General features: G+C 68.6%; 52 protein-coding genes and 5 pseudogenes (1 of these 57 running past the window's edge). 26 read left to right on the top strand and 31 right to left on the bottom strand.

What is annotated here, in order from left to right; all coding sequences use genetic code 11:
• The 5 genes from BM362_RS20305 to BM362_RS20285 form a co-directional block, all read left to right on the top strand.
• Nucleotides 1-449, top strand: the 3' portion of a protein-coding gene (locus BM362_RS20305) for a DsbA family protein (protein ID WP_067592844.1). It extends 352 nt beyond the left edge of the window; 449 of the gene's 801 nt are visible here — the last part of the coding sequence; its start codon lies beyond the left edge, outside the window; the stop codon is at nt 447-449.
• Nucleotides 450-527: 78 nt separating this feature from the next.
• Nucleotides 528-842 (top strand): hypothetical protein, encoded by a 315-nt coding sequence (locus tag BM362_RS20300; RefSeq protein ID WP_067592841.1) that lies wholly within the window; start codon nt 528-530, stop codon nt 840-842.
• Entirely contained in the window at nt 839-1,951 is a 1,113-nt protein-coding gene (locus BM362_RS20295; protein WP_093574183.1) for a C40 family peptidase, read from the top strand. Before BM362_RS20300 ends, BM362_RS20295 begins: the two co-directional genes overlap by 4 nt.
• A complete protein-coding gene (locus BM362_RS20290) occupies nt 1,952-2,332 on the top strand; it encodes a hypothetical protein (protein ID WP_093574182.1) in 381 nt (126 codons plus the stop codon). It abuts the gene before it with no gap.
• Nucleotides 2,329-2,838 (top strand): YbaB/EbfC family nucleoid-associated protein, encoded by a 510-nt coding sequence (locus BM362_RS20285; protein WP_067592835.1) that lies wholly within the window; start codon nt 2,329-2,331, stop codon nt 2,836-2,838. Before BM362_RS20290 ends, BM362_RS20285 begins: the two co-directional genes overlap by 4 nt.
• 640 nt (nt 2,839-3,478) lie before the next feature.
• Here the strand turns inward: BM362_RS20285 and BM362_RS50615 are convergent.
• The 4 genes and pseudogenes from BM362_RS50615 to BM362_RS50905 form a co-directional block, all read right to left on the bottom strand.
• A pseudogene (locus BM362_RS50615) lies at nt 3,479-5,560 on the bottom strand (DNA gyrase subunit A); the annotation flags it as partial.
• Between the two features lie 390 nt (nt 5,561-5,950).
• Nucleotides 5,951-6,841: pseudogene (locus tag BM362_RS50610) on the bottom strand (LAGLIDADG family homing endonuclease); the annotation flags it as partial.
• Nucleotides 6,842-6,844: 3 nt separating this feature from the next.
• Nucleotides 6,845-7,255: pseudogene (locus BM362_RS50605) on the bottom strand (DNA gyrase subunit A); the annotation flags it as partial.
• A gap of 32 nt (nt 7,256-7,287) precedes the next feature.
• On the bottom strand, nt 7,288-10,716 hold the full coding sequence (locus BM362_RS50905; protein ID WP_093574232.1) for an ATP-binding protein: 3,429 nt from the start codon (nt 10,714-10,716) through the stop codon (nt 7,288-7,290).
• A gap of 241 nt (nt 10,717-10,957) precedes the next feature.
• On the opposite strand from BM362_RS50905, the gene BM362_RS20270 reads away from it, so the two are divergent.
• Complete coding sequence (locus BM362_RS20270) at nt 10,958-12,052, top strand: LLM class flavin-dependent oxidoreductase (protein ID WP_067591795.1); 1,095 nt, start codon at nt 10,958-10,960, stop codon at nt 12,050-12,052.
• A gap of 30 nt (nt 12,053-12,082) precedes the next feature.
• Complete coding sequence (locus BM362_RS20265) at nt 12,083-12,688, top strand: FMN reductase (protein ID WP_093574180.1); 606 nt, start codon at nt 12,083-12,085, stop codon at nt 12,686-12,688.
• On the opposite strand, the gene BM362_RS20260 is transcribed toward BM362_RS20265, so the two are convergent.
• Both BM362_RS20260 and BM362_RS20255 read right to left on the bottom strand, forming a co-directional pair.
• Complete coding sequence (locus tag BM362_RS20260) at nt 12,682-13,308, bottom strand: class I SAM-dependent methyltransferase (protein ID WP_067591789.1); 627 nt, start codon at nt 13,306-13,308, stop codon at nt 12,682-12,684. The genes BM362_RS20265 and BM362_RS20260 overlap by 7 nt on opposite strands.
• A gap of 1 nt (nt 13,309) precedes the next feature.
• Nucleotides 13,310-13,966: a GNAT family N-acetyltransferase gene (locus tag BM362_RS20255; RefSeq protein WP_244287216.1), complete on the bottom strand. Its 657-nt coding sequence runs from the start codon at nt 13,964-13,966 to the stop codon at nt 13,310-13,312.
• A gap of 109 nt (nt 13,967-14,075) precedes the next feature.
• Between BM362_RS20255 and BM362_RS20250 the strand changes: the two genes are divergently transcribed.
• Complete coding sequence (locus BM362_RS20250; protein ID WP_093574178.1) at nt 14,076-14,492, top strand: PGPGW domain-containing protein; 417 nt, start codon at nt 14,076-14,078, stop codon at nt 14,490-14,492.
• Nucleotides 14,493-14,882: 390 nt separating this feature from the next.
• Here the strand turns inward: BM362_RS20250 and BM362_RS20245 are convergent, their stop codons facing one another.
• Genes BM362_RS20245 through BM362_RS20225 form a run of 5 tightly spaced genes read right to left on the bottom strand, consistent with a single transcriptional unit; the run spans nt 14,883 to nt 21,985 of the window.
• Nucleotides 14,883-17,372 (bottom strand): LamG-like jellyroll fold domain-containing protein, encoded by a 2,490-nt coding sequence (locus BM362_RS20245; protein ID WP_093574177.1) that lies wholly within the window; start codon nt 17,370-17,372, stop codon nt 14,883-14,885.
• Nucleotides 17,373-17,420: 48 nt separating this feature from the next.
• A complete protein-coding gene (locus BM362_RS20240; protein ID WP_093574176.1) occupies nt 17,421-18,404 on the bottom strand; it encodes an ABC transporter permease in 984 nt (327 codons plus the stop codon).
• A complete protein-coding gene (locus tag BM362_RS20235; protein WP_093574175.1) occupies nt 18,401-19,360 on the bottom strand; it encodes an ABC transporter permease in 960 nt (319 codons plus the stop codon). Before BM362_RS20235 ends, BM362_RS20240 begins: the two co-directional genes overlap by 4 nt.
• Nucleotides 19,332-20,909, bottom strand: a complete 1,578-nt coding sequence (locus BM362_RS20230; RefSeq protein ID WP_093574174.1) for a sugar ABC transporter ATP-binding protein — start codon at nt 20,907-20,909, stop codon at nt 19,332-19,334. The genes BM362_RS20235 and BM362_RS20230 overlap by 29 nt, the downstream gene beginning before the upstream one ends.
• Nucleotides 20,909-21,985, bottom strand: a complete 1,077-nt coding sequence (locus BM362_RS20225) for an ABC transporter substrate-binding protein (protein WP_093574173.1) — start codon at nt 21,983-21,985, stop codon at nt 20,909-20,911. The genes BM362_RS20230 and BM362_RS20225 overlap by 1 nt, the downstream gene beginning before the upstream one ends.
• A 202-nt stretch (nt 21,986-22,187) precedes the next feature.
• On the opposite strand from BM362_RS20225, the gene BM362_RS20220 reads away from it, so the two are divergent.
• Nucleotides 22,188-23,192: a LacI family DNA-binding transcriptional regulator gene (locus BM362_RS20220; RefSeq protein WP_067591766.1), complete on the top strand. Its 1,005-nt coding sequence runs from the start codon at nt 22,188-22,190 to the stop codon at nt 23,190-23,192.
• 626 nt (nt 23,193-23,818) lie between these two features.
• A complete protein-coding gene (locus BM362_RS20210; RefSeq protein WP_093574172.1) occupies nt 23,819-24,148 on the top strand; it encodes a ParB N-terminal domain-containing protein in 330 nt (109 codons plus the stop codon).
• Nucleotides 24,149-24,151: 3 nt separating this feature from the next.
• Here BM362_RS20210 and BM362_RS20205 read toward each other — a convergent pair.
• From BM362_RS20205 to BM362_RS49980, 3 genes and pseudogenes are all read right to left on the bottom strand, one after another.
• Nucleotides 24,152-24,741 (bottom strand): annotated as a pseudogene (locus BM362_RS20205) (alpha/beta fold hydrolase).
• Nucleotides 24,742-24,922: 181 nt separating this feature from the next.
• On the bottom strand, nt 24,923-25,483 hold the full coding sequence (locus BM362_RS20200) for a snapalysin family zinc-dependent metalloprotease (protein WP_067591757.1): 561 nt from the start codon (nt 25,481-25,483) through the stop codon (nt 24,923-24,925).
• A 158-nt stretch (nt 25,484-25,641) separates the two neighbouring features.
• Nucleotides 25,642-26,244: a YbaB/EbfC family nucleoid-associated protein gene (locus tag BM362_RS49980; RefSeq protein WP_067591755.1), complete on the bottom strand. Its 603-nt coding sequence runs from the start codon at nt 26,242-26,244 to the stop codon at nt 25,642-25,644.
• 125 nt (nt 26,245-26,369) lie between these two features.
• Between BM362_RS49980 and BM362_RS20190 the strand changes: the two genes are divergently transcribed.
• The 4 genes from BM362_RS20190 to BM362_RS20175 all read left to right on the top strand — a co-directional run bounded on the left by BM362_RS20190 (nt 26,370) and on the right by BM362_RS20175 (nt 29,387).
• Complete coding sequence (locus tag BM362_RS20190; protein ID WP_093574171.1) at nt 26,370-26,987, top strand: TetR/AcrR family transcriptional regulator; 618 nt, start codon at nt 26,370-26,372, stop codon at nt 26,985-26,987.
• 151 nt (nt 26,988-27,138) lie between these two features.
• Nucleotides 27,139-28,347, top strand: coding sequence for a cytochrome P450 (locus BM362_RS20185; RefSeq protein WP_067591751.1), 1,209 nt, complete (start codon nt 27,139-27,141; stop codon nt 28,345-28,347).
• A 13-nt stretch (nt 28,348-28,360) separates the two neighbouring features.
• Nucleotides 28,361-28,555 (top strand): ferredoxin, encoded by a 195-nt coding sequence (locus tag BM362_RS20180; RefSeq protein ID WP_067591748.1) that lies wholly within the window; start codon nt 28,361-28,363, stop codon nt 28,553-28,555.
• Between the two features lie 49 nt (nt 28,556-28,604).
• On the top strand, nt 28,605-29,387 hold the full coding sequence (locus BM362_RS20175) for a TetR/AcrR family transcriptional regulator (RefSeq protein ID WP_093574170.1): 783 nt from the start codon (nt 28,605-28,607) through the stop codon (nt 29,385-29,387).
• Between the two features lie 33 nt (nt 29,388-29,420).
• Here BM362_RS20175 and BM362_RS20170 read toward each other — a convergent pair whose 3' ends face one another.
• The 7 genes from BM362_RS20170 to BM362_RS20140 all read right to left on the bottom strand — a co-directional run bounded on the left by BM362_RS20170 (nt 29,421) and on the right by BM362_RS20140 (nt 36,809).
• Nucleotides 29,421-30,176: a methyltransferase domain-containing protein gene (locus BM362_RS20170; RefSeq protein ID WP_067591744.1), complete on the bottom strand. Its 756-nt coding sequence runs from the start codon at nt 30,174-30,176 to the stop codon at nt 29,421-29,423.
• 10 nt (nt 30,177-30,186) lie between these two features.
• Nucleotides 30,187-30,417, bottom strand: coding sequence for a putative acetyltransferase (locus tag BM362_RS20165; protein WP_067591740.1), 231 nt, complete (start codon nt 30,415-30,417; stop codon nt 30,187-30,189).
• Nucleotides 30,414-30,653, bottom strand: coding sequence for a glutaredoxin family protein (locus tag BM362_RS20160; RefSeq protein ID WP_093574169.1), 240 nt, complete (start codon nt 30,651-30,653; stop codon nt 30,414-30,416). The genes BM362_RS20165 and BM362_RS20160 overlap by 4 nt, the downstream gene beginning before the upstream one ends.
• On the bottom strand, nt 30,650-32,770 hold the full coding sequence (locus BM362_RS20155; protein WP_093574168.1) for a phage holin family protein: 2,121 nt from the start codon (nt 32,768-32,770) through the stop codon (nt 30,650-30,652). The genes BM362_RS20160 and BM362_RS20155 overlap by 4 nt, the downstream gene beginning before the upstream one ends.
• Nucleotides 32,767-33,354, bottom strand: a complete 588-nt coding sequence (locus BM362_RS20150) for a DedA family protein (protein WP_067591731.1) — start codon at nt 33,352-33,354, stop codon at nt 32,767-32,769. Before BM362_RS20150 ends, BM362_RS20155 begins: the two co-directional genes overlap by 4 nt.
• A complete protein-coding gene (locus BM362_RS20145) occupies nt 33,351-34,142 on the bottom strand; it encodes an MBL fold metallo-hydrolase (RefSeq protein WP_093574167.1) in 792 nt (263 codons plus the stop codon). Before BM362_RS20145 ends, BM362_RS20150 begins: the two co-directional genes overlap by 4 nt.
• Nucleotides 34,143-34,493: 351 nt before the next feature.
• The gene (locus tag BM362_RS20140) at nt 34,494-36,809 is read right to left on the bottom strand and encodes a terpene synthase family protein (RefSeq protein ID WP_093574166.1); all 2,316 of its coding nucleotides are present in this window, start codon (nt 36,807-36,809) and stop codon (nt 34,494-34,496) included.
• A 167-nt stretch (nt 36,810-36,976) separates the two neighbouring features.
• Between BM362_RS20140 and BM362_RS20135 the strand changes: the two genes are divergently transcribed.
• The 4 genes from BM362_RS20135 to BM362_RS20120 all read left to right on the top strand — a co-directional run bounded on the left by BM362_RS20135 (nt 36,977) and on the right by BM362_RS20120 (nt 40,272).
• Nucleotides 36,977-37,318 carry a GNAT family N-acetyltransferase gene (locus BM362_RS20135; protein WP_093574165.1) on the top strand — a complete coding sequence of 114 codons (342 nt, stop codon included), beginning with the start codon at nt 36,977-36,979 and terminating at the stop codon, nt 37,316-37,318.
• Between the two features lie 174 nt (nt 37,319-37,492).
• Complete coding sequence (locus BM362_RS20130; protein WP_067591724.1) at nt 37,493-38,509, top strand: S1 family peptidase; 1,017 nt, start codon at nt 37,493-37,495, stop codon at nt 38,507-38,509.
• 96 nt (nt 38,510-38,605) lie between these two features.
• Entirely contained in the window at nt 38,606-39,448 is an 843-nt protein-coding gene (locus BM362_RS20125) for an SCO6745 family protein (RefSeq protein ID WP_093574164.1), read from the top strand.
• Between the two features lie 68 nt (nt 39,449-39,516).
• Nucleotides 39,517-40,272, top strand: coding sequence for an SDR family NAD(P)-dependent oxidoreductase (locus BM362_RS20120; protein ID WP_067591718.1), 756 nt, complete (start codon nt 39,517-39,519; stop codon nt 40,270-40,272).
• Here BM362_RS20120 and BM362_RS20115 read toward each other — a convergent pair.
• Entirely contained in the window at nt 40,247-41,482 is a 1,236-nt protein-coding gene (locus BM362_RS20115) for an MFS transporter (protein WP_167545371.1), read from the bottom strand. The genes BM362_RS20120 and BM362_RS20115 overlap by 26 nt on opposite strands.
• A gap of 80 nt (nt 41,483-41,562) precedes the next feature.
• Here BM362_RS20115 and BM362_RS20110 point away from each other — a divergent pair, with 80 nt between their 5' ends.
• Nucleotides 41,563-42,447, top strand: coding sequence for a LysR family transcriptional regulator (locus BM362_RS20110; RefSeq protein WP_067591715.1), 885 nt, complete (start codon nt 41,563-41,565; stop codon nt 42,445-42,447).
• On the opposite strand, the gene BM362_RS20105 is transcribed toward BM362_RS20110, so the two are convergent.
• From BM362_RS20105 to BM362_RS20095, 3 genes are all read right to left on the bottom strand, one after another.
• Nucleotides 42,444-42,860: a VOC family protein gene (locus tag BM362_RS20105; protein WP_067591712.1), complete on the bottom strand. Its 417-nt coding sequence runs from the start codon at nt 42,858-42,860 to the stop codon at nt 42,444-42,446. The genes BM362_RS20110 and BM362_RS20105 overlap by 4 nt on opposite strands.
• Nucleotides 42,861-42,893: 33 nt before the next feature.
• Nucleotides 42,894-44,180 (bottom strand): GGDEF domain-containing protein, encoded by a 1,287-nt coding sequence (locus BM362_RS20100; protein WP_093574162.1) that lies wholly within the window; start codon nt 44,178-44,180, stop codon nt 42,894-42,896.
• Between the two features lie 1,162 nt (nt 44,181-45,342).
• A complete protein-coding gene (locus BM362_RS20095) occupies nt 45,343-46,593 on the bottom strand; it encodes an MFS transporter (protein WP_093574161.1) in 1,251 nt (416 codons plus the stop codon).
• Nucleotides 46,594-46,729: 136 nt separating this feature from the next.
• Between BM362_RS20095 and BM362_RS20090 the strand changes: the two genes are divergently transcribed.
• Entirely contained in the window at nt 46,730-48,226 is a 1,497-nt protein-coding gene (locus BM362_RS20090) for a serine/threonine-protein kinase (protein ID WP_093574231.1), read from the top strand.
• Here the strand turns inward: BM362_RS20090 and BM362_RS20085 are convergent.
• Entirely contained in the window at nt 48,223-48,801 is a 579-nt protein-coding gene (locus BM362_RS20085) for an HAD family hydrolase (protein WP_093574160.1), read from the bottom strand. The two genes, BM362_RS20090 and BM362_RS20085, sit on opposite strands and share 4 nt — an antisense overlap.
• A 97-nt stretch (nt 48,802-48,898) precedes the next feature.
• On the opposite strand from BM362_RS20085, the gene dinB reads away from it, so the two are divergent.
• Nucleotides 48,899-50,116, top strand: a complete 1,218-nt coding sequence (dinB, locus tag BM362_RS20080; RefSeq protein ID WP_093574159.1) for a DNA polymerase IV — start codon at nt 48,899-48,901, stop codon at nt 50,114-50,116.
• Nucleotides 50,117-50,877: 761 nt separating this feature from the next.
• On the opposite strand, the gene BM362_RS20075 is transcribed toward dinB, so the two are convergent.
• The 4 genes and pseudogenes from BM362_RS20075 to BM362_RS49100 form a co-directional block, all read right to left on the bottom strand.
• Nucleotides 50,878-51,765 (bottom strand): helix-turn-helix transcriptional regulator, encoded by an 888-nt coding sequence (locus BM362_RS20075; RefSeq protein ID WP_093574158.1) that lies wholly within the window; start codon nt 51,763-51,765, stop codon nt 50,878-50,880.
• Nucleotides 51,766-51,835: 70 nt separating this feature from the next.
• On the bottom strand, nt 51,836-52,630 hold the full coding sequence (locus tag BM362_RS20070) for an SDR family oxidoreductase (RefSeq protein ID WP_067591701.1): 795 nt from the start codon (nt 52,628-52,630) through the stop codon (nt 51,836-51,838).
• A 115-nt stretch (nt 52,631-52,745) separates the two neighbouring features.
• On the bottom strand, nt 52,746-53,384 hold the full coding sequence (locus BM362_RS20065; protein WP_244287222.1) for a LysR substrate-binding domain-containing protein: 639 nt from the start codon (nt 53,382-53,384) through the stop codon (nt 52,746-52,748).
• A gap of 167 nt (nt 53,385-53,551) precedes the next feature.
• A pseudogene (locus BM362_RS49100) lies at nt 53,552-53,752 on the bottom strand (helix-turn-helix domain-containing protein); the annotation flags it as partial.
• On the opposite strand from BM362_RS49100, the gene BM362_RS49095 reads away from it, so the two are divergent.
• The 3 genes from BM362_RS49095 (at nt 53,751) to BM362_RS49085 (ending at nt 54,568) form a co-directional block, all read left to right on the top strand.
• Nucleotides 53,751-53,969 (top strand): DMT family transporter, encoded by a 219-nt coding sequence (locus BM362_RS49095; RefSeq protein WP_244287214.1) that lies wholly within the window; start codon nt 53,751-53,753, stop codon nt 53,967-53,969. The pseudogene BM362_RS49100 and the gene BM362_RS49095 overlap by 2 nt on opposite strands.
• A gap of 174 nt (nt 53,970-54,143) precedes the next feature.
• Nucleotides 54,144-54,329: a DMT family transporter gene (locus BM362_RS49090; RefSeq protein WP_244287213.1), complete on the top strand. Its 186-nt coding sequence runs from the start codon at nt 54,144-54,146 to the stop codon at nt 54,327-54,329.
• Complete coding sequence (locus tag BM362_RS49085; RefSeq protein ID WP_483073384.1) at nt 54,251-54,568, top strand: EamA family transporter; 318 nt, start codon at nt 54,251-54,253, stop codon at nt 54,566-54,568. Before BM362_RS49090 ends, BM362_RS49085 begins: the two co-directional genes overlap by 79 nt.
• On the opposite strand, the gene BM362_RS20055 is transcribed toward BM362_RS49085, so the two are convergent.
• Nucleotides 54,549-55,319, bottom strand: coding sequence for a TetR/AcrR family transcriptional regulator (locus BM362_RS20055; protein WP_093574157.1), 771 nt, complete (start codon nt 55,317-55,319; stop codon nt 54,549-54,551). The two genes, BM362_RS49085 and BM362_RS20055, sit on opposite strands and share 20 nt — an antisense overlap.
• Before the next feature lie 61 nt (nt 55,320-55,380).
• On the opposite strand from BM362_RS20055, the gene BM362_RS20050 reads away from it, so the two are divergent.
• Both BM362_RS20050 and BM362_RS20045 read left to right on the top strand, forming a co-directional pair.
• Nucleotides 55,381-56,160, top strand: coding sequence for an ABC transporter ATP-binding protein (locus BM362_RS20050; RefSeq protein WP_093574156.1), 780 nt, complete (start codon nt 55,381-55,383; stop codon nt 56,158-56,160).
• Nucleotides 56,157-56,951 (top strand): ABC transporter permease, encoded by a 795-nt coding sequence (locus BM362_RS20045; protein ID WP_093574155.1) that lies wholly within the window; start codon nt 56,157-56,159, stop codon nt 56,949-56,951. Before BM362_RS20050 ends, BM362_RS20045 begins: the two co-directional genes overlap by 4 nt.
• Nucleotides 56,952-56,957: the final 6 nt, after the last annotated feature.

Below are 56,957 nucleotides of genomic sequence, written 5' to 3'. Positions count from 1 at the left end.
GGCCGCGGATGGAGAAGGCGATCAACGACGGCCAGCTCACTGTGCGCTACCACATGGTGATCCTGCTCAACAAGAACTCGGACCCGCCGGGTTACTCGCTCGATTCGGCGAATGCCGCGCTCGCCGCCGCCGACCAGCAGAAGTTCACCGCGTTCCACGACGCGCTGTTCAAGAACCAGCCGCAGGAAGGCGGCCGCGGGTACGACAAGGCCCAGCTGATCAAGCTCGGCCAGGACCTCGGGATCAGCGACCCGAAGTTCGCGCAGACGGTCAACGCCGGCACCTACGACCAGCAGCTGCAGACGGCGTTCCAGCAGGTCCAGAACGACCCGAAACTGCAGCAGGACTTCGGCAACGGCCAGGTCGGCTTCGGCACCCCGACGGTCGCGGTCGACGGCAAGGCCGTTCCGGCGCAGGGCGACTGGCTGGCGAAGATCTTGGGCGGCTGACCTGATCCGGTCAATTCGCCTGTCCGGGCACAACCCGTCCGCTAACCTGGGCCGCAGGGTTCAGGGGAGGGGCGGGTTGTGTCCGGTTTTCATGTCGACGACGGCGCGTACGAGAACTACGCGAAGCAGGTCGACCCACTCGGCGACGAGGTGCGTTCCGCGGCGAAAGCGCACCTCGGCCCGCATGTGACGCTGTCCGGCGACGGGTTCTCCGCGATCGGGGACGAATCCGGGTTCGCCGGCGCGTACGGCGCGCGCATGCGGGCGTTGCAGGAACGGATGCACGCCCTCGGCGGCGGCTGGCACGACGTCGGCGAGGCCGCTCGGCGCACGCAGGGCAACTACGCCGCAGTGGAGCAGGAACACGGCGACGCGATGCGCAGGCTTTCGTGAACGCCCCGGTCGACCATCTGGTCCGCAACGGGCTGGACACCACCAATCAGTTCGCCGCGAAGCTGAAGCACGATCCGTCGGCGATCAACGGCGCGCGCGACGGGCATGTCGCGCTGCAGACGTCCGTCGGCCACGCCAATCAGCACGCGGGCACTCAGCGGGTGAATCTGGCGCAGGCCAGCTCCGGGGCGACCTCGGAGCGCGCGGTCCAGACGTCGAAGGATCTGGAGAAGGAAGTCCAGGACCTTCTCGACGAGAGCGCGGAAATCGAGCGGGCGGTCGCGGACGCGGCGGAGACGCTGCACGTCGGCGAGATCCGCAATGACCAGGTGCGGGACCAGATCCTGCGGGAGATCGCGTCTTCGATGAAGGCGCTGGCCGCGGTCAACGGGATTCAGCCGCCGGAGAGCCGGGCGGCCGCGGCGCGGCAGATTCTGGTGCAGCTGCAGACGAAGATCGGGCAGCTGACCGGGCAGGCGGCCACGTTCACCGAGGAGACGCTCGGGAAGCTGACCGGGCTGGGACAGCGGCTCGGCGGGTCGGAATCGACCTCCGCGAGCAGCGCGACAACGTCGGTGCCGCAGGCGTTCAACAACAACGGCGCACACGCCAGCCACGGTGGTGGCGGGGGCGGCGAGAGCGGCGGCGGTGGAGGCGGCGGGTATGCCGGGAAGCCGCGATTGCCGGTGGCCGTTCCGCCGCAGCCGGGCAGCGGGGTCGGGATCAACCTGCCGGGCGGGAAAACCGTGATGGCACCGAACGAAACCGCGGCCAAAGCGGTTCGGGCGGCGTTGTCTCAGCTGGGCGTGCCGTACGTGTGGGGCGGGACCGCGCGCGGGCAGGGGCTCGACTGCAGCGGGCTGACCATGACGTCCTACCAGGACGCTGGGCTGCAGTTGCCGCGGACGGCCAAGCAGCAGACTGTCGGGGCCGAGGTGCCTTCACTTGACCAGTTGCTGCCCGGGGATCTGGTGGTGTGGTCCGGGCACGTCGCGATGGTGATCGGCGACGGGCAGATGGTCGAGGCCGGGGATCCGGTGCAGATCAGCAAGATCCGGACGACCAACGCCGGACAGCAGTTCATCGGGTTTTACCGGCCTACGGGGTGAGTGGTGGCTGAATTCGATCTGGATCGCGCCGTGGCGCGGGTGATGGAGGAGGCCTCCCGGACCGGGGAGGCGGCTGCCGCCCGGTTCGAGCGGGCTGGGCCGGTGGTCGGGAAGGCTGCTGCTGGCGGGGTTTCCGTCGAGGTCGCGCCTGGGGGATTGCTGACTGGGTTGACGTTGACGCGGGCTGCGTTGCGTGGTGGGTCGGAGGCGGTGGCTTCGCAGATCTTGGAGTTGTCGCGGCGGGCTGAGCGGCGGGCCGGGGATCGGATGCATCAGGTCTTGTCGCCGGTTTTGGGGGCGGAGGCCGTGGCTGCGCTGGGGTATGCGGCGTTGACTGAGGATGATCCCGATTTTTACGACGAAGAGCCGGTGGTGTTGTGAAGACTCGGGAGCTTATCGAACTGGCTCGGTCTCGCGAGGCCGCGGTGGGCCAGGTCGCCTCGTTGATGGCGGAGGCGCGGGGGTCGGCTCATGCCTTGGACGGGTCGGTTGAGGTGACGGTGGATGCGTTGGGGGCGTTGAAGCGGTTGTGGCTCGCGCCTTCGCTGGTATCGGCGGATCCGTCCCGGGTTTCGGCTTTGGTGCTTGAGGCCGTGCGGGTGGCGATGGCTGAGGCTGAGCAGGATTGTTACAACCGGGTGGGGTTGCTGCTGGGGGAGGAGGCTGGATTGCTGGTGGAGGCGTTGTCTGGGCGGGCGGCTCCGGCTCGTTCTTCGGATGACGACCCTGGGATGACGGTGGAGGAGTTTCAGCGGTTGCGGGGGGAGAGGCTGGGGGAGAGGCGGTTTCCTGCTCCCGCTCCTGTTTCTGTTGAGTCCACTGTGGATTCCGCTGCTGCGGAGGAGTGGGAGGGGTTTGATCCGGCGTCGTTGCGGTCGGATCGGTGATGGGTGCTGCTTCGGTGGCTGGCCTGGTTTCTTCTTCGGTGGCTGGCCGGTTTTCCGAAGAGGGCTGACGCCCCCTTCGGGGGTGGTGGTTGCGTGGGGCACCCCGAAGTTGAGTGTGACTACGGCGCGGGGGTGCTTGTCAAGGCGGGAAAGATGCCTTGACAAGCACCCCCGCGCCGTGTTTTTGGCTTCGTATCGGGGTTGGGGGTGGTGTGGGTGCGTCGGTGGTGTGGGTGCGTCGGTGGTGTGGGTGCGTCGGTGGTGTGGGTGCGTCGGTGGTGTGGGTGCGTCGGTGGTGGGGTGCGTCGGTGCCTCGGTGCCTCGGTGCCTCGGTGCCTCGGTGCCTCGGTGCCTCGGTGCCTCGGTGCGGCTGGGCGGTGGGGTGCGTCGGTGCGGTCGGTGGTGGGCCCAGCGAGGTTCTCGAATCGATAGCGCGGTCTGCGGCGGTGCTTGCCGAGGTGAGTTGGGTGCTGGCTCGTCGGCGGGGCATCCCGCGCACTAGTGCTCAGTGGGCGTTCGGTGCGTCTGGCGCGCCCCAATACCGCATTGGGCCGGGCCGGGTGCGGCGGCTGGGTGCGTGAGGGGAACCCTGAGGGAATCAGAGTTCCTCAGGGTTCCCCTCACGGACGGCGGGGCTGTGCTAGCCGCGTTCGATGAGGTGGCCTACTACTTCTGGGCCTGGGTGGGCGTGGCCTGAGCCGTCTCGGCGGAGGTCGATTTCCGGGAGTTCCACGGGGTCGCCGGTGCGGCTCGCGCCTGCTGGGCGGGGGCCTACCCAGGCGACCTGGACTTCGGTCTCGCCCTTGAGGAAGCGGTGGGTTCGCACGCCGCCGGTGGCTCGGCCTTTGGCCGGGTATTCGCTGAAGGGCGTGACCTTGACGCTCTGGCCCGTTGCGGTCACGACCATCGGTTCGCCGTGTTCTTCGTCGTCGGTGCGGATGGCGCCGAAGAAGACCGCGGTGGCGTTCGCGGACAGTTTCACGCCTGCCATGCCACCGCTCTTGGCGCCTTGGGGGCGGATCAGGCTTGCGGCGAAGCGCAGCAGGGACGAGTCCGACGAGATGAACGCCAGGGTTTCGTTCCCGTCGGTCAGCCAGGTCGCGCCGACGACCTCGTCGCCGGCCTTGAGGCTGATGACTTCGAACTCGTCCGAGCGCACTGGCCAGTCGGGGGCGCACACCTTCACTACGCCGCCGCGTGTGCCGATGGCCAAGCCTGGCGAGTTGCCTGCTTGTTCGCCCAGCGGGGCGATGCCTACGACGCGTTCCCCCTTTTCCAGCGGTACCAGCTCTTTTGCTGCCATGCCGCCGCGCAAGGAGACAGTGCCTGCTTGTTCCGGGAGCACTGGCAGAGGCAGCACGTCTGTCTTGAACGCGCGGCCTCGGCTGGTTACCAGCAGCACCTGGCCGCGCGCGGTGGTGTGTACGACGGCTGACACGGCATCGTGTTTTACGCGGCCGTTTCGGCGGCGGACTTCCGACGCCTCTTCGGATTCCGCTGCGGTGCGGGCGACCAGACCGGTGGCCGACAGGATCACCTGGCACGGGTCGTCCGCGACTTCCAGCGGGCCGGAAGGCTTCGACGCGGCCAGGACTTCCTTCAAGTCGCCGTCGATGAGGCGGGTGCGGCGTTCGGTGGGGAAGTCCTTGGCGATCTTCGCCAGTTCCGTCGACACGAGCTTCTTCAGGACCGTCTCGTCCTCGAGGATCGTGGTCAGCTCGGCGATTTCCGCACGCAGCTTGTCCTGCTCGTTTTCCAGTTCCAGTCGGTCGTACTTCGTGAGGCGGCGCAGCGGAGTGTCCAGGATGTAGGTCGCCTGGATCTCGGACAGCTTGAACTTCGTCATCAGGCCGTCCTTCGCGGCGGCCGCGTTTTCGCTCTCGCGGATCAGCCGGATGACCTTGTCGATGTTCAGCAGCGCGACCAGCAGACCGTCGACCAGGTGCAGGCGCTCTTCGCGCTTGCGGCGGCGGTAGCGCGTGCGCCGCGTGACGACCTCGTAGCGGTGCTTCAGGAACACTTCCAGCAGCGCCTTCAGGCCGAGCGTCCGCGGCTGTCCGTCGACGAGCACCAGGTTGTTGATGCCGAACGACTGCTCCAGCGGCGTGAGGCGGTACAGATCCGCCAGCAGCGCCTGCGGGTTGACGCCCACCTTGCACTCGATGACGAGCCGGGTGCCGTTCTCGCGGTCGGTGAGGTCCTTGACGTCCGCGATTCCGGTGAGCCGCTTGGACTTGTTGACCTCGTCGGTGATCTTCTCGATCACCTTCTCCGGGCCGACGCCGTACGGCAGCTCGGTGACCGTGATGGCCTGCCTGCCGCGGCTGCCCTCCAGCGGGCCGGTCTCGACATTCGCGCGCATCCGGACCACGCCGCGGCCGGTTTCGTAGGCCTTGCGGACCTCGTCCAGTCCCAGCAGGCTGCCACCGGTGGGCAGGTCGGGGCCGGGGACGTACTCCATCAGCTTGTCGAGCGTGGCGTTCGGATGGTTGATCAGCCACCGCGCGGCGCCGATGACTTCGCCGAGGTTGTGCGGGATCATGTTGGTCGCCATGCCGACCGCGATCCCGGACGTGCCGTTGACCAGCAGGTTCGGGTACGCGGCTGGCAGCACCGATGGCTCTTCGAGCGAACCGTCGTAGTTCGGCCGGAAGTCGACGGTGTCCTCGCCGAGTTCGCCGACGAGCAGCATCGCTTCGTTCGACATCCGGGCTTCGGTGTTGTGATTGACGAAACCGCCGGCCAGGAATGAGTGGTCCTCGGTAGTCACCCGCACCGAGTAGACCTCAGCGGGTTCCGCGGCAGTGGCGTCGACGACCTCTTCGAACCGGTAGCCAGAATCCATGATCGGCAGGATCGTCGCGAGGATCTCGGTGTCCTTGATCCGGTCGATGATCCGGAGCCGCTCGGTTTCCCACCGTTCGATCTGGTCGAAGTTGTGCTGGGTGAGCCATTTCCGGTCGCTGCCACGACGATCGAAGTCGAGTGCGCCGCGCACATAGTCGGCCACGAACGGCACCTTGTCCGAGCTGAGCCGGTGCGGCCGCACTACAGACTGCTGCAGGAGCTGCCGCACCTTCGCCTGCTTCGATTTGAGGAAGCCGACACGTTCAGCGAACGCGCGGACGTTGCGCAGCCCGGACACCACCAGGCGGTGCTCGATCGAACCGTTGGGCCGCGGGTACTGCCGGTGGGTGGCGATGACGCCGAACTCGGCGAGCATTTCCTGAAGCTGAGCGGCGAGCCGCGGGCTGTAGCTTGAGTACTGGACAGTGAAGCCGTCAACGGCGACGCGGCAACCGCCGTCTCCCTCGAACGCGGCCATCAGGAACGCGCGTTTCACGCCGGGGCCGGCGTTCCAGACGAACTCGGGGACGACCTTGTCCTCGGCCTGGTGGCCGATGAACTCGGCCAGCGGGCTGGCCCGGAAGGCGTCCATCGCTCCGGAACAGTCCTGGATGTCGAGTTCGCGGATCCGTTCGCGGTCTCGTCGCGTCGTGCGTTCCGACACGTAGCGCTTGCCACCGACCACCTGGTCGTAAGCGTGCAGGACCTCGCCGAAGAAATGCTCGTCGGTGTTGTTGAACCCGGCGCGGTTCTCGCTCGCGAAGCCTCCGGACACCCAAGCCCCGGCAAGGATGCCGAGGTTGTACTCGTGTGAGGTCGGGACCACCTGCGTCCATGCGTTGCGGGCGAGGCAGACGACGGTTCCCGGTTTGACCTCGTCGAGTTGCCGCCATTGGAACATCGGCACGCCCATCGGCGCTTCCAGGCACAGCACCGGGTGGTTTTCGCTGCCGCGGAGGGAAAAGCCGGACTTGGTCGTGATCTGGACGGTCGGGTGCACCCCGGAGTTGAAGACCTTGTCGACCTGGACCGCCTTGCCGTCCTTGTCGAGCACCTCGAAGTCGGCGTCGGCCTCGGAATCGGCGGGCAGGTTCACCACGTCGGCGATGCGCGGGCTGGAGCCGTCGGCGAGGCGGATCCGGGTGTCGCCGGTCAGGCAGTACCGGCTCGCTGCCGGTCCGTCGTCCGGGCTGCCGAAGTTTCCGTGTCCGTCGATCAGCGGGGCGTTCATCGAGAAGTCCTGCGCCAGCCGGACCATCGCGTCGTAAATCGCCACGTCGCCGTGCGGATGGTACTTGCCCATGACATCGCCGACCACGCGCGACGACTTCACGTACGCGTGCGTCGGGCGGTAGCCGTTCTCGTTCATCGAGAACAGGATCCGGCGGTGCACCGGCTTCAGGCCGTCCCGTGCGTCCGGGAGGGCGCGCGAGTGGATCACCGAGTACGCGTACTCCAGGTACGAGTCTTCGATCTCCGTCTTCAGCGGGTTGTCGAAAACCTGTGCGCCCGGCGAGTCGAACGCGCTCGGGTCGACCCGGGTCACCGGGGTCTTGCTACGGCGAGCCATGGCTCACAACTCCTTGGGAACGAACGGAAAACTCAGACGTCGATGGCGTCGCGGTCGACGCGGTCGGACGATTCGACCAGCCAGTTGCGCCGCGGCTCGACCTTCTCGCCCATCAGCAGTTCCAGCGCCAGCTCCGCGGCCTCGACGTCCTGGAGCGTGATCCGCCGGACCGAGCGCGTCGCCGGGTTCATCGTGGTTTCCCACAGTTCGTCGGCGTCCATCTCGCCGAGGCCCTTGAACCGCGGCACCGGGGTGACGACCGTCTTGCCTGCCGCTTCGAGTTCGGCGACCTTCTGTTCCATCTCGCGCTGGGTGAAGGTGAAGATGGTCTCCGAACCGCGGCCCTTCGTGGTGATCTTGTGCAGCGGCGGCATGGCCGCGTACAGCCTGCCGTCCTCGATCACCGGGCGCATGTACTTCGCGAACAGCGTGATCAGCAGGGTGCGGATGTGCGAACCGTCGACATCCGCGTCCGCCATCAGGACCACGCGGCCGTAGCGCATCGTCGACAGGTCGAACGTGCGGCCGGTTCCCGCGCCGAGCACCTGCACGATCGACGCGATCTCGGCGTTCTTCAGCGTGTCGCCCAGCGACGCCTTCTGCACGTTGAGGATCTTGCCGCGCAACGGCAGCAGCGCCTGGTACTCCGACACTCGCGCCATCCGCGCGCTGTTGTGAACGAACACGCCGGATTCGAGGGCGAAGTTGTGATAACCATCGACGGTGAGGTCATAGACGTCTGCCGTCTCAGTGAGCGGTTCAACGCTGACAACGCTGTGGTTGGCGTTTTTCGCGGCCTCGCGAAGCCGGGTGTAGTCACCGTCGAAATGCGCGAGCAACCGTCCGAAGCGCAAGCCGGGCTTCGCGGTGGTCTTGCGGTGTGCGTCGTAGGCGGTGCCTAGTTCGGCGTCTGTGCAGGACAGCATTGCGGACAGACGCTTCAACGCCGCATTCCGCCGCCCGTCGTGCTGCCTGGCCACCCGCTCTGTGCGGGGAACGGACGCGACGTACTCGGCGCGACCTGCCTGAACCTTATCGAGATGTCCCGTCTCCGGAGCACTCATCCGCTCGGAGTGCTGCTCTCCGACCTCGGGATGCTCCTCGTGCCAGGCGACGACCGCGGCCCGCTGCCGTTCCCGTTCCCCAGGGCACGAGAACTGCTCGATCGTCTTCTGCGCGCGCCAAGACCGCAGCGATTCGTCCTGCCACTGCCGGGCGGACCGTTCGCTCCACTCCTCGCGCCGTCCCGGCTCAGCGAAGAACGCACGGACGCGTTCCGCGTAAGCCGCCTTCTCCTCGGCGTTGAGCCCGCCATACCAGGTTTGGAAACCTTCTTCGAGCCGCTTCCGGAAGTCCGGATCGTTGGTGAGCGCGGCCAGCCGGGCGAGACACGCCGTGCGGAAGGCCGGGTCCTCCCACTCGCGCGACAGCATCGCCGACTTGAATTCCAAGCCGCCTTCGGCCAGCCAGGCACGATAGCCCTCGTGGACGTGGTCTCCCATCATCGACGCGCGCGGGGCGGCGTGGTCTTCCCACGTCATGCGGCGGAGGTTGCGGGGATCGTTGTTCCGCTTGTTCACGTCGATGTGGTGCCGGACGTTGCCGTTCGCCGAGTCGTCGTGACCGTGCCGCAGGTTGTAGGCGTCCGCGAGGTAATGCGTGTACACCCACTCCGAGCGGTCGTTCATCCAGACGCGTTCGTAGCCGTTGAGCTTGTCTCCTCCGGCGGCGGACGAGACGGATCGGTAAAGCGGCATCAGAGAGTCGCCGGGCGCCAGGGCGTCCGCGCGTCGATACGACCCGTCCCGCAGCCGGAAGAGATGATCGGGAGTGCAGCGCACGGATTCGCCGTTGTCGATCGTGACGCGGACCAGTTCCGCGCCTTGCTTGGTCACTCGAGGCTCGACGAGCGGTGCGAGGACGACACGGCCGGCCTTGTTCGTGGTGTAGCCGAAGTGAGTGATGCCTGCTTTCCAGTCTTCGGCGAGCTCCGCGAAGGAGCGGCTGGCGCCTGAGGCAAGCGCTACTCGCGTGTCTCCGGTAAAGCAGCCGAGCGCGCTGTCGCCCTCCACCAGGAACAGTTCGCTGCGCGAGACGCCGGTGGTGCGGCAGTCGACCAGCTTCGGCGGCATCGCGGCGCCTTCCAGCGCGGTTTTGCGCCGGGCGGCGTCTTTCTGCTGTTTCTGGGTGAGCCGTACGCGCGCCGCGTCGACCACCTTCTGCAGCACGATCTTGGCCTCGGACTTGGTTTTCCGGTCCTCGGTCCAGGCACGCAGCTGCTTGTCGACGATGCCCTGGAGGACGCGCGTGATGCCCGCGGTCGACAGTTCGTCCTTGGTCTGCGAGGTGAACTGCGGTTCCGGCAGCCGGACGTGGATCACCGCGGTCATGCCTTCCAGCACGTCCTCGGTGGTCGGCGGGTCCTCCTTCGCCTTGAGCAGCCCGCGCGTTTTGCCGATCACGTCCTGCAGCGCCCGGGTGACCGCGCGGTCGAAGCCGCGCCGGTGCGTGCCGCCGTGCACGTTGCGGATCGTGTTGGTGAAGCACTCCACGGTGCGCTCGTAGCCGGTGCCCCAGCGCAGCGCGACCTCGACCTCGGCGTGTCGCTCCACATTGGACTGCATGACGCCGTTGGCGTCCGCCGCGTTCTCCTTGTACGTGCCCTCGCCGGTGATCATCAGCGTGCCGCAGACGGGTTTTTCGCTGTCCGGGGCGAGGAAGTCGACCATGTCCGCCAGCCCGTTCGGGAAGTGGAAGGTCTCCTCGTTGATGGTGTCCTCGAACGTGGTGCGCAGCACGTACGTGACGCCTGGCACGAGGAACGCGGTGTTGCGCAGCTTCGTGCGCACGCCCTCGACGTCCAGCGCCGCGCCGGTTTCGAAGTACCGCGCGTCGTACCAGTAGCGGATCGACGTGCCGCCGCGCTCGCCGCGCTTCATCTTGCCGACGAGGTTGAGCCCGGAGCGGCGGGTGAACTTCGCCTTCGGGCCGGGGCCGTCGAACACGCCGGGCACGCCGTGCGCGAACGACATCTGGTGCACCTTGCCGTCCTGCTTCACCGTGACGTCGAAGCGGTGCGACAGCGCGTTCACCGCCGAAGCGCCGACGCCGTGCAGGCCGCCGGACGTCTTGTACCCGGAGCCGCCGAACTTGCCGCCGGCGTGCAGCCGGGTCAGCACCAGTTCGACGCCGGAAAGGCCGGATTTGGCGTGGACGCCGGTGGGGATGCCGCGGCCGTCGTCGTCCACCTGGACGCTGCCGTCGGCGTGGAGCGTGACGACGATGCGCGTGGCGTGGCCTGCCACGCCCTCGTCGGTCGAGTTGTCGACGACCTCGGAGAAGAGGTGGTTGATGCCTCGGCTGTCGGTGGAGCCGATGTACATCCCGGGGCGCTTGCGGACCGCCTCAAGTCCTTCGAGGTGGGTCAGGTCGTCGGCCCCGTACAGAGTCTCAGCAGTCACGAGGTCGTTCTCCCGGATCGAGGCGTGCTGTTCGGTGGGCAAACAGGCGGCCGGAGCAGGGGCCCCGGGCCGTCACCGTACTGCAGGATATCCGCACCCCCTGACAGGAACTGGCCGCTGCGCCCCGGACGGCGTCCTGGAGCGTGTCCCAGGTCACCGGTATAGTCCCGTAGGAATACATCTTCCACGCGAGTAGTTGTGCCGACAAGCAAGGTAAGAGGCAACCGGCTAGGGAGCGGTCATGCAGTTCGGAATCTTCTCGGTGGGCGACGTCACGACCGACCCCACCACGGGCGTCACGCCCTCGGAGCACGAGCGCATCAAGGCGATGGTCAAGATCGCGCTCAAGGCCGAAGAGGTCGGTCTCGACGTCTTCGCTGTCGGAGAGCACCACAATCCGCCGTTCGCCGCGCCGGCGAACCCGACGGTGCTGCTTTCGAACATCGCGGCGCGGACGGAGAAGATCGTCCTCTCGACGTCGACCACCCTCATCACCACCAACGACCCGGTGCGGCTGGCCGAGGACTACGCCATGCTGCAGCACCTGGCCGACGGGCGGCTCGACCTGATGATGGGCCGCGGCAACACCGGCCCGGTCTACCCGTGGTTCGGCAAGGACATCCGCGAGGGCATCCCGCTGGCCGTCGAGAACTACGCGCTGCTGCACCAGCTCTGGCGCGAGGAGGTCGTCGACTGGCAGGGCAAGTTCCGCACCCCGCTGCAGGGCTTCACCTCGACGCCGCGCCCGCTCGACGGCGTGCCGCCGTTCGTGTGGCACGGTTCGATCCGCAGCCCGGAGATCGCCGAACAGGCCGCCTACTACGGCGACGGGTTCTTCGCGAACCACATCTTCTGGCCGACCTCGCACTTCCAGCAGCTGATCGCGTTCTACCGGCAGCGCTTCGAGCACTACGGGCACGGCAAAGCCGACCAGGCCGTCGTCGGGCTCGGCGGGCAGGCGTTCATCCGGCCGAAGTCGCAGGACGCGTGGAACGAGTTCCGGCCGTACTTCGACAACGCCCCGGTCTACGGGCACGGCCCGTCGCTGGAGGACTTCACCGACCAGACGCCGCTGACCGTCGGCAGCCCGCAGGAGGTCATCGACAAGACGCTGACCTTCCGCGAGCACTTCGGCGACTACCAGCGCCAGCTGTTCCTGATGGACCACGCCGGCCTGCCGCTGAAGACCGTGCTGGAGCAGCTCGACCTGCTCGGCGAAGAGGTGGTGCCGGTGCTGCGCGAGGAACTGGACGCGAAGCGCCCGGCGCACGTGCCGGACGCGCCCACGCACGAATCGCTCAAGGCGGCTCGCGAAGCCCAGTCCGTCACCGCTTGACCTGGGTTTCGCCGGATTAGTGGAGAGGTCATGACTGCACGCACCATTGCCGTGGTCACCGCGGGCTTGAGCCAGCCGTCGTCGACGCGGCTGCTGGCCGACCGGCTGGCCGAGGCCACCCGCGCCGCGCTGGTCGACGACGACGTGACGGTGAAGGTCTTCGAACTCCGCGACATCGCGGTGGACGTCACCAACAACATGCTCACCGGGTTCCCCAGCCCGCAGCTGCGGGAAGTGATCGACACCGTGACGCGTGCGGACGGCCTGATCGCCGTGACGCCGGTGTTCACCGCTTCCTGCAGCGGGCTGTTCAAATCGTTCTTCGACGTGCTGGACAAGGAAGCGCTCGACGGCAAGCCGGTGCTGCTCGCCGCGACGGGCGGTACGGAACGGCATTCGCTCGCGCTCGACTTCGCGCTGCGGCCGCTCTTCGCCTACCTTCGCGCGGCCATGGTCGCGACCGGTGTGTACGCGGCGTCGTCGGACTGGGGCAGCGTCGAGGCGACGGGTGCGTTGCAGCAGCGCGTGGAGCGGGCTGGCCGCGAGCTGGCGCAACTGGTCGCGGCGGCACCCGAGGCGAAGCCGGACGACGAGTACGCGTCGCTGTCGTTCGAGCAGTTGCTGGCTGGTCACTGACGGCGGCTCCTAGCGGTCAAGAGTGCCTGCGGCGCCGGGGTTTCGGGGTTGAGGAGCAGCTCGGCCTCGACGGCGAACCCGGCGTCGCGCAGCCACGTCGTCATGCGTTCTCGCGGGCGGCGGTGGACCTGGACCTGCATCGGGTGGCCGCCGTAGCCCTCGGTTTTGAGCCGGGTTTCGTCGCCGACCTGGAAGAGCAGGTGAAGTACTCCGTCCGGACGCAGTGCTTGACGGAAATTCGCGAGGACGGCCGGGAGCAGGTCGTCGGGCAGGTGGATGACCGACTGCCACGCCACGATCCCGGCCAGCGCCGCGGTCGGCAGCGGATCGGTCAGCGAACCGACCTCGAACCGCAGGGTTGGATAGTCCCGCCGGGCGACCGCGATCATGCCGGGGGAGAGGTCGATGCCGTACGCGGCTATGCCGAGGCTGTTGAGATGGGCGGTTATCTGGCCGGGGCCGCAGCCGACGTCGGCGACTGGGCCGTCGGCGACTTGTTCGGCGAACAACCGCAGTGCGGCAAGCAGATACGGCTGTTCGCCGAGCGCGTCGCGGACGAACGTGGCGTAGTCCTCCGCCACGGCGTCGTAGGACGTTCGGGTGTCGGTGAGCCATTCCATCTCAGCCTGCCGGGCTCTGGGCGATGAGGACGGTAGCGCGCGTGCTCCAGCCCAGCGCTGAGTACAGCTGGTGCCCGTCCGCGGTGGCCATGAGGATCCCGGTGGTCGCGCCACGCGCCACGGCGTTTTCCGCGAGCGAACTCATCACTACGCTGCCGAGACCGCGGCGGCGATGGTCCGGGACGGTTTCGATCCGGTCCGCGATCGCGTCAGTGCCGACCACGGCCACGGTTCCTCGCGCCGCGACGCCCGCATCGGGATGTCGCAGCACGGTTTCGCACACCGCCCCGTTCATGGTGGTCGCACCCGTGTAGGGCGGCGGGGCCGGACGCGGTGGGTGCCGGCGCAGCGGAATGGTCATGAGCGCTTCGCGCCCGTCCCGCAGCTTCAGCCCAGCCTCGCGCACGATCGCTTCGGCTTCTTCCGGCCGGTTTGCGGGCACGCTCAGCCAGGTCGGGCGTTCTGCTGCGGCGACCTCCTCGACGAGGCCGCGCAGGACGTCGGGTTCGGCCGACAACGCGATGACCTCGCGATGCCGATCCGGTTGTTCGAGCAGGACGCGCAGCCCGCCGCGGCTTTCTTCGGCGGGCCGGAATCCTCGGGACACGCCCCATCCCGCCTGCCAGCGGCGGATGAGGTCGGGCAGTGATTCGGCCACGCTGAGCAGCTAAGCACCCGGCACCGACAAAAACCGGCGGGTCCGCCGCCGGGGTCCAGTATGGACAGTCCGGCTGGCAGTACCGCGAGCCCGGCGGCACACTGACCTGATGGGATTGGGCAAGCCAGTGCGCCGGGTGCTCCTCTCGGTCGTCGGCGGGGTGCTGGTGATCGTCGGAGTCGTGCTGCTCGTGCTGCCGGGACCGGGGTTGCTGCTGGTGCTGGCCGGGCTGCTGGTGCTGGCCTCGGAGTTCCCGGCGCTGCAGCGATTTGTCGACCCGGTGCGGACGCGGGCGATGCAAGCCGCGGAGGAGAGCGTGTCCTCGCCGCTGCGGATCGCCGGTTCGGTGCTGGCCGGGCTGGCCCTGCTGGCCGCGGGAATCGTGTGGGGGACGGTGCGGTCGCTGCCGTTGAGCGGGTGGAGCACCGGGACCAGTCTGATTCTGTCCAGCTTGATTTTGTTCGCGTTGCTGATCTGGAGTTATCGGCGGGTGCGGGCGAAGCGGGAGGTCCCAGGCGAGGCTTAGATAGCCGCCACCGCCGACCATTGCGCGCCGCCGACGAGCAGCACGAGACGACCGTGCGGTCGGTGACGTGGTGGCTGTCCCGCTTTCCGCGTTCGCTCCGCGCACGATGACACCGCCATGGGGATCAGAGAATCGGTGATTCCCACCAGCGGGCCGCGACGAGAGGCAGGCTGAGCACCCACACCCAGGGCGCGAGCACTTCCGTCGCTACCGCGCTACCCGGTGGCGGATGCCGTCGGGAGCCAATGCGTCCGGCGGGGCGGAGGTCGCGTCGGTTGGCTCCTCAGGGCTCGGTCCTGTTGTGTGCGCCCAATCGTATCGATCCCGGCACCGGGGAAAAGAAGCGCCTGGACCCGCGAACTCGCAGGTCCAGGCGCTTTCTGGCAGCCGTCAGGAAGCGTAGAGCTTCGCCACCTCCGCAGCGGACAGCGCCCGGTCGTACAGATGCACCTGATCCACCGCCCCGTTGAGGAAGTCGACCGGGTTGCCGCCGTACTTCCCGCGCCCGATCACGGTGTGCCCGGTGGACGCCTCGCCGAGACAGACGCTCTTCGCCGCCGCCAGCTGACCGTCCACGTACAAGGCCAGTTGCCCAGTAGCGGCATCTCGAACCCCGACCAGGTGGTACCAGCGTCCGGCTTCCGGCGTCATCGGGGCGAGGGCTCGCGTGCCCACGAAGCTGAACGCCAGCTTGTGGTCCGCGCCGGAGTACTGCAGGAAGAACGCACTGTGGTCGTTCCCGTCCTGGCTCGCCACGGTCTGGAAACCGTCGCCGACCGCGTTGAACTTGACCCATGCGGCGACGCTGTAGCTCAGGTCGGTCTTCACCAGCGGCGCACCGGCGTCCGCGTACTGGCCGGAGCCGTTCACCGCCAGTGCCGAACCGCTGTGGCCGGCGGTCCAGGAAGCGCCGCCGACGAGCGTTGCGTCGTGGTGGCCCACGGTGTCCGCTGCCTTGGTGCCGCTGTTCTCGTCGAACGGGTACGCGGCGATTCCGTCGATGCCCGGGGTGCCTGGCGGGATCACCGGACCCTGTTGCGGCGAGCCGTCGACCCCCTTGATCACGGACAGGTTCGCGGCCCGGACGGCGGCGAAGTCCATCTTCTTCACCTGACGGTCATAGGTGAAGAAGCCGTTGACCTCCTTTTCCACGTCGGTGGTCTGCGTGTACACACCTGCCGACACCCCGCATTGCCGTCCGGCGAGCAGGAGGCGTTGCTGAAGTTCGGCGTAGCGACGGGTGAGCGTGGCGCTGTCCGGTTCCATCTCGTAGGCGAAACTGCCGGCCGGGTCGAACTGGTGTCCGTCGACCTTCAGGCCCAGGCCGCCGTATTCGCCGTCGACCGCGGCACGGTTAGCGTCTGGAACCGGGGTTCCGGGGCCGGTGTAGGTGTGGTCGTCGTAGAGATCGCCGCGGCCGCTGTCCGGTTCGGACCGGCAGCAGTTGACGCCGGACTCCGCGTCCACGAGCCGCGTCGGGTCCCAGGCCTTGACCTGGTCGGCGATCCGGCCGACGGCGTAGTCGCCCCAGCCTTCGTTGAACGGGACCCAGGTGACGATCGACGGGAAGCTCCGGTGCTGGTCGATCATCCGGTGCAGCTCGGACTCGAAGGTGGCCTGAGCCGCGGGTGTCGCTTCGATGTCGTCCTTCATCGCGGGCATGTCCTGCCACACCAGCAGGCCGAGTTTGTCCGCGTAGTAGTACCAGCGGTCCGGCTCGACCTTGATGTGCTTGCGCACCATGTTGAACCCGAGCGCCTTTTCCTGCTCCAGGTCGAACTTCAGCGCCGCGTCGGTGGGCGCGGTGTAGATGCCGTCCGGCCAGAAACCCTGGTCCAGCGGGCCTAATTGCATCACGAACTTGCCGTTGAGCATCATCCGTTGCTTGCCGTCGGCGGTCTTGCCGATCGAGACCGACCGCAGGCCGAAGTACGAGCCGACACTGTCCCCGGAGGTCAGTGAGACACGCAGGTCGTACAGGAACGGATCGTCGGGCGTCCACAGGTGCGGCTTGTTCACCTTGAGTCTCAACGGAGTGTTCGCCGGTCCGGACGCGAAGCCGACGATGCGGCCATGGTCGTAGGCGACGGCTTGCACGCGTTGTTTCACCGGTCCGCCCACTACGGCGTTGACGGTGACCGAGCCGGTGGCGACGTCGGGAGTGGTGTCGACCCGGGAAATGGAGGCCGGGGTCACCGGCTCCATCCAGACGGTCTGCCAGATGCCGGACGTCGGGGTGTAGAAGATTCCGTCGCCGGGCTCGCGCTGTTTGCCGAGCGGTTGCCCGCCCGCGTCGTTGGGGTCCGTGACGCCGACGACGACTTCCTGGTCTTTCCCGGTGCTCAACGCATTGGTGACGTCCGCGGAAAACGCGTCGTAACCGCCGGTGTGGCGGGCGACCTGATGGCCGTTGACCCAGACCGTGGTGTCGTAGTCGACCGCTTGGAAGTGCAGGATCAGCCGCTCGCCCCGCCCGCCGACGTGCCAGTTCTTCGGCACCTGGAACGTCCGCCGGTACCACATCGACGTTTCGTGCCGCATGATTCCCGACAGCGCGGATTCCACCGGGTAAGGCACGAGGATGCGTTCGCCGAGACTGCGGTTGACCGGCGGGGAGTCGCCTGGTTTGGCGGCGGAGAATTCCCAGACGCCGTTGAGGTTTTGCCAGTTGTCACGGGTCATCTGCGGCCGCGGGTATTCGGGAAGGGCGTTGCCCGGCGAGACCTGGTTGGTCCACGGGGTGGTCAGGGGAGGGGTGAGGCGGTGCCACTGCGGCGGATCGGCCGCGGCGGCGGGGACACTCGACAACCCGGACACGGCCACGGCGAGCGCGGCGGCTACCGTGGCCAAACGGCCGGGTCTGCGGGCAGGACGGACCATCGTCGAACCTCCTACTAACAGGTGGATCCGAAGGGGGAACTGCGCGGGTCAGGATCGGCGGGAGCGGGCCAGCAGCCGCTGGATCACGACGACGACCAGCAGGAACGCGCCGCTGACCACCGTCTGGTAGTTGGAATCGAGAGTGCCGACCTGGTTGATGACGTTCTGGATCAGCGTCTTCAGCAGCACGCCGACGAGCGTGCCGATGACGGTTCCCGCGCCGCCGGTGAGCAGCGTTCCGCCGATGACCACGACGGAAATCGCATCCAGTTCCGTGCCGACGCCGAGCACGGTGACGCCCGATTGCAGGTACGCCGCGGTGAGCACGCCGGCGAATCCGGCGAGCGTGCCGCTGAGGGCGTAGAGGGTGATTTTGGTGCGGGCCACCGGAAGACCCATCAGCAACGCGGACTGTTCCGAGCCGCCGAGTGCGAATACCGATTGGCCGAACCGGGTCCGGCGCAGCAGCAGTCCACCGAGTCCGAAAAGGACCAGCGCGAGATACACCGGTACGCCGACGCCGAAGATCTTGCCTTGTCCCAGCCAGAGCAACGCCGAACCCGGCTCCACTTTGTACGTTGTCGCGCCCTCGTTGGTCAATGCCAGCAGGAGGCCGCGAGCGAACAACAGCGAGGCGAGCGTGACGATGAACGGTGCCATCTTCGTGCGAGCGATGAGAAGGCCGTTGATGAACCCGATCAGTCCGCAAACGACTAGTGGCAGCAGGATCGCGACGACCAGACCGTATCGGGAACCGTACGCGGCCAGCACGCCGCCGAGTGCGTACACCGAGCCGACGGACAGATCGATCCCGCCGGAAATGATCACAAAAGTCATGCCCAGCGCGATTACCGCCAGGAAAGAACTTTGCAGCGCGAGGTCGCGCAGGTTGTCCGCGGATCCGAAGCGCGGGAAGGCGAACCACGCGGCAGCCACGCCGAGCACAAGTACCACGGCCGCGCCTTGGCGTTGCAGGACTGCCGCGAACGCCGCGCCGCGTTCCGACGGCGGGGCGGCGGTGGTCGCGATCATCGCGTGCTCCGTTCCCGGGCGACGTACACCGCGGCGACGATGATGGCGGCCTGCACCATTTGCGCGGCGGAATCGGGCAGGTTGTGCTTGATCAGCGTGGCGTGCACCAATTGCATGAGCAGCGCGCCGAACACCGTACCGAGCACGCGCACGCGGCCGCCGGTGAGCGGAGTTCCGCCGACCACCACCGCGGTGATCGCGGACAGTTCCATCAGCAGGCCGAGGTCGTTGGGATCGCTCGCGGCGAGTCGCGCGGTGGACAGCACGCCAGCGATTGCCGCCAGCGCGCCGGACATGGCGTACACGCCGATCAGGACGCGTTTCACCGGAAGTCCGGCGAGTGTCGCCGCGGGACGGTTGCCGCCGACTGCGACCAGGTGCCGCCCGAATGTGGTGCGCCGCACCAGCAAGCCGGCCAGCACCGAGAGGACAGCGGCTACCAGGACCATGATCGGCACACCGAGCACGTCGCCGGTGCCGAGCGCGAGGAAGTCCGGGTTGTGCAGTTGCACCAGTTGCCCGTGCGCGATCACGAGCGCCAGCCCGCGACCGCCGACGAGCAAGGCCAGGGTCGCGATGATCGGCTGAATGCCGAGCTGGGCCACCAGAAATCCGCTGAACAGACCGGAAGCCACCCCGGCGATCAGCGCGACCACGAGCACCATCAGCGGCCCGGCCCCGAGATACAGCGGGACGAGCGCCGCGGCGACCGACATCACCGAGCCCACCGACAGGTCGATGCCCTCGGTGCCGATCACCAGCGCCATGCCGAGCGCGACGATGCACACCGGCGCGGCCTGTACCAATTGCGTGCGGAAGTTGGCCGCGGAGAGGAAGTTCTGCGTGAACGCGATGTTGAACAGCAGCAGCACGACCACGGCCAGGTAGACGCCGTAGTTCTGCAGCCAGCTCGTGACGCGGGCACGGTCAGGTCTGATCAGTGTCGCGGTCGACATCGTTGTCACCCCCTGCGGCTATCGCCGCCAGCACGTTGTCTTCGGTGACCGCGTCGCCGGCCAGTTCGGTGGCGACGCTGCCCTCGCGCAGGACGACCACCCGGTCCGCGCCGTCGAGAATCTCTTCCAACTCGGACGAAATCAGCAGCACGCCGAGCCCGTCCTGCGCCAGTTCATCGATGAGCGCCTGCACCTCGGCCTTGGCTCCGACGTCGATGCCGCGCGTGGGCTCGTCCAGCAGCAGCACTTTCGGTCCGGTGGCGAGCCAGCGCGCCAGCAAGACCTTCTGCTGGTTGCCGCCGGACAACTCGGACACCTTTTGCTCTGGACTGGACGCTTTGATCCGCAACCGTTCCATGAACGTCTTCACCACGCGGTCCTGTTTGGACCGGCTGACGAAGCCAAAAGTGGACAGTCGCGGCAGCGCGGCGAGCACGATGTTCTCCCGCACGGACAGGTTCGGAATGATCCCGTCCGCCTTGCGGTCCTCGGCCAGCAGTGCGATCCCAGCCCGCATCGCCGCGGAGATTTTCCCGCGCTTCAACGGCTTCCCGGCCAGCAGCACAGTACCGCCGTCGAGCGGGAAGGCTCCGACCACAGCTCGTGCGGTCTCGCTTCGGCCGGATCCGAGCAGCCCAGCAAGTCCGACGACCTCGCCCGGCCGCACGCTCACCGAAACGTCGTGCAGTTTGTTCCCGCCGGATAGATGAGAGGCCCGCAGCAACGGTTCCTTCTCCGCATGATGCTCCTCGCCGAACGCGGTGACGCCCTCAGCGCGGATCTGGCGGATCTCCCGGCCGAGCATCATCGACACCAGTTCGATGCGCGGCAATGGCTTCAGTGCTCCACTGTGGACCACTCGGCCGTCGCGCAACACCGTGACGCTTTCGCACACCCGGTACAGCTCGTCCATTCGGTGGCTCACATAGAGCACCGCGATGTCGTCGGCGTGCAGCCGGGCCAGCACTTCGAACAGGGTGTCCACTTCGCGCGGTTCAAGCGACGACGTCGGCTCGTCCATCACGACGACACCGGCCTTTGTGGACACCGCGCGAGCCAGCGCGACCATCTGCTGCGCACCGACCGCGAGCGTGTGCAGCGGACGCCGCACGTCGGTGTCGATCCCGTACCCGCTGAGCAGTTCACGCGCCTGCTCGTTCATTGTGGACCAGTCGATCAATCCGGTGCGGGTGCGCGGTTCCCGGCCGAGGAAGACGTTGCTCGCCACACTCATCAGCGGAACGAGGTTGACCTCCTGGTAGATGGTGGAGATCCCGGCGCGCTGCGCGTCGATCGGCCTGCGGAACTCGACCGGTTCGCCGAGATGGCGCACCTGTCCCTCGTCCGGCCGGTACACGCCGGTGAGGACCTTGATCAACGTGGACTTGCCCGCGCCGTTTTCCCCGACCAGCGCGTGGACTTCGCCGCGGCGCAGGCTGAAGGAGACGTCGTCGAGGGCCACGGTGCCGGGGAACCGTTTGGTCACCCCGGCCACCTCGAGCACCGGTGCGGTCATGGTCGCCACCTGAGTGTCGGCCGTGCTCGTCATCAGTACGCGTTCCCGACCTTCTGGGCCGCGTTCGATTCGTCGTAGGAGTCGTCGGTGATGACGATGCTCGGCGGGATCGGTTTGCCGTCCTCGAACTGCTGCAGCGTCTGGAGCGCCAGCTGCCCGAACCGCGGGTTGGACTCGATGACCGCGTTGTAGCTGCCGTCGGCGATCAGCTGCACCGCGTTGCGGGTGCCGTCGACGGACACGACCTTCACGTCCTTGCCGGGGTTCTTGCCCGCGGTCTTGAGCGCGTTGACCGCGCCGATGCCCATCTCGTCGTTCTCCGCGTACACCGCGGTGAGGTCCGGATGGCTCTGGATCAGCTGCTCCATCACCGACTGGCCCTTGGACCGGTCGAACTCGCCGGTCTGCTCGGCGACCACGGTGAGCCCGGGCGTCTTCGCCAGTTCGTCCTTGAACCCCTTGGTGCGGTCGGTGGTCACGTTGTTGCCCGAGGAGCCGAGCAGGATCGCGACCTTGCCGCTGCCGCCGGTGGACTTCGCCAGCGCGGCGGCCGCGCGGTGGCCCTGTTCGATGAAGTTGGACCCGATGAAGGTGAGGTAGTCGGTGCACGGTTTCGACGTCACCTGCCGGTCGATGGTGACGACCGGGACCTTCTTCGCCTTCGCCGCGTCGAGCGCGGGCTGCAGGCCGTCGGAGTTCAGCGGGGCCACGATGAGCAGCTGCGCGCCCCGGTCCAGCAGCGATTTGATGTCCGAGATCTGCTTGTTGAGGTCACTCTGCGCGTTCGTGGTGAGCAGGTGGTCGGCCGGAATGCCGAGCTTGCCCGCCTCGGTGCGGATGGACTGCGTCTCGGCGATCCGGAACGGGTTCGCCTCCTTCTCCGACTGGGAGAAGCCGACGATCGCGGTCTTCGGATCGAGTTTCGGGTACCCGGTCTTGTCGATGGTGCAGCCGTCGGCGGTCGGCGCGGCGGACGCGGCCGAGGCGGCCGGGCCGGAGCCATTGCTTTGCGCGGCCGGGGTTTCCTCGCGGCTGGTGCACCCGGCGAGCACGAGTGCGGTGGCGGTGCCGGCGACCAGAGCGAAGCGGGCAGGGACGGACGGGGACACGGCGGACTCCTCGCAGCCGACGACTGGGGCAACCCGCTCGGCGGCGTGACGACCGTCACCCGCCGAGCTCCGGCTATTTTTACATCGTTGGAACAACGTTGTAAACAGGCAAAACGTCGCTACACTACGTGGTCGTCGGGGCTGGTGCCGAGAGCCTCGCGGGCTCGTGATGGGCTCTGGGCGGACGAGATGAGGAGTCGGCGTGGCCGTGACCCTGAAGGACGTCGCGACGCTGGCGGGCGTTTCGGTGAAAACCGTGTCGAACGTGGTGAACGGCTACGCGTTCGTGAAGCCCGAGAACCGGCGGCGCGTCGAAGAGGCACTGGCCGCGACCGGGTACCGGCCGAACGTCGGCGCGCGCAACCTGCGCCGCGGGCGGACCGGGTTCCTGGCGTTGATGGTGCCGGAGCTGAGCATTCCGTACTTCGGCGAAATGGCCGGGCTGGTGATCACCGCCGCGCAGCGCCGCGGGTGGAGCGTGCTGATCGAGCAGACGCAAGGGACTCGCGACCGGGAACGGGCCACAGTGGACTCACTGGGCCCGCATCTGGTCGACGGCGCCCTGGTGCATCCCGAAGCGCTCGAAGCGGACGATTTCCCTGACGCGGAAGGGAAAATCCCGCTGGTGCTGCTGGGCGAGCACGCGGTGGACGTCGCGCTGGACCGGGTGGCGATCGACAACGTGCGGGCCGCACACGTCGCGGTGTCGCATCTGGTGTCCCTCGGCCGTCGGCGGATCGCGGCGATCGGCGCGAATCCCAAGCGCGGGACGTCGTCGCTGCGGCTCGCCGGCTACCGGGCCGCGTTGGCGGACGCTGGTTTGCCGTCGGCGGACTCCTTGGTGGAACCGGTCGCGAAGTATCACCGCGCCGAGGGAGCGGCCGCGATGAAACGCTTGCTGGCACAGGAAGAACCGCCGGACGCGGTGTTCTGCTTCAACGACCTGCTGGCCGTCGGCGCCTTGCGTTCGGCGGCCGAACACGGGCTTCGGGTGCCCGAGGACATCGCGATCGTCGGCTTCGACAACACCGAGGAGAGCGCGTTCAGCCTCCCCGCGCTCACCACGATCTCGCCGGACAAGGCGGCTATCGCCGAGGCCGCGATCGACCTGATCCACAGCCGCCTCGCCGGTACCGAGAGTGCTGCGCCGCGCTCGGTGCAGCCGCCGTTTTCCCTGGAGGTAAGGGAAAGCACGGTCTTTTCCTAGCGGAGTCGCACCGCCGCGTCCGAGCAACGCTCCGCCGATGGCCAGCAACAATTGCCAGCTGGCCGAAGCGGCGAACGCGGCGGCCGCGAATACGGTGTCGGTGGCCGAGGACGAGTGCGGTGAAGCAGATGATGGTGGACGGACTGAGCAGGCGTCGCGTACGCCCGCAGCGGGTGCGGTTCTGGTGCCAGCAAAGGTGTTTCCGGGGGTCGATAACGCCGGACCGCCCGGACTGCGGTCCACGCGGCGAGCAGGAACAGCGCGACGGCGGAGGTGAGGCGCAGAGGCGTGGTGACTGGGGCCATGGTGGCGAGAAAGGCGTAGCCGCCGTCCGCGGTGGCCACGCCCAACGCCGCGGCCGCCACGACGTGCGAGCGGTGAGTTCGACCAGGTAGACGCCGATCGCACCGACGGCATGGCGATCCCGTACCCGGCGATGAGCCCCGCGACCAGCGCGACGCTCATCGCACGGCCTGACCGGTCCCTTCCTGCGCCGTCTGCTGCTTGCCGCGTGCGGCGAGACAGCGGGACGGGGCACAACGGGCGGGTTCGGTGGTCATGGCCGGGATACTCGGCTTTCCGGCCGGGACTGGGCAATTGAATTTCCGTCGTGCCAGGATGGGCGGATGCCGGTTGAACTGCCTGTCCCGCTTGTGGTCCGGTACCGGGCGGTGGACCGGGAAACGGTGGGCTCCGCTCTGGTGGACACTCCGCGCCACCTCGACGCCCTCGCCGAGGACATCGCGCGGCACGGAATCCGGACGTCGTTGCGGCTCGGGTTCTGCGAGGACTTCGGCACGCTCGACGGCAATCACCGGATCGCCGTCGCGCTGCGGCTCGGCCTGACCACAGTGCCGGTCACCGTGATCAGGGAGCCGAGTACTCCGCGCCCCGCGCACGCGCGACCGATGCGGGCAGCCGATTTCGCGGTGCTCGCGGCCGCGGCGGGGGAGTAACCGCTACTGGGCTGCCACCTTGTCGATCACCGTGGCCACCGCCTCCGGCTGAGAGAGCAGCGAATAGTGGCTGGCCGTCAGCTCGACACAATCCGCCCCAGCCCGTTCGGCGAGCCAGCGCTGCAGGTCCGGGTGGAGGACCCGGTCCTCTGTGGACATTGCGTAAGCCGTCGGCAGGTCGCGCCAGGCACCAGGACCCGCGGGTGCGGCGAAGCAGCCGGCGCGAGCGCGTCGTTGCACCGCGGCCAGCGCGGCGGCCCGTTCGAGGGCCAGCCCGGGAACTTGCCGTTCTGCGAAGGCACGTTCTCGCCTTCGTCCGGAACGTACGCCGCGAAGTAAGCAAGGGCGTTGACCTGCGGATTATCCTTCGCCGCACCGGAAATCACCGCGCCGCCATAGGAATGGCCAGCCAGAACGACCGGACCGCCGAAGGTCGCGATTTCCCGGCGAACCTCGGCGATGTCGTCCGCGAGCGAGGTCATCGGCAGGTGTGCCGAACGGACCCGGTGTCCGTGCCGGTGCAGCGCGGGGATCACCTCCGGCCACGCCGAGCCGTCGCTCCAAGCGCCGTGAACCAGTACGAGTTCCGCCATGAATGCCTCCCCTCGGCTGAAGGCAAGCCAACCACCGGCGGTGTCCGGGGATGCTCTGTCTCGGCGGAATGAGGAGGATTCCGACCTCGGCCGGGGCCTGAACGGCGCTGTCTGACAGCGAACCCCTCGACAGCGAAGCGGCGGCCGGGACGCACCCGGCCGCCGCTCGCTCAGCTGTGTGTCAGCCGACCGGCGAGTGGTCGTAAATCCGCTGCTGCGGTCCGGAGACCGCGCTGAGCCCGTTGGCCCACAGCCGCTGCACGCGAGAGGCTTCCTGGGAGTTCGGGTTGGCGTTGCGGCAGGACGGGCCGGGGCCGCCGCCCGACATCAGTTCGGAGCACGGGCCCGAGTAGTGGTCCGGCAGGCCGAGCGCGTGACCGGTCTCGTGCGCGGTGATCCGCGTGTTGTCGTACTGCTGGGCCTGGGAGTAGTCGATGAAGATGGTGCCGTGGCCGTGCCCGTCGGTCTGCGCGTACGAGCCGCGCGGGTCATTGCCCTCGGTGTAGCGCAGCGTGGCCCCGGACGAACGCTCGACCAGCTTCACGTTGGTCACCGCACGGTTCCAGTTCGCCGCGCCCGCGTTGATCGCGGCCCGGAACGACGGTGCGCCTGACGTCGAGTAGTAGACCGTGGTGGTCGCGGCGGCGGACTGAGCCGGAGCGGCGACCGCTACGGCACCCGAGAGCGGGGCGGCGGCCAGAGCTAGTGCGACCGCGCCGGACAGCACGAACTTCCTGGACATAAGAAAGCTCCTGGGGGGATGGGGGAGTTTGCCGGGTTTGCGCGCGCTCAACCCAAAGTAGGCAGAAGGTTCCGGTATGTGACCCCCCATTCGTACGGTCTGGCAACTGGTGATTTCCCAGCACTAGTGGCGGGTTGACAACTGGCTCGTGAGTGAGGTCACCAGGGCTGCATCTCGTCGTCGTCCTCGCCCGCGGCGCGCCTGCGGTGCGGGCCGGACGTCGGCCGGGGCGGTTCGGGAGCCGCCGGGGGCGGAGGCGGCGGGGTGGTGCCGGGAGGCGGCATCGGCGGACGGCTGTGCGTCGCGCCGCCCGGCGGCGGCATCGGACGTCCGTAGGCCGCGCTGCCCGGCGGAGTGGTGCTGCCCGGCGGAGGTCCCGAGTGCCGGGCGGGCGGTTCGGACCGCGGCGGCTCCGGTTCTTCCTCGGGCTCCGGCAGATACGACTTGACCACGTTCATCATCTCGCTGTCGCCTGCGATCGGCTCGAACGCGTCGATGACGTCGCGCGACACCTGGCGCTGCGCCTTCCCGTAGGCGTCCATGATCGACGCGGTCAGCCGGGCGCCGCCGTGCCGCAGGGCGCGGTCGTCGATCTCGAGGTTCTTGAGCGCGCCGTTCGGGGCGACCGAAACCGACACCAGCCCGTCGCCGGACTTGGCGCGGCCCTCCGCGGTGCTCAATGTCTCTTGCAGGGCAGCGCTTTTCGCCTGCATCTCGTCAATCCGCCGCTGGAAGTCGTCCAGCCACCCCTGATCGTCCACCGGCGAACGCTATCGGCCGCCCTCGCCCAGTTGGTGAACCTCGGATGGCTGACGGGCTACGAAACGATCGACATCCGCGGCGGGCCGGAGCGGTGCGGCCCACCGCGAGCGGTAACAATGGGCAAGTGTCCGAAGAAGTCCAGGCCCGCACGCGCAACCGCTGGGGCGAGGGCGAGCGGCTGCGCGGGGAGATCCTCGCCGCGGCCAGCAGGCTCCTGTCGGAACTCGACGGCGAGGACGCGCTCACCATCCGCGGGGTCGCCCGCGCCGTCGGCATCGCCCCGGCCAGCATCTACCAGCACTTCAGCGACCGCGCCGCGCTCGTCACCGGGCTCGCCGAGCACGAGTTCGGCCGGTTGCGGCTCGCGATGGAAGCCGCCGAATCCCGGGTTCCCGCCGATGATGCGGTGGGCAGGCTGCGTGCGCTGCTGCACGCGTACTGCCGGTTCGCGATGGACAACCCCGGCCATTACCGGCTGATGACCGCCAACGGGGCGAGACGCACCTCGCCGGATGTCCGGCCGCACGGTCCGACGATCGATCTCGTCGACCTGATCGGCGCGGCGTTCGCCCGCTGCGCGGAGTCCGGCACCGCGCTCCGGGTGCCCGCCGAACGCGCCGGGGTGATCGCGTTCGTGGGCGCGCACGGCCGGGTAGCGCTGTTCCATTCGGCTGGAAGGCGGCCGGGCGAGGACGCCGTGGTGAACTTCGCCGACGAGCTGCTGGCCCTCATTTTCGCTTGAGTCACGGGCGGTTTCGCCCGCTTTCAGCCTCTTGTCCACGGCCATCCCGGTGATCTTTGGACCCGGGTCTGGGCAATCGTTCACCAAATCGCCTAACATGTGTTCGGTAAGTATCCGAACAATCGTTTGGTGACTTCTTCAGGAGGCTGTGATGGCCGATGCCCGGCCCGTAGAGCAGTTCCCGATGTCGCGCGGGCGCTGCCCGTTCGACCCGCCGCCCGAACTCGACCGCAAGCTGCGCGACGAGCCGGTGTCGCGCGTGCGGATCTGGGACGGCAGCGAACCGTGGCTGTTCACCCGCTACGAAGACGTCCGAGCGATGCTCACCGACCCGCGGGTGAGCGCCGATCCCGACCGCGCCGGCTATCCGTCGCAGACGCCAGGGCTCAAGGCGCGGCGCAGCCGGTTCAAATCGTTCATCGGCATGGACGATCCGGAGCACGCCGCCCAGCGACGGCTGCTTACCGGCGATTTCATGGTGAAGAAGGTTCAGCGGATGCGGCCGCGGATTCAGCAGATCGTCGACGAGCTGCTCGACGAGCTGCTGGCCGGTCCGAAACCCGCCGACCTCGTGCAGGCGTTCGCGCTGCCGGTGCCTTCGCTGGTCATCTGCGAGCTGCTCGGCGTGCCCTACGACGATCGCGATTTCTTTCACCGCTGCAGCAAAATCCTGGTCTCGCGGGAGGCGACCGCCGAAGAGTCGCTCGCCGCGGCGGAGGAACTGCTCGACTATCTCGCGCGGCTGGTCGAGAAGAAGATCGACGACCCGGCCGATGACGTGTTCAGCCGTCTCGCGACCGGCCAGGTCGCCACCGGCGCGATGACCGTCGAGGAAGCGGCCACGATGGGGCAGCTGCTGCTCGTGGCGGGTCACGAGACCACGGCGAACATGATCGCGCTCGGCACGGTCGCGCTGCTGGAGAACCCGGACCAGCTCGCCGCAGTCCGCGACGGTGACGACGCCTTGCTGGCCAACGCGGTCGAGGAGCTGCTGCGCTACCTGACGATCGTCCACTCCGGACGCCGCCGCGTCGCGCTCGAAGACCTGGAAGTCGGCGGGCAGACCGTCCGCAAGGGCGAGGGTCTGGTCGCGGCCACCGATATCGCCAACCGCGACGAGACGCAGTTCCCCGCGCCGGACAAGCTCGACGTCACCCGCAAGGCACGCCACCACGTCGCGTTCGGCTACGGCGTGCACCAGTGCCTCGGCCAGCCGCTCGCGCGGGTCGAACTGCAGGTGGTCTACCGGACGCTCTACCGGCGGATCCCGACGCTGCGGCTGGCGAAGCCGCTGGAGGAGCTGAAGTTCAAGCACGACATGGTCGTCTACGGGGTGCACGAACTCCCCGTGACCTGGTGAAAGGAGTCGTGGGATGAAGGTGGTCATCGACCAGTCCCGCTGCGTCGGCGCCGGGCAATGCGTGCTCGTCGCGCCCGAGGTGTTCGACCAGCGCGACGAGGACGGGATCGTGGTGCTGCTGCGGGAAAACCCGCCCGCGGAGCTGCACGCGCAGGCGAAAGAGGCGGCGCAGCTCTGCCCCGCGCTCGCGATCGAGGTGGACGGCTGAGCCAGCGGCCCCGGCGGTCCTTTATCCTGTAAGGGGAAAGGGGTCGCCGGTGGTCGTGTTCGCGGGGCAGGGCGACGCCCGCCGTTCGATGGAGCTGCTGTGGCGCGCGGGCAGCGAACCGCGCAGCGCGCCGGGGCCGAAACCCGTGCTGAGCGTGGATCGCATCGTGGGCGCGGCGATCGAACTCGCGGACGCCGAGGGCATGTCGGCGTTGTCGATGCGGGCGGTCGGGGAGCGGCTCGGGCGCACGGCGATGGCGCTGTACACGTACGTGCCGAGCAAGACCGAGCTGATCGACCTGATGTGCGACCAGGTGTTCGGCGATCTGCGCGACGATCACGACCTGTCCGGCGGCTGGCGTCCCGCTTTGCTCGAACTGGCCGGCGACCTGTGGGAATTCCATGTGCGCCACCCATGGCTGTTGCAGGTGTCCTACGCGCGACCGGTGCTGGGTCCGGGGGAGTTCCGGATGCAGGAAACGGTGCTGCGGGTGCTGTTCGCGACCGGCTTGCCCGCCGGTCAGGTCCGGCGGCTGGTGGGTGTGCTGCTCAACGTCGTGCGTGGCGCGGTGCAGATCGCCGCCGAATCGCGGCTGGCGCTGAAGGAAACCGGACTGTCCGATGAGGACTGGTGGCGCGCGCGGACGTCCGCGCTCGGCGAGCTGGCCCCGGATCTGGCGGAGCGGTACCCGAATGTCGCGCGGCTGGGCGAGGAAGGTGCGCCGCCGCCTGCGGGGGCGTCCTATCTGGAGCACGAGGCGCGGCTGAGTTTCGAGGCTGGGGTGGCGGTGCTGGCGGACGGCATCGAGGCGGCGGTCAGCAGGGTGTCGTGAGTGGTTTATCCCGGTTAGAACCGGGATTGCCGCTCACGAGGACTTGCGCGCCTCAATCAGATACCGAGTGGTCGTCGCCACGAACGCCCCCTCCCGCAGCTCCTCGTGCAGCTCCCGCAACCGCGGCAGATACCCCTCCACCGTGAACCCCGGCACCATCCAGATCACCTTGCGCAGGAAGTAAATCACCGCGCCGATGTCGTGGAACTCAGTGCGCAGTTCCTCGAACCGCAGATCCACCACTTCCAGCCCGGCCTGCTCCGCTTCGGCCTTCGCCCGATCCGGATGCCGGCTGTTGCGCACTTCCGGCGTCTGCGGCCCGAGGAAGTACTCGACCAGCTCGAACACACTCCACGGCCCGACCTGCTGCGACAGATAGCCGCCGCCGGGCTTGAGGACCCGGACGATCTCGTCCCACCACACAGTGACCGGATGCCTGCTGACGACCATTTCGAACGTGTTGTCCAGAAACGGAAGCGGCGGCTCGTCCGTGTCCGCGACAACGGTCGCGCCACGGGGTTCCAGCAACGCGGCTGCCTTCTCCAGGTTCGGCGGCCACGATTCGGTGGCGACCGTCAGCGGCGGCAGCACCGGCACACCGGCGAGCACTTCGCCGCCGCCGGTTTGGATGTCCACAACGGACTGGACGTCCCGCAGCCGTTCGCCGAGCAGCCGCTGGTAGCCCCAGGACGGCCGCTGTTCGCTGGCCCGGCCGTCCAGCCAGGAGAAATCCCAGCCGTCCACCGGCACCGACGCGGCCTCGTCCACCAGTTCGTCGAAGGTGCGCATCCGGTGATCGTCACAAATTCGGCGCGGGCGGGCCACTCGATTTCCGCTGTGGTGCCGGCGGCACGGGTTTGGCCGCGACCACCGCGGCCAACGGGACGACGACGAGGCCGCGTTTGGTCTCGACCGTGCAGGTGTCGGTGTCACGGGCGCGCAAGGGACCGAGAGCGTCGGTGAACCCGCCCTCGATCCGGTATCGCACGACTACCCGCGTGCCCAGCGGGAGTTCCGTCAGCGGAGTCACTGCGAGAGGCGCGCGTTCAGCTCGTCGTCGCTCGGCTCCACGAGGTGGCTGCCGTCCGCGAAGACGATGGTCGGGATCCGGCGAGCGCCGTCCTGCAGTTCGCGTACGCGGGCTTCGGCGGCGGGTTCGGTCTCGACGTCCACGTAGTCGTATTCGACGCCCTTCGCGTCGAGCAGCGCGCGGCTGCGTTTGACGTCCGGGCACCAGCTCGCGCCGTAGACGATCAGGTTGCTCATGAGACTACCTCCGAGGGGACGACAGCGGGTTTGTCTTCGGTCGCACCGGGTTCCGGATGGCCGAGGAAGGTGAGCCAGTCGCGGAACACGCGGTGCACAGCTTCCGCGCCGACGGGTTCGCCGGGGGCCGGGAATTCTCGCGGATGCAGCAGGAAGCCACGCTGCTGCGGTCCGCCGAGCCCGCCGTGCGAGCCGACGTGCCGTTCGAACGGCGAGGACTGGTCGGAGTCCGCGTCGTACCGGCTGTTGATCATGATGTCCGCGCAATGCGGGAAACTGTCGACGCGCTGGACCAGTTCGGCGGCGTACGGGCCGTAGCAGGCCAGCGGGTCTTCGCCGATCACGACCCCGGTGGCGAGCCGCTGCACTCCGTCGCGGCCGAGCACCACCGGACCGAATTCGCGGCTGCGGACCAGCAGGAACCCGACGCCGTCGTGGTCGACCAGCGTCGGCAGCAGGTCCGGGTGCTCGCGTTCGATCGTCTCCAGCTCGACCCGGCCCTCGTGCTCGGTGAACGACACCATCGCCAGATGCCCGGACACGACGGCGACGACCCCGGGAGCCACCCGCGTGACCTGCCCCGGCGAGCCAGTGGCGGTGCGCGGCCGGTTCTCGGCTCCTTCCGCGCCTTCGACCCTGGCGCGCAACCGTCGCGCGATCAGGCCGCCGGTCGCGGTCGCTTCGGCGAGTGCCGCGTTGACCTGCCAGCTTTCCGCCTGCCGGCGCTTTCCTTGCCCGGCAACGGGTTCGCCGCCGCAGAGTCGTCCGACGAGCGCCTCGACCGTCTCCCCGAATCGGTCGACGAACGCCTGGCCTTGCGTTTGCCCGTGGTCCGACAGCCCGACGATGTGGTACTTCCGCGGCGAGAGCCGGCCGGCCCGCAGCAGCCGCGCGAACTGCTGGTCGATCGACCGCAGCACCTCCAGCGTGTCGAACCGTTCGATGCCGGAGTGGTGCGCGACCTCGTCGTAGCCGAGGAAATCGGCGTACACCACCGGCCGCCCGGCGAGCATGTCGCCGATGATCGCGGACACCACGACGTCGCGCGCGATCACCGTTGTGCCCGGCCGGGCGAGCGGATAGACACCGCCGCGCGGGATCCGCGGCAGCACGCCGGCGCGCCGCTGCTTGGCGGCCGCGGACAGTTCGCGGACGACGTCGGCGAGCGCGACACCGAAGGTGCGCAACACGTTGACCGGGTTGGCGAAGTAGGCGCGATACCCAGCGCCGACCCGGTCCCGGCGACGCTTGCGCGGCGTGAGCACCGGCACCGAACTCATGGTCAGGCTGACGTGCGAGGCGTCGCCGGAGAAGAGGTTGCCGTGGCTCGCGCCGCCGATCGACAGCAGGCCGCGCCCGTCGCTGTGCCGCCGCTCGATCTCGGCCGCGTCGGATGGATGCGCGCACGCCATGACGTGGTCGCGATCCTTTTCGTACCAGCGGAAACCCAGGATGTCGTGGTTCGAACCGTGCAGGATCCCGCACACGCTCGCCCCGGTCTGCGAACTCCAGTCGGTGTGCCAGCGGGTGAGCGAGTGCGTGCCCTCGGACAGCCACTTGGCGAAGGTCGGCATGTCCCCGTCCCGCACGGCGCGGCGCACGGTGTCGTAACCGAGCCCGTCGATCTGCAGGAAGACCACACCAGGCGGTTGATCGGCGAAATCGGTACGGTCCTTTGCTTTCCGTCGGCGGCGAGCGGCGCGGCGGAAGAAGATCTCGTCCTCGTCGACGGCCAGCACGCTGGAGATCACCGCGCCCACCGCGGACATCGCGACGGTGATGACGACCGCCGTCGAAAAGCCGTGCAGCTCAACGCCGGGTACGGCCTGGAGGATCGCCAACGCCGCGGTGCTGAGCAGGATGTACGTGCCGACGCCGAGGGTGAAGTACGCGATCGGCCACACCACCCGCACCACGAGCGGCCACACCACGGACACGAGCAGGCCGAGGATCAGCGCGCACACCGTCGGCTGCCACCACGACTGCATCGTGAAGCCGTCGAGCCAGGCGTCGAGCAGCCGCAACGCGCCGGTGACCGCCGCCCAGACCAGCAGGAGCCGCGCGACGACCCGGCCGCCGCGCAACAACCGGCCCTTCGCCGGAGCAGGTGTCGTCATCGGTGCCCTCCTGTCTGGTTGGCCGCCCGTTTCTTGGAGATCAGCGTGGTCAGCACGGTCACCAGCAGCACCAGGACGGTGGCGAGCAGCGTCGCGATCAGCGGCGAGTCGAAGATGCCGCCGCTGAGGATGCCCAGCAGCGAGTACGCCACCGCCCACAGCACGCACGCCAGCAGGCCGGACGGCAGGAACTTGCGCCAGGGATAGCCGAGCGTGCCCGCGGCGAGCAGCACCGGGATGCGCCCGGCGGGCACCAGGCGGCCGATCACCACGAGCTGCCAGCCGCGTCTCGCGAACTGCTCGCGGCCTTTGGCGAGGCGTTCGGCCTGCTGGCGGCGTTCTACGAAACGCAGGAGGGGTTCACTGCCGAACCTCGGGACGGCGAAGGTGATCACGTCGCCCAGGTACGCGCCCGCTACCGCCAGCAGGATCACCAGCGGGAGCGAGAGGTGGTCGGTGGTCATCGCGACCGCGGCCGCCGCCCCGACGACCGCGCCGGTCGGGACGATCGGGATCACGGAGCCGAGCAGTACTCCGCCGAACAGCGCCGGGTAGCCGATCGCTGACGGGTCTGTCCAATTCACCCGCGCTCCTCGCGGGTGGGGAGCAGGACGTCGGAGCCGGGGCGGGTGTGCAGGACCTCGGTGTCCAGGCCTTTGCAGCGGACGTGGTGCGCGAAGGTGCGCGGGGGTTCCACGAGGAGCTGGCGCATCCTGGCGGTGCGGTGGATGCCCGGGACGGCGAGGGTGCCCCAGTGGACCGGAACCGCCGTGCGGGCCTGGAGCAGCGCGGCGGCTTCGGCGGCTCGCTCCGGGGTCAGGTGGCCTGGGCCGAGGTTCGGGCCCCAGCCCCAGACGGGGAGGAGGGCTACGTCGACTGGGCCCAGATCGGCCATGCCGGGGAAGAGGTCGGTGTCGCCCGCGGAGTAGATCCGCTGGTCGCCGGCCTCCAGGAGGTGGCCAAGGGCGGGACTTTGCGGGCCGTGGGTGAGGCGAGGGCCCCAGCGGTGGCCTGAGTGGATCGCTTCGGTGGCGGTGATGTGCATCGGGCCGCTGGTGATGGTTTGACCTGGGGAGAGTTCTTCCACCTCGGTGAATCCTCGCCTGGCCAGCCAGGAGCCCGCGCCTCTGGGGACGACGATTCTGGTGGCTTTTCCCAGGAGTTTCAGGGAGGGGAGGTGGAGGTGGTCACCGTGCAGGTGGGAGATGAGGACGACGTCGACGGCGGTCCAGGCGGAGACGTCCGGTTTCGGGGCGACTCGGGTCAGGGGGCCTACCCAGCGGGTGAGGACTGGATCGGTGAGGGCGACCTGGCCGGCTAGTTCCACGCGGGTCGACGCGTGGCCTAGGAAGTGGAGGTTCGGGCTGGTCACGGGTTCGAGTATTGCTGGATGCGCGGGGAGATGCTCGGCGGAGTGGTGGGGGGCACCCTGTGGGGTGGCTCGTCGCCTGGGGGCGACATCGCGCCCGGTCGCTGGCGTGGGGCACCCCGAAGCTGATTGTGCTGACGGGCGGCGGGTGCTTGTCAAGGCGGGAAAGATGCCTTGACAAGCACCCGCCGCCCGCAGGGAGGCTTCGGATCGGGGTGCGGGGGAGGGGCTGGGTGCCTCGATGGTGGGGTGCGTCGGCGGCGGTACGTGAGGGGAACCCTCGCGGGCCGGTGGAGGGTCGTGAGGGGAACCTGAGGGAATCAGAGTCAATGAGGGTGGCCCTCACGTAACTCGTCAGTGCGGGGTGGGCCGGGCTGGGGCGGGAATGTGCGAGGATTGGGTGCCTAGGCCGGTTGCGCCCAGGTGGAGGCGGGGTTTCGCGCCAAGCGGGACCGGCGGAGTGCCGGTGCAGCCTGGGTGTTGCATGGCTTTGGCGAAGTCCGGCGGCTTCGCGGCGTCATCCCGCTCGGGGCGGACGGGGGTGTTTCGGACTCGGTCTAGCTCCTCGTCGGTGTACCGGGCGCATTCGCGGTGCCAGTTCGCGATGCCGGTCATGAAGTTCTTCAGCAGGCTTGCGTACTGGGTGAGCGCGTCCTGTGCTTTCGCGTCAAGGCTGTAGTCGGCGAAGAGGCGGGGCAGGCCTACGTCTACTGCGTGCCGGAACTCGGCGAGTCTTGCTTCTGCCAGGTCGGCGACGATGCGGATGGCTCGATCCTGCTCCACGTCCAGGAAGGAACGGACTACCAGCACGGCGTTGTGCAGTCCGCCTTCGTACTCGATTTCCTTGCGGTAGGAGAACAAGTCGTTGACCAGCCAGGCGTAGTCGGCGGCCGAATCCTCCAGTGCTTCGATGACTCGGTTCCGCTGGATTTCCGGTGGCACGGTGCGGGTGCCGGCCAGCCGGCTGATGCTGATCACCAGGTCGGAGCCGAAGGTGCGGCGGCGCATTTCGACGTAGTCGACCGGGTCCGGGATGCGGTTTTGGGACTGGTTGGCCAGTTCCCACACCCAGGCGTCGAGCATGGACTCGACTGTGGCGTGGAAAGTTTCGCGTTCGGTGGTGTTCAGGGTGCCGGTGGTGCGTTGCCACAGGTCGGCCAGGCTGGTTTCCAGTGCGGTCCGCGGTGCGGGTGAGGGGGTGCCGCCGGCGGGCATGAAGAGTTTGAGGCGTTCGGTGGTCAGCCTGGCGGCGGGCAGGTCGTGTCCGAGGACTTCGGTGTAGTAGTCGTCGGCGTAGGTGGCCCAGGTGAGCCAGTCGTTGGTGAGGGACAGCTGTTCCGGGGGAGCGCCGGGGCAGAGGCCCGCGGCGACCAGTGGCAGATCGGCCGCGCGCAAACGGGCAGTGTCCCAGACTCCCTCGGACAGGATGCCCATGCGGCGTGGCCAATCGGCGATCTTCTTGCGTGCCGCGGCTAAATGCGGGCTGAGTCGCAGAGGGAACGGCAAGGGCAAGGCGGGCCGGGTGACTGGGCCGAGTTGTTCGTGGGGTTGGTGCGTGAAAGCTCGTGCGCGTTGCGGGGCGGTGGTGGCGACGGAGCGGAAGATTCGGGCGGCGGAGGTGCCTAGTCCGGAAGGGCCGCCGAGTAACTCTGGGCCGCCGCGGGCGTCTAGGGCGCCTTCGTTCATGTAGCGGCTTGAGCGCAGATGCCATTCGTGTCCGCCGGATTGCCAGTCTTGCAGGCCTTTGACGTACGCGAAGGTTTCGGCTCGTCCGGCTGGTCGCACGCCGTGTTCGTCGAACAGGGCGGGGACTTCGGTGAGGGCGGTGTGCTCGAATTGGTGCAGGCGCGAGGTCAGCAAGTCGTTTACCGCGTCCGCTGCCTCTTGGGTGGTGCAGCCCAGGAATTTTTCGAAGACCAGGACGCTGTTGGACAGTTCGCCTTCGTCTTCGACTTCTCGCTGGTAGGAGAAGAGGTCGTTGCGGAGGTGCACAGCGTCGGCGAAGCAGTCGCGCAGGACTTCCATCGGGCGTTTCGCCGCGATCTCGTCCGGGACTTCGGCGTTCAGGGAGTGTTCGATCAAGTTCGCCGACCAGGGTGCGCCGCCGACTTTGCGGCGCATGGCGACGTATTCGATGGGGTTCGCGATCCGGTTTTCGTTGATGTTGGCCAGTTCCCAGAGGGATTCGTCGAGGAGGTTGCGGGTGCTTTCGCGGAAGCGTCGCCGCCAGGCCGCTGACCGGTGCGGGATGGTGCGGTTCCAGAGGTCGGCCAGGCCGCGTTCGACGGGGTTTTCCGGGGTTTCGGTGATTTCGCCTTCGGCGGGCATGAAACGAGCGATCCGGTCGAGATAATCGCGGGCGTGTTCGATGTCGCCGGTGCGTTTGAACAGTTCCAGGAAATGGTCGTCGAAGTAGAATACCCAGACGTACCAATCCGTGACGAGGTCGAGTTCGCGCGGGGCGGCGTCGGGATGGGTGTAGGAACACAACAGGGCGTAGTCGTGGGAGTCGAGGTCGCGCTCGTTCCAGATGACGGTGCCGTGCTGGGGCACGTCGATCATGTCCATCGTGTACGCCCACGCCTTGCTGTGCTTCCGCGCGCCGGCCAGGTGCGGGTTCAGCCGGGCCGGGTATGACAGATAGAACTCGGGCAGGACGAACGGTTGCACGCGGGCTCCCCTCGCGGTCGCAGGTACCGACACCACGAGGCAAACAGACCGCACCGGCGCGGCGGAAGGCCCGCGCGGGCACGCCACTCCTGCGGTCGCCGCGCATCGCTCATGCGGCCGAGGACGAGGGCTGTTTTGATGGGCGCTGAGTACATCCGCGTCGCTCGATGGTGGAGATCGAGGCGCCGACCAACGAGGAGCCGAAGATGAGCGAAGAAGAACCCCGGGTCTCCCGCAACGACAGCGAAAACCGCTACGAAGTGTATGCGGACGGCAAACTCGCCGGCTTCGCCGAGTTCACCCCGAAGGACACCGAAACCGTCTTCACGCACACGGAGATCGGCGCCGAGTTCGGCGGGCGCGGGCTCGGCAAGGTGCTGGCGAAGGCCGCGCTGGACGACGTGGTGTCGCGGGGCGGCGTGATCGTTCCGGTGTGCCCGTTCATCGCCGGGTATCTGCGCAAGAACGAGGGCTACGCCGAGCACGTCCGGTGGCCCGGACAGCACTGAGACAGGTCAGCGGTGCCGTTCGGGGTATCCAGGTGGTCCGAACGGCCCAGCGGTGTCCGATTGGTCCGCATTTTTTGGTTATTAACCAACCTTCGTCGGTTTCGCGTTGGTTGCCGGGCAACAAAAGTGTGGGGCGTCCCACCGGTCGGTTTCAGCCCACCTGGAGGAAGATCGATGACTTCCCGGAAGACGCTCGTCGCGGGATTCACCGCACTGTCGGCCGCGGCCTTGACCGCGGGCATGTGCGTGAACGCCGCCTCGGCAAGCCCGATGGCGTTCGCCCAGATGCAGGCACAGGCGATCACCCAGGCGACGCAGGTCGCCGACACGCTCGGCGCCGGAAACGGCGGCATCTACCTCGAACGCGGCAAGGCGGTGCTGAACGTCACCGATGCCGCGGCGCAGGAGAAGGCCAAGGCCGCAGGCTACGCGACCAAGCTCGTCAAGCACAGCTTCACCGCCCTCACCGGCGCGAAGAACCAGATGGACACCGTCAAGAACGTGCCGCAGACGTCGTGGGGCATCGACACCAAGACCAACCAGGTCGTGGTGAAGATCTACGACTCGGCGTCCCAGGCCACGAAGGACAAGGTCGCGGCGGCCGCGGCGAAGCTGGGCGACGCGGCGCGCGTCGAGCACCGCTCGGGCAAGCTGTCCACCTACATCGCGGACGGCGACTCGATCAACAACGGCCAGTTCACCTGCTCGCTCGGCTTCAACGTGACCAAGGGCGGCCAGCCGTACATGCTGACCGCGGGCCACTGCACCAATGAGGGCGGCACCTGGTCCGGCGGCGACGTTTCGGGCGCGGAAGTCGTGGAAAGCGACTGCCCCGGAGCCGACTCCGGCCTGCTGACCCGCCCGAACGGCACCGGCGACGGCGCGATCAACACCGGCCAGAAGATCTCCAGCGCCGGCACCCCGACCGTCGGCGAGCAGATCGAAAAGATGGGCCAGACGACCGGCGGCGGCAGCGGCGAGGTCACCTCGGTGGACGAGTCGGTCAACTTCGACGTCGGCGTCCTGAACCACGAGTTCGGCACCACCGCCCACACCGACCACGGCGACTCGGGCGGCCCGGCGTACGACGGCGACAAAGGGCTCGGCACCCTCTCCGGCGGCGACACCCAGACCAGCTACTTCTACCCGCTGACCCTGGAACTGCAGTCCTACGGCCTCGAACTCGCCTGAGGCTTGCGGCTTCACCGCCCGCCGTCCCCCTTCCGGGGCGGCGGGCTTTCTTTTCGCGCGGCGTTTTTGTCGTACCCGGGGCTTAGAGTCTGCCGCATGAAGCCGAACCCGGCCCGAACCCTCTGGACAGCCATAGAACCCCTCCACGCAGTCGTCTACTTCGCCCCGGAACCCGCCGCGGCGGCGAAGGAGGTCGGCTTGCGCGGCTGGTGGATGGGCTACTTCGCGGGCCGGGCGGCGCCACTCGGCCCGATCGGCCCGGAGCCGGTCACGTCGATGTTCTTCGGGTTCGCACCGCGGATGGTCGAGCGAGCGCTGCCGGACGCGTGGACGTTCGCTTCTCCGGACGTGGTACTGCGCACGCGGCTGGAGGCGGTCGAAGCGGCGTTGACTCGGCTGCTCGGTCCGTCCACTGTGGACGAATTGGCCACGTTGCTGGAACAAGCCGTCGCCGCTTGCCGATTCGACGCCCGTCCGCTCGCCGCGGCCTGGTCCGCGGTGCCTCGTCCGGACCGGCCGCTGGCCCGGTTGTGGCTGGCGACTGCTGTCCTGCGCGAACATCGCGGTGACGGCCACGTCCTGGCCGCCGTCGCCTCCGGACTGACCGGGCTGGAAACCACCCTCACCCACATCGCCACCGGAGCCACCGGTCGCGAACAAGTCCAGCGCGCCCGAGGCTGGACCGGCGAGGAATGGTCCGAGGCAACGGCAAACCTGGTCGAGCGCGGTCTGCTCGACGCTGGCGGGTTAACCCCAGCGGGCGCGGAAGTCCGCCGGACCATCGAAGAAACCACCGACCGGCTGGCCGCCGCCCCGCTCGACGCACTGGGCCCGGCAGGTGTCGACCGGGTGCTGGAGCTGGCCGTCCCGCTCAGCAGGCGGATCATCGACGGGGGAGGTGTTCCCATCCCCAACCCGATGGGCGCGAAACGCCCCTGAGAACGATGTCGATTCCCCGGTTCCCCGCTCGACGCACTGGTGACAGGCACGAGAAGGGAGTCCGAAAGATGCTGCTCGAAGGCAAAAACGCGGTGGTGTACGGCGCTGGCGGAGGGATCGGCGGCGCGTTCGCGCGAGCATTCGCGGAGGAAGGGGCGCGAGTCTTCCTGGCCGGACGCACCCGCGAGAAGCTGGATCGAGTCGCCGACGGCATCCGCGCTGCTGGCGGTACCGCCGATGTCGCCGTGGTCGACGCGCTCGACGAGAAATCTGTCGACGCCCATGCCGACGCGGTTGTCGAGGCCGCGGGAAGCCTCGACATCTCGGTGAACGTGATCAGCCACGGTGACGTCCAGGGAACTCCCCTGGTCGAGATGTCGTTGGCCGACTACGAACAACCAGTGGTCAACGGCGTGCGCACCACCTTCCTCACCATGCGCGCAGCGGGGCGGCACATGAGGCGCCAAGGCAACGGCGTCGTCCTCCTCTTCGGCGGAGACGGCGATCCGGTGCGCAACCACGCGGTCGGCGGTCTGCAAGTCGGCTTCTCCGCGCTGGAAGCGATGCGCCGGCAGCTCGCCGCCGAACTCGGCAGGTATGGCGTGCGCACGGTGACCCTTCGGACCGGCGGCGTCCCGGAAACCATCCCAGCGGGTTTCCCGGGAGCCGAGGAACTCACCGCGGAACTCGCCGAGCCGACCATGCTCGGCCGCACCGCGACGCTGGCCGATGTCGGCGCAGTGGCGGCGTTTGTCGCGTCCGACCGAGCCCGGACGATGACCGCCGCGACAGTGAACGTCAGCTGCGGCGCGCTGGTGGACTAGGCCGGTTCGACACCAGTGCGGCACCGGCGATCGCCAGTGCCGCGAGCACGACGCTCACCGCGATGATCGTTGCGGTGGAGCCGAACCTGCCGACGGCAAGTCCAAACGCGACAGATGGGAGTCCCATCCCGAGGTAGGCCACGACGAAGAACACCGAGAGCACCCCGGCGCGGGAGGCGGGCACCGCGGATTCGGCCGAGTGCGAAAGCCCGGTCTTGAACAGCATCCCGGCACCGGCCCCTGTCGCCGCGGCGGCGATCAGGAACAAGGCGAGCGAAGGGTCCGCAATGGACACTGCCGTCGCCGCGAGACCGACGAGGTAGCACGCCGAGCCGAGAACCACGAGCTGCTGCGGTCCGAACCGGCTGAGAACCAGTTGTGCCGCGGCGGAAGCGCCGAACACGGCGAAGGTGGCCATGCCCCCGACGAACACGTCATGGATGCCGAGATCGTCGCGGATCACCAGTGCTCCGACCGAGGAAAACACTCCGGTGGCCCCGAAAGCCGCGAACCCGAGCAGAGCGGCCCCGGTGAACACGCGCTGCTGGCCGGGACGGAGATTCGTCCGGGGCGCGACCGTCGGCGGCGCGGCGGCCAGGTCGACGGTTTCCGGCGTCACCAGCACGAACGCGAGGCAGATCAGCACGAGCAGCCCGAGCACGACGTACGGCAGCCGCAACGGATCAGGCAGCCATTCCGCGAGCGCCCCGGCGATCACCGGGCCGAGCGCGAGACCGCCGAGGCTGGCGCCTGCCGCAACCAGCCCAGGCAGTTTTGGCACCGCGACGTGCGGCCGGGCCTGCCGGTCCAGGTCGGCGAGGTACGCCGTGGCGCTCGCGGCCATCAGTCCGATGCCGAGCCCGGTCAGGAGCCGCCCGGCCAGCAACGCGGCCAGGCTGGTCGAGGCGATCAGGACGTAACTCGCGGCCAGAGCGGCGAACAGCGCGGGCGCGATGATCCGCCGCCTGCCGAGCCGGTCGGAGAGATGGCCGAGGAACACCAGGCTCACGACGATCCCGACGACCATGATCGCGAACGCGACTGTCACCCACAGCGCACCGAAGCGGTCGGCCTGCTGGTAAATCGGCCAGAGCGGGGTCGGTGCGGTGCCGAACGCGCTGAGCGCCGCGTACGCGCAGGCGACCACCCAGAACCCGGCGGAATGCGACAGATGCCTTCCCGGCGCGGTGGGCAGCGTGGAGTTGTGCATGTATTCCATGCTGATCCGGCACTAGTATCCGTGGCAGAGCAGTTAGAGATCTCTATTATCTAGATGAGAGATGGTGTGTCGTGGACATCCGGCACCTGCGCCATTTCCTCGCACTGGCCGAGGAGGGCAGCTTCACCCAGGCGGCCCGCCGGGAGTTCATCGTGCAGTCCGGGATTTCGGCGTCCATCCGCGCGCTGGAAAGCGACCTCGGCGTGCACCTGTACGTGAAGGGCACGCGCCCGCCGCGGCTGACCGCCGAAGGCCGCGCGCTCGTCCCCGCCGCCCGGGAAGCGGTGCGCAGTTTCACCGCCGTGTACGACGCGGTCGGGCAGGCCAGCAGCAGGCTCACCGGATGGTTGCGGATGGGCGTGTTCAGCCACGTCGAGCACCTGGTCCCGCTGGCCGGGGTGCTGTCGCGGATGGCTGTCCTGCATCCGGACCTGGACGTCACCCTGTCCCAGCTGCCCACCGAGGAGATGCTCCGCCTGCTCCGTGTCGGGCAGCTGGACTGCGCCGTGCTGTCCGCACCTGAGCCCGCGCCGCGGGAACTCGAGGTCACGCCGCTCGCCGTGGAACCGATCGTGCTGGCCGGTGCGAGCGGCCATCCGCTGGGGCGCGCGTCGTCGGTCAGCGTGCGCGACCTCACCGATCAGCGGTTCATTGAACCGCCGCGATATTGGGCGGTGCGGACGGATCTGGACCGGCTGTTCCGGGACGCCGGACTGCGTCGCAGGAGGGTGTTCGAGGTCGACGACTGGGGCATCGTGCTCGACCTGGTGGCAGGCGGCGCAGGGCTCGCGTTTCTGCCGGAAGCGGTCGCCGACCAGGGCCGCGAGTCCGGTGTCTGGGCGAAAACCCTGACCGACGCGACCCTCGAACGCCGCGTCGACTTCGTGCTGCCGCGCGGCCAAGCGGCGACCCCGGCGGCCCGGACCCTGCGGACCGAACTGGCGGCCGTGGGTTAGCTCGTGGCGCGGGCGGAGATCTGCTGAACCGACCAGCTGTTGCCGTCGGGATCGGCGAAGTGGATGAACCCGATGTTGTCGAGGTCTTCGAGCGCGCCGGTGCCCGGATCCGAGCCGTAGACCTGGAGTTCGCCGACCTCGACGCCGCGTTCCAGCAGTTCCTCGCGGGCTTTCCGCACATCGGCGACGACCAGCTGCAGACCCTTCAGCGAACCCGGCGCCATGTCCGGCACCACGCCCTTGCCCAGGACGATCGAACAGCCCGATCCCGGCGGAGTCAGCTGCACCAGGCGCAGCCCGGGGCCGGGGGCGATGTCGTGGTCGAGGCGGAAGCCGACCTGGTCGACGTAGAACGCTTTCGCCCGGTCCACGTCGGTTACCGGGACGACGACGACCTCGAGAGTCCAGTCCATGCGACGAGTTCTAGCGGTGGCTTTCGGCGAGGGTCAAGCGCTCGCCAGCTCGACCCGGTTCCGGCCCGCCTGCTTGGCCCGGTACAGCGCGGCGTCGGCGGCCACCAGCACGTCGTCGACGCTGGTGAGATGCTCGGCCGGGTACAGCGCGCAGCCGATCGAGACGGTCAGGTCGCTGATCACCGAGTCCTGGCCCGGCAGCGTGACGACCACCTGCGGGATCCGCCGCCGGATGCGGTCGGCGATGTGGCCGAGGTGCTCGGCGCTCGGGATGTCCGGCAGCGCGATCGCGAACTCCTCGCCGCCCCAGCGGCCGCATACGTCCTGCTCGCGGACCTCGTCGCGCAGCGACAGCGCGATCTCACGCAGCACCAGGTCGCCGGTGGGGTGGCCGTAGGTGTCGTTGATCGCCTTGAAGTGGTCGAGGTCGAGCAGCAGCACGCCGACGCTGTCCTGGTTCGCCCGCGCGCGTTCGAGGTAGCGCTCGGCGACCGTGCGCCACCAGCGTTTGGTGGCCAGCCCGGTGGTGACGTCGGTGCGCGCGTCGCGTTGGAACTGGGTGAGCAGCAGCCCGCGGTGCAGTGCCACGAGCGCGATCACGACGCCCGCCAGGATCAGCGGGTTGGCCAGCAGCAGGAGCGCCGCGGTGACCAGGCCGAGCCCGATCGCGCCCGCTTCGAGGAGCTGGTCGCCGAAACCGGAGAACAGCTCGGCGAACGACCGCGGCGGGCTCGACAGCGCGATCGCGACCATCACGAGCGCGGTGTTGATCGCCCAGCGCAATCCCGCCGCGAGCACGAAGACGATCAGGTCGACCAGGCCGGGACCGAAGCCGTCGGCGAGCACCCCGGGGTACTCGTGCATCCCGAGCGCGAGCACCGCGACGGCGGCTTGCGTCCCGCACAGGACGGACGCGCAGGAGAAAATCCAGCGGTGCGGCAGGACCGGCCGTTCACGCGGCCAGATCCGCCACCACGCGACGGCGTAGGTGAGCACGACCATCGCCGACGCGAGGATCGCCGGCAGCGCCACCACGGCGGCGATGCTCCACACGGCCTTGGTGTCGACGTACGCGACAGTGGGCGCTCGGCTGTACTCGCGCTGCCGTTCGATGTGCCGGGTCGCTTCGATCGCGAGCGCCGCGCACACGGCGAGAACCCCGAAGCGGACCAGGTCGATGTGCCGCACCGGCGCGAGCCACGCGGTGGCGAGGGTGGTGCCCACTGCCACGACGTTCACCAGCAGCACGTACCTGCGGACGTGAGAGGGCAACCGCCATAGGCGCCAGCCTGTGAACCACCCGGCAACTCGTCCGCGCACTCTTCACCTCACCCGATTGGCTTCTACGGTAAACGACGAGGCGCGTTGTGTGCTGCCTGTCGTCCGGACTCTGGGAAGCACCGGGGCGATTTCGCCCGGACAGCCCAGCGCCAGGCGGCCGGCGAGGGGAGGTGGCCACTGTGAGTAGCGGACAGCTGCGTCGAATCCGGGCCGGACCAGGGGATCCACGAGGGCCCCTAGTGGACCCCCATGGCCACTTTCGGTGACCAGCCTACCCGGCGGTGACGTGCGAAAACCGCCGAAGGCGCGACTCTGAAACGGAGGTGACGACGGTGCGCGACAACAACTGGACGGCTCTTCGGTGACCTCGGTCTCCCTCGCGGTCTCGACTTGAGGTCGAGACTTCGGTCTTCGCAGGTGAGAGGAGGTGACCACAGTGCGGGACAACAACTGGTGAATGGGGCTGGGTCGGGAATCCGGGATGCGGAAAGGAGGCGGCGGGATGCGCGACAACAACTGGACCCGCTGAGGACTGCCGGTCCATGCCGGTCCATGCCGGTCGATCGGAAAGGAGGTGGCCGCGGTGCGTGACAACAACTGGATCCGCTGAAGTCCGCTGATTGCTGACCGTTGATTCGGGAAGGGAGCTGCCGTCGTGCGCGACAACAACTGGAACCGCTGAAGTCCGCTGATTGCTGACCGTCGAGCTGCGAAGGGAGTCGCCCGCGATGCGTGACAACAACTGGACCTGCTGAATCTCGCGATCACCGAGCCAAGAAAGGAGTCCCCGCCATGCGCGACAACAACTGGACCCGCTGACCCTGCCGACCACTGCCCGCCAATTCGCGAAGGGAGTTGCTGCTGTGCGTGACAACAACTGGGCCCGTTGAGCCCTGCCGACCACCGCCCGTCGAGCCGCGAAAGGAGCTGCTGCTGTGCGCGACAACAACTGGGCCCGCTGAGCCCGCCGACCACCGCCCGTCGAGCCGCGAAGGGAGTCGCTCGCCATGCGTGACAACAACTGGGCCCGCTGAACCCCGCCAACCACCGCCCACCGAGCCACGAAAGGAGCCCCGCTATGCGTGACAACAACTGGACCCGCTGACCGGCCCTCAACCCGCCCCACGAGGAGGTGAGAGGGTATGCGTGACAACAACTGGACGTGACCGAAACCAGTCCCGCGGCGCACCCGTTCCGCGGATTACGGCGCGGGAGGTGGGGTGGCCCCGTCGAGGGGAGTTCGGCGGGGCCGCACCGCGCGGTCCGCTCGCACCGCCCGCGCCCATGCGATCCCGGCCAAAGCGGCGCACCCTGCCCCAGCGACGGCGGCGATCGCGACCACCGTCGTCGGCGCGAAGGCCAGCGCCAGTGCGCCCGCGGCGGCGATCGTCAGGCCTTGCGCCGCTCGCAACGCCGCGATCGCGACTCCGATCACCTGGCCGCGCTGTTCCGGCGGCGCGGCGAGGCTGTACTGCACCTGGGTGATCAAGTCGTGCGCGGAGAACATCCCGGACACCGTCCAGAGCGCGACGACCACCGGCAACGCGGGCGTCCAGCCGGTCGGCAGCAGGACGAGACTGCTCGCCACCGCGAGCGGACCCAGCCATCGCACCTGCCGGGCCCGCGGCAACCGGCTGATCAGCAGCGCGCCGAGCAGCGTCCCGACCGGGTTCGCCACCAGCAGCCAGCCGAGCACGCCCGTGCCGCCGAGTTGTGCGGCCACTGGCACGGCCAAACCTTCCGGCACCACGTAAAACCCGCAGCAGCACGCGATCGCCAGCAACGACCGCAGTTTCCGGTCCCGCGCGACAAGCCGGCAACCAGCCTTCAGCGACGCCCATTGCGGCGCGTGCTCGGCCACCTTCGAAACCGGGTACAGCCGCAAACCCCAGCGCAGCGCGGCTGCCGACACCGCGAATGTCACCGCGTCCGCCCACAGCGCGCCCGAAACCCCGAGCCACGCGACCACCGCGGCGCCCGCGCCGAAGCCGATCACCAGTGCGGCCTGGTACGTCGAGGAGAGAATCGCTTGACCGGTCGCCAGTTTCTCCTCGCCCAGCATGTCCGGCAGGACCGCCTGCCGAGCCGCCTGAAACGGTCCGGCCGCGAGTTGCACGATCACGAGCAGTCCCGCGGCGACCGGCCAAGGCAGGCCGGGAATCGCCATCAACGCGACCAGCAATGCGCGCACGACATCGGCGACCACGAGCACGGTGCGGCGCGGGAACCGGTCGGCGAGCCCGCCGAGCGCACCGCCGAGGAGGTCCGGCAAATAGGTGAGCGCGTACGTCCCGGCGGCCCAGCCAGCGGACGCCGTTCGGTTGAACACCAACACAGTCAGCGCGACTCGTGCTAGTTGATCACCTGCCACCGACAGCACGTGCGCGAGCCAAAGCGCACGAAATTCGCCCATCCGGAACACACTCCGGAAAGACGGCGCTGTCGTGGTCATGCGCTCACCCTGTCGTGACTCGGCCACCCGGAGCAACCCCGGCCCGGCGTGGGTGGGTCGCGGATCCGGCTCCGGCCGTCCGTGGAAAACTGGGTGATCGCCGTCCGTGGATGATGTCGCACCGAAGGGTTTTCCGTTGACCGAGGAGAGCCGGCAGGTCGCCGGTCGCTACGAGCTCGCCGAACTGATCGGCAGCGGCGCGATGGGGATGGTCTGGCGCGGGGAGGACAAGATCCTCGGCCGCGTCGTCGCGGTGAAGGAACTCCTCATGCCCGTGAACCAGGGCGAGGACAAGGTCGAGGAAGCCCGCAACCGCGCCATGCGCGAGGCCCGCATCGCCGCCCGGCTGCAGCATCCGAACGCCATCTCGGTGTTCAACGTGGTCGAGCACGAGGACCGCCCGTGGCTGATCATGGAGTACCTGCCCTCGCGCAGCCTCGCGGTGAAACTGCGCGAGGACGGCCCGCTGACCGTCGACGAGGCGATTCCGTTCGGGGTGCAGCTGGCGGGCGTGCTCGCCGCCGCGCACCGGGCGGGCATCGTGCACCGCGACGTCAAACCCGGCAACGTCCTGCTCGGCGACGACGGCAGCACGGTCAAGGTGACCGACTTCGGCATTTCCCGCGCGGTCGGCGACGTCACGCTCACCGCGACCGGCGAAATCTCCGGCACACCCGCGTTCCTCGCGCCCGAGGTCGCTCGCGGCGAGGAAGCGACGTTCGCCTCCGACGTGTTCGCCCTCGGCGCGACGCTGTACATGGCGGTGGAGGGCGATCCGCCGTTCGGCACCGCGGACAACGCGATCGCCTTGCTGTACCGGGTTTCCAGCGGTTCGATCAACCCGCCGAAACAGGCCGGGAAGCTGGAGCCGCTGCTGCTGAAGCTGCTGGAGCTCAAGCCGGAGGACCGGCCGTCGATGGCCGAGGTGGTCACCGAACTGCGCAAACTCGACGGCGGCGTCACCCCGGTCGCGACGGTTCCCGAACCGCCGACGCTGCCGGAGGCCACCCCGCCGGCGGTGCCTGCCACGATCGCGGTTCCGGACGCGGGCGCTGCCGCCGCGCCGCCCGCGGGCTCGGACCGAAGACGCCGCGGGATGATCTTCGCCGGGGCGGGCGCGCTGCTCGTCGTGATCGCCGTGATCGTCACTGTCGTCCTCACCCGCAACCACGGGGAGGAAAATCCGGCTGCGAACCAGTCGGCCGCCGAGAGTTCCGCGGCTTCCCACGCTCCGGCGCCTTCGTCTGCTTCGAAGGCGTCACCGTCGACGCAGCCGTCGAGTCCGCCTTCGTCGAGCAGCCCGCCGTCGTCCAGTTCCGCGGCGAACTCTCCGGACGCGATGGCTTCCGCGCTGCGCGCTTACTTCTCGTACCTGCCGAGCAATCTGGAGCGCGGTTGGTCCATGATCAGCGACGCGTTCCGCGCCTCGCACAAGAATCAGACTTTCGACGAGTACAAGGCGTGGTGGGGCCGGTTCACCTCGGTGATCGCGAGCGACGTCGAGGTCACCGGTGAGAACAAGCTCACCGCCGTGATCACCTACAACTATCCGAACGGCGGCTCGAAAAAAGAGACGCACCGCTACACGATGTCGCAGCGCGAGGGCACCTGGCAGATCGACGCGGAGAACTAACTCTCAAGCAGCAGCGCGATCGCGGCGGCGGCGTCGCGGTCCGGGCCGACTCGCACGGTGTGCAATCCGGCGGACCGTGCGGGTTCGACGTCCGCGCCGACGAGCCAGGCGTCCGCCAGCGTGGTCTCGCAGCGTTCGGCGGCGAGCTCGAACAGCTTCAGGTCCGATGTGGACAGTCCGTCCGGCCCGGCGAGCGCCCAGCCGTCCACGAGTCCGGCGATTCCGGTGCACAGCAGCGTGGACAGCTGCGGTTCGCCCTCGCCGAGGACGCCGATCCGCCAGCCCGCCGCGCGCAGCCGGGGCAATCCGGTCAGCACGCCGGGCGCGACGGGGACGAGCGCGGGATGGCGGTCGCGGTAGGCGTCTTCGAGCTCGGGTTCTTGCAGGTCGAAGCGCTCGCGGAGGTTCTTGAAGAACGCGGCCCGGTCGGCGCGCCCGCGGTCGTCGGCGGCGATGAGCCACGCGGCGTCCGCGTCGGCGAGCCGATGTTCCGCGCAGAACTCCCACACCCAGCGGCGGAACCCCTCCGCGCGATCGACGAGCGTGGTGTCGAGGTCGAACAGGACGAGCCGCACGGGGAGAGATTAGCGTGTTCCGTCCGGGCTCCGGGAGATTCTTATACTCCGTTCGAGTGAACAGAGCGCGGTTTTTGTCGGTGTTCGATGCGAACATATGTTCGTGACGAGCGAAGGACCGATCCTCCACGCCGACCTCGACGCGTTCTACGCCTCGGTCGAGCAGCGCGACGATCCCCGGCTGCGCGGCAGGCCGGTGATCGTGGGCGGTGGCGTGGTGCTGGCCGCGAGCTACGAGGCCAAGGCGTTGGGCGTGCGCACCGCGATGGGCGGGGCGCAGGCCAGGCGGTTGTGTCCGCATGCCGTGGTGGTGCCGCCGCGGATGCCGGTCTACAGCGCGGCGAGCAAGGCGGTGTTCGAGGTGTTCCGGCAGACGACGCCGGCAGTGGAAGGAGTGTCGATCGACGAAGCTTTCTTGGACGTCGGCGGTCTGCGGCGAATCGCCGGGCAGCCGTCGGAGATCGCGGTGCGCCTGCGCGCGGAGGTGCTGGCGCAGGTCGGGCTGCCGATCACGGTAGGGGTGGCGCGCACGAAGTTCCTCGCGAAGGTGGCGAGCGGCGTCGCGAAACCGGACGGCCTGCTGGTGGTGCCGCCGGAACGGGAGTTGGAGTTCCTGCACCCGCTGCCGGTGGAGCGGTTGTGGGGAGTGGGAAAGGTGACGTCGGCGAAGCTGCGGGAACGCGGCGTCCGCACCGTGCGCCAGGTCGCCGAGCTGCCCGAGGCCGCGCTGATCTCCATGCTGGGCCCAGGTTCCGGACGCCACCTGCACGCCCTGGCACACGGTCGCGACCCGCGCGCGGTTCACCCAGGAAAACGCCGCCGCTCGATCGGCTCGCAACGCGCACTGGGCCGTCGTCCACGCTCCCCGGCCGAGCTGGACGAGATCGTGGTGTCCATTGTGGACAGATTGGCGCGCCGGTTGCGCGGCGCGTCGCGGGTATGCCGGACGGTGGTGCTGCGAATGCGCTTCGCGGACTTCACCCGTGCTACGAGGTCGCACACGCTCGCCGACAGCACCGACCACACGGAGACTCTGTTGTGCGCCGCCCGCGGTCTGCTGTCCGCGGCGCAACCGCTGGTGTACGACCGGGGTTTGACGTTGCTGGGCCTGTCGCTCTCGAACCTCGACAGCCATGGCGCGGTGCAGTTGGCGCTGCCACTGGACCAACCGTCCAGCCCGGCGATGTCCGTCGAGGCGACTGCGCTGGACTCAGCAGTGGACGCGCTGCGAAACCGCTTCGGCGCGGCCGCGTTGACCCGGGCGGCGTTGCTGGGTCATGAGGCGGGGATGGAGATGCCTATGCTGCCGGACTGATCGAATGCGGTGGTCCCGCGGACGCTTCACTGCGGTTCGGACGACCTTGCGGGAAAGTGCGGGAGGTCGTTGTCCAGCATCAGGGATTGAGATGCTGGGGTGCCGGACCGATCGGGTGCGGTGGTTCCGCGAGGGCTGGTTCCCGGGCCGGGGCGGGTAGCCCTGGCGGGTTGGGTGCTGGTGAGGCGGGACCGATCGGGTGCGGTGGTTCCGCGGGGGGCTGGTTCCCGGGCCGGGGCGGGTAGCCCTGGCGGGTTGGGTGCTGGTGGCACCGGGCTGGCCGGGTGCGGTGGTTTCGGGTGAGCCGGTTCTGAGCCGGGTTGGGCGATCCCCGATGGGGTGGGTGCTGGTGGCGCGCGCGCCGGGCCGCTGGTTCCCGGTTGGGGTGACCCTGGCGGGGTGGGTGCTGGTGACGCGGGGCCGGTCGGGTGCGGTGGTTTCGGGTGAGCTGGTTACCGGGCCGGGGTGAGCGAGCCTGGCGGGTGCTGGTGATGCCGGGCCGATCGGGTGCGGTGGTTCCGCGAGGGCTGCTCCCGGGCCGGGGGCGGGTGATCCCGATGGGATGGGTGCTGGGCGGAAGTTCGGCCAGCCGGGACTGGGCGGGACGCCGCGGGTTTCGTCCTCCCGGTGCGGCTCTGGTCCAAGTTCGGTGATCCTGGCACCGTGCGCAGCAGAGGGAAGATCGCGGTGGCTTGCCTCGTGCTCGAACGCGGGCCCTCGCCGAGAAGCGCTGACTCAGGCGGACGGGAAACGCGGAAATGTCAGCTGAGCGCTTGAGGCTCGGTCGCCGCCTTCTCCTGACTGGCCGCCCACGACGCCAGCAGGGCCAGACCGTCCGCGGACGTCGTGCCGGTGGGGGCGGTGTAGACGTTCAGGAGCAGGCCGGGGTCGGCGGGCAGGTCCATCGATTCGACGTCCAGGTCGAGTCGGCCCACAGCGGGATGGTGCACGCGTTTGCGTCCGGACCGGTGGAGCCGGACGTCCTGGGATGCCCATCGCTGCCGGAACAGGTCGCTGCGTGTCGATAGCTCGCCGACGAGCGCGATCAGTTCCTCGTCGTGCGGGTTGCGGCCTGCTTCCATGCGCAGTTTCGCGGCCACGTCGGAGGCGACTCGGTCGTAGTCGACGAAGAACGTTCCCGCCGCTTCGGGTTCCAGATACACGAACCGAGCGGTGTTCGCTGGTCGTCGTGGGTCGGTCAGCATCGGGGAATACAGTGCGCGGGCTAGGTGGTTCGTGGCCAGTACGTCGTAGCGGCCGTTGCAGATCCATGCCGGGGCGTCGGTGATGGCGGCGAGCACCTGCTGAAGCGCCGGACGCACTGTCACGGTGGGTCGGCGGCGTGGGCCGTTGGGTGTCCTGGATTGCCGCGCTAGCTGGAACAGATGATCGCGTTCGGCTTCGTCGAGGTGCAGGGCGGCGGCTACCGCGTCGAGTACGCCGTCGGAGGTGCCGGCGAGGCTGCCGCGTTCCATGCGCACGTAGTAGTCGACCGATACGCCCGCCAGCAGGGCTGCTTCTTCGCGGCGCAGGCCTTTCACCCGGCGGTTGCCGCCGTAGACGGGCAGGCCGGCCTGTTCGGGCGTGATCCGTGCGCGACGGGAGCTCAGGAATTCCTTGATCTCGCTGCGCAGATTGATCGTGGCCACCTCGTCACCGTAGCTGCTGTCCGCGGGCGGAGGGAGGCACTGCGAGTACCCCGGCGGCTAGCGCGGACGCCTAGGTTCCCGATGCGGTCGTGGCGGTGCCGCCGTCGACCGGGATGATGGTGCCGGTCAGGTATGACCCGGCCCGGCTGGCGAGGAATACGGCGACGCCTGCCATGTCGTCGTCGCGGCCGAGTCGGCGGAGCGGGGCCTTCGCCGCGATCGTGTCGCCGATGGCATCGATCGTGGCCGCCATCATCTGCGACGGGAACACTCCTGGGGCTACCGCGTTCACCGTGATGTGCTGCGGGCCCAGTTCCCTGGCAAGCACCCTGGTGAGCTGATGGAGCGCCGCTTTGCTGCTGGCGTAGGAGTAGTTGGGCGCCTCGGCGACGTGGACGGCGGCGATGCTTCCGATGTTGATGATCCGCGCGGGATCGTCGTCGGTGCCCGCCCCGCGCAGTGCGGGCAACAGCGCCTGCACCAGCCAGAACGGCGACTTCAGGTTGAGATCGAGCACTGCGTCCCATGCTTCGGCCGGGAACGTCTCCAGCGGCTCGCGCCACATCGCTCCCGCGTTGTTGACGAGGATGTCCAGGCGTTCCGAGCCGGCCTTGACCAGAGCGGCGAGGCGCTGGCACTCGTCGTGCCTGGACAGGTCGGCGGGGATTGCCTGGACGTCGCCGAATTCGGACAGCAGACGCTGTGCCTCCGCACACGCTTCTGCCTTGCGTGAGCTGATAATGACGCGGGCGCCCGCCTGCAGAAGGCCGCGCGCGATCATCATTCCGATGCCTCGGGTGCCGCCAGTGACAAGTGCGTATTTCCCACTCAGGTCGAAAAGGTCTGAGTGAGTGGTGTCCGCCATTGGTTTTCGGTCCTTTTGTCGTGGAAACGCGCTGATGTGGGCGAAGCTGCCGTGCGTCCGAGGAGTGTTGTCGGCGGGTTCGTTCAGGATGCCGACTCGAATAGGTTGCCAGTCGTCATGGACGTCGGGGAGTCCCTGGTGATACGGGTACTGGGAGGGCCTCCCCTGTCGAGGCAATGTCGCGCAGCGCGGCAAGCCCTGCGCTGACCAGCGGATGCCCGCTGCTGCCACGGCGTACGGCGGTCAGCAATTGGCGTGTGGGAATAGACTTCCCCCGCAATGGAATCCGCTTAACCGCGTGTTCGGGCAGCGGCACGATCCTCGGCATCGGACACACGCCGAGGGCCTCGGCGACGAGTGCTGATACTGCGTACCACTCCTTGGCTCCGTGAACAATGCGAGGCATGAACCCGGCGGCGCATGCCGCGGTCACCAGCGGATAAGTGTCGTTGTTGTGTTTCTTGACGATCCATGGTTGATCGGCCGCCTCGGCGAGTTCGATTCCCTTGCGCCGGGCCAGTAGATGGGTTGCGGCGACGAGCAGGTCTTGGCGGTCGGTCGTCAACGGGGTCTGTTCGAAGCGGGAATCGGTGGCCGGCGGTGCCCCGGGGCCGGGCAGCACCAAGGCGATGTCGGCCTCGTCGGCGAGCAGGAGACGGTAGCAGTCGACGTTTTCCTCTTCGATGATGCGCGGTTCTGCCAACGGATGTGTCTTGCGCAGGCTGGCGACGCCCGGAGCGGCGAGGGTCGCCAGCGCGGAGGAGACGCCGCACAGGCGCAGCGTGCCGCGGAGTTCAGCGCCCTCCGCGGCGAGTTCCGCGCGGGCCGCTTCCCATTGCCCTCGGCGTGTCGGAGCACGATGCGTGCGGCGGGAGTCAGCTGTACTCGACGACCTTGCGGCACGAGCAGTTCCACCTCCAGATCCCGGGCCAGCAAACGGAATTGCTGCGAGACGGCAGAGGGGGTCAAGTGCGGCGCGGCGGCGGTCGCGGTTACGGTTCCGTGCTCGGCGAGGGTCCAAAGGACGTGCAACCGGTGATCAATAATGGAGGCCAGGCTAAACGGTTTTTTGCGAAAGAATTCGTTGGACGTGCACGCTTTCCGGCGCAAACCTGGAGGCATGAGGGATCTGCCTGCCCCGCTGACGGTGGGGAGCGTCCAGTTCGGGCAGGCGTTCGGGAAGCAGCTTTCCGAGGACGTCGGCGCGTCCGGTGTGGTGGGGTTGCGGCTTGGCCTGGCTGCCGCGGTTCTGCTGGTCCTGTACCGGCCCGCGGTTCCGCGCAGCTGGGCGGAAAGGAGGGTGGTCCTCGGCTTTGGCACGGCCATCGCGCGGAGATGAATTTGATCTGTCCCGCGTTGACCTTCTTGCCGCTGGGGGCTCGCGAGCGCGCTGCAGCTGGTGGGGCCGGTTTCCTTGGCATTGGTCACTTCGCGACGCGGCCTGTGCGGTCGTGGCCGGAGGCGGGGTGTGGCTGTTCCACGCCCCGCGCGACGTCGTATTCCGCTCGGTGGCGTGGCTCTCGCGTTGGCTCCCGGCGCTTGCCTGGCCGCCTACTTCCTGCTCAGCAAACGCGCCGGGGCCAGGAACTCGGGAGGAGGTCCGCTTGCGCTGGCGTTGGCTTGGGCTGCCGTGCTTTCGGTGCCGCTGGGCGTTATCGACCAAGGCACCCGGCTGGCGACGCCTCGGGTGTCGGCGTAATGGTGGCCGTGCTCTCGGCCGTGGTGCCGTATTCCTTGGAGCTGGCGGCTTTGCGACGGCTGCCTGCCCGGACGGTCGGGGTGCTGGCCAGCCTTGAGCCGGCGAGTGCGGGGCTGGCCGGGGTGCTGGTCCTCGGCGAGCACTTGCGCCCGGTGCAGTGGGTGGTCCTGGCTTGCGTCGGTCTCGCGATCGCCGGGGCGGTGTTGGGGCGGAAGGACGCTACTCAGCGGGCCGGTTGACCAGCGCGGCAATGCCTTCGATCAGGCGGTCCAGCCCGAACGCGTACTCGTGGTCGAGGCTGTACGGAGCCTGGTGCGTTTGCCCGGCGGCAGCGCCGACCCGATCCGCGACCGGGAAGCGGCGCGATTCGTAGACCTCCGCCAGCGCGGGAGCGGTCGCGGCCCACCATTGCTGGTCGGTCATCCCGGTTTGCCGGACGACCCGCGCGGCTTCGACTTTGCGGCGCGCCAGGCCTTCCACGTGGGTGGTCACCAGGGTGATCGTCGAGTCCATTTCCACGTCCGACAGGCCGATGCCGTCGACGATCGCCAGTTCCAGGTCGTACTTCGCGATCGCGTTGGGGCCAAGGGCCGGACGGCCGGTGAAGACTTGCAGCAGCCACGGATGCCGCAGGTGCATCGCCCAGTTGACGGCGGCGACGCGGCGGAGGCCGTCGCGCCAGTCGTCGGCGTCTATTTCGGCCAGTTCGGCTACTGCCTCGCCATAGACCGCGTCGACCATCGCTTCGACCAGTTCCGCGCGCGACGAAACGTAGGTGTAGAGCGACATCGTCCCGACGCCCAGCGATTCGGCGATCCGGCGCATCGACAGCGTCGCCAGGTCCTGTTCGGTGTCGGCGGCCTCGACCGCCGCGTCGACGATCCGGGCGGGGGTCAGTCCGTGCTTCGGGCCGCGCCGCGGCAGCTGGCGGGTGCCCCACAGCAGCGCGATCGTCGCGGCGGGGTCGCCGGGGGTGCCGTCAGTCGTCACGTGACCAGCATAGGAACTCAACTCCGTAGGCAATACGGAGTTCTGTGCTAGCCTTATTCGTATGGCATACGGAGTAGATGGCCTGGTGGCCCGCGGGGTGTGCAAGCGGTACGGCGAACGGGCCGCGCTGGACGGGTTCGACCTGCGGGTGGAGCCGGGGACGGTGTGCGGGCTGCTCGGTCCCAACGGCGCGGGCAAGACGACCGCGGTCCGGATTCTGACCACGTTGCTGCGTCCGGACGCGGGCGAGGTCCGGGTGGCCGGTTTCGACGCGGTCGCGGAGCCGGACGAGGTGCGGCGGCGGATCGGGCTGGTCGGGCAGAGCGCCTCGGTCGACGAGATCCTGACCGGCAGGCAGAACCTCGAACTGTTCGGCAGGCTCGGCGGATTGCCCTCGCGGGCGTCCCGGGCGCGGGCGAGGGAACTGCTGGAGCGGTTCGGTCTCGCCGAAGCCGCGGGCCGGTCGGTCTCCGGCTACTCCGGCGGCATGCGGCGCAAGCTGGACCTGGCCGCCGGGCTGCTGCTGAACCCGGCGGTGCTGTTCCTCGACGAACCGACGACCGGACTCGACCCGGCCGCTCGCATCGACGTCTGGGCGGACGTCCGCGCGCTGGCCGGCACCGGCACCACGGTGCTGCTGACCACGCAGTATCTGGAGGAGGCCGATCAGCTCGCCGACCGGATCGCCGTCCTCGACGCCGGCCGGGTCGTCGCCGCGGGCACGCCGGACGAGCTGAAGGCGAAGGTCGGGCCGGACCGGGTCGAGACGGTCGTCCGCAAGCCGACGCTCGACGAGGTCTTCCTGCACCTGACCGGCAACGCGGCGGGGGAGGCGCGATGACCGTCACCGCACCCGGAAGCGGGTCCTGGCCGACGCACACCGCCGTCCTGACCCGGCGGATCCTCGTGCACTGGAAGCAGCGTCCGGTCTCGATCGCGGTCACGCTGCTGTTCCCGGTCCTGATCGTGGTGATGTTCGGCCAGCTTTTCGGTGGCGCGATGGCCATCCGGGACGGTGCGTACATCGACTTCCTCATCCCCGGCATGCTCGCGATGACCATGCTGTTCGGGCTGGAATCCACTGTCCTCGCAGTGACTTCCGACGCCTCGAAGGGGGTCACCGAGCGGATCCGCGCGATGCCGGTCAGCGGGCTCGCGGTGTTGACCGGACGCTGTCTCGCCGACTTGATCGGCGCGGTCGCCGGGCTCGTCGTGATGATGGGAGCGGGGCTGGCGCTGGGGTGGCGTCCGCAGCAGGCGTCCGTGCTCGGCGCGGTCGGGCTCTTGTTGTGGCTGCGGTTCGCCTTCGTCTGGATCGGGATCTACCTCGGGCTGCTGCTCAAGACCCCGGAATCGGCGGTTTCGGTGCAGGTGCTGGTGTGGCCGGCCGGATTCCTGTCCGGCGTTTTCGTTTCCCCGGACACCATGCCTGCCTGGCTGAGCGCGATCGCGACCTGGAATCCGCTCACCGCGACGGCTTCCGCGGTGCGCGAGCTGGCGGGCAATCCGGCGTGGGCCGCGAATGGCTGGGCGGCGGAGCATTCCGTGCTGCTCGCGCTGGCGTGGCCCGCGGCGCTGACCGCGATCTTCCTGCCGCTGGCCACCCGGCGGTACCGCATGCTCGGGCGGTGAGAAAAC

The sequence above is a fragment of the Amycolatopsis rubida genome (genome assembly GCF_900115345.1).
Classification (GTDB): domain Bacteria; phylum Actinomycetota; class Actinomycetes; order Mycobacteriales; family Pseudonocardiaceae; genus Amycolatopsis; species Amycolatopsis rubida.
This window is presented reverse-complemented; position numbering and strand designations above follow the sequence as displayed.

What these genes read in the sequence shown, in the direction of transcription:
- BM362_RS20270 (WP_067591795.1), top strand. Translation starts at nt 10,958, where the DNA reads ATGCAGTTCGGAATCTTCTCGGTGGGCGACGTCACGACCGACCCCACC.
- BM362_RS20265 (WP_093574180.1), top strand. Translation starts at nt 12,083, where the DNA reads ATGACTGCACGCACCATTGCCGTGGTCACCGCGGGCTTGAGCCAGCCG.
- BM362_RS20260 (WP_067591789.1), bottom strand. Translation starts at nt 13,308, where the DNA reads ATGGAATGGCTCACCGACACCCGAACGTCCTACGACGCCGTGGCGGAG.
- BM362_RS20250 (WP_093574178.1), top strand. Translation starts at nt 14,076, where the DNA reads ATGGGATTGGGCAAGCCAGTGCGCCGGGTGCTCCTCTCGGTCGTCGGC.
- BM362_RS20245 (WP_093574177.1), bottom strand. Translation starts at nt 17,372, where the DNA reads ATGGTCCGTCCTGCCCGCAGACCCGGCCGTTTGGCCACGGTAGCCGCC.
- BM362_RS20240 (WP_093574176.1), bottom strand. Translation starts at nt 18,404, where the DNA reads ATGATCGCGACCACCGCCGCCCCGCCGTCGGAACGCGGCGCGGCGTTC.
- BM362_RS20235 (WP_093574175.1), bottom strand. Translation starts at nt 19,360, where the DNA reads ATGTCGACCGCGACACTGATCAGACCTGACCGTGCCCGCGTCACGAGC.
- BM362_RS20230 (WP_093574174.1), bottom strand. Translation starts at nt 20,909, where the DNA reads ATGACGAGCACGGCCGACACTCAGGTGGCGACCATGACCGCACCGGTG.
- BM362_RS20210 (WP_093574172.1), top strand. Translation starts at nt 23,819, where the DNA reads ATGCCGGTTGAACTGCCTGTCCCGCTTGTGGTCCGGTACCGGGCGGTG.
- BM362_RS20200 (WP_067591757.1), bottom strand. Translation starts at nt 25,483, where the DNA reads ATGTCCAGGAAGTTCGTGCTGTCCGGCGCGGTCGCACTAGCTCTGGCC.
- BM362_RS20185 (WP_067591751.1), top strand. Translation starts at nt 27,139, where the DNA reads ATGGCCGATGCCCGGCCCGTAGAGCAGTTCCCGATGTCGCGCGGGCGC.
- BM362_RS20180 (WP_067591748.1), top strand. Translation starts at nt 28,361, where the DNA reads ATGAAGGTGGTCATCGACCAGTCCCGCTGCGTCGGCGCCGGGCAATGC.
- BM362_RS20170 (WP_067591744.1), bottom strand. Translation starts at nt 30,176, where the DNA reads ATGCGCACCTTCGACGAACTGGTGGACGAGGCCGCGTCGGTGCCGGTG.
- BM362_RS20160 (WP_093574169.1), bottom strand. Translation starts at nt 30,653, where the DNA reads ATGAGCAACCTGATCGTCTACGGCGCGAGCTGGTGCCCGGACGTCAAA.
- BM362_RS20155 (WP_093574168.1), bottom strand. Translation starts at nt 32,770, where the DNA reads ATGACGACACCTGCTCCGGCGAAGGGCCGGTTGTTGCGCGGCGGCCGG.
- BM362_RS20135 (WP_093574165.1), top strand. Translation starts at nt 36,977, where the DNA reads ATGGTGGAGATCGAGGCGCCGACCAACGAGGAGCCGAAGATGAGCGAA.
- BM362_RS20130 (WP_067591724.1), top strand. Translation starts at nt 37,493, where the DNA reads ATGACTTCCCGGAAGACGCTCGTCGCGGGATTCACCGCACTGTCGGCC.
- BM362_RS20125 (WP_093574164.1), top strand. Translation starts at nt 38,606, where the DNA reads ATGAAGCCGAACCCGGCCCGAACCCTCTGGACAGCCATAGAACCCCTC.
- BM362_RS20120 (WP_067591718.1), top strand. Translation starts at nt 39,517, where the DNA reads ATGCTGCTCGAAGGCAAAAACGCGGTGGTGTACGGCGCTGGCGGAGGG.
- BM362_RS20115 (WP_167545371.1), bottom strand. Translation starts at nt 41,482, where the DNA reads ATGCACAACTCCACGCTGCCCACCGCGCCGGGAAGGCATCTGTCGCAT.
- BM362_RS20105 (WP_067591712.1), bottom strand. Translation starts at nt 42,860, where the DNA reads ATGGACTGGACTCTCGAGGTCGTCGTCGTCCCGGTAACCGACGTGGAC.
- BM362_RS20095 (WP_093574161.1), bottom strand. Translation starts at nt 46,593, where the DNA reads ATGACCACGACAGCGCCGTCTTTCCGGAGTGTGTTCCGGATGGGCGAA.
- dinB (WP_093574159.1), top strand. Translation starts at nt 48,899, where the DNA reads ATGTTCGTGACGAGCGAAGGACCGATCCTCCACGCCGACCTCGACGCG.
- BM362_RS20070 (WP_067591701.1), bottom strand. Translation starts at nt 52,630, where the DNA reads ATGGCGGACACCACTCACTCAGACCTTTTCGACCTGAGTGGGAAATAC.
- BM362_RS49095 (WP_244287214.1), top strand. Translation starts at nt 53,751, where the DNA reads ATGAGGGATCTGCCTGCCCCGCTGACGGTGGGGAGCGTCCAGTTCGGG.
- BM362_RS20050 (WP_093574156.1), top strand. Translation starts at nt 55,381, where the DNA reads ATGGCATACGGAGTAGATGGCCTGGTGGCCCGCGGGGTGTGCAAGCGG.
- BM362_RS20045 (WP_093574155.1), top strand. Translation starts at nt 56,157, where the DNA reads ATGACCGTCACCGCACCCGGAAGCGGGTCCTGGCCGACGCACACCGCC.